The 56,482-nt window shown below is 71.2% G+C and carries 56 protein-coding genes (2 of these 56 only partly in view); 32 read left to right on the top strand and 24 right to left on the bottom strand.

Features of this window, described 5'->3' with window-relative positions:
- Positions 1-33: 33 nt before the first annotated feature.
- Together AB0M95_RS19615 and AB0M95_RS19610 are read right to left on the bottom strand one after the other, a co-directional pair.
- On the bottom strand, positions 34-339 hold the full coding sequence (locus AB0M95_RS19615; RefSeq protein WP_363766271.1) for a hypothetical protein: 306 nt from the start codon (positions 337-339) through the stop codon (positions 34-36).
- Between the two features lie 107 nt (positions 340-446).
- Entirely contained in the window at positions 447-653 is a 207-nt protein-coding gene (locus AB0M95_RS19610) for a hypothetical protein (RefSeq protein WP_363766268.1), read from the bottom strand.
- 160 nt (positions 654-813) lie between these two features.
- On the opposite strand from AB0M95_RS19610, the gene AB0M95_RS19605 reads away from it, so the two are divergent.
- The 4 genes from AB0M95_RS19605 (at position 814) to AB0M95_RS19590 (ending at position 2,856) form a co-directional block, all read left to right on the top strand.
- Positions 814-1,662: a helix-turn-helix transcriptional regulator gene (locus AB0M95_RS19605; protein WP_363766265.1), complete on the top strand. Its 849-nt coding sequence runs from the start codon at positions 814-816 to the stop codon at positions 1,660-1,662.
- Positions 1,663-1,668: 6 nt separating this feature from the next.
- Entirely contained in the window at positions 1,669-1,866 is a 198-nt protein-coding gene (locus AB0M95_RS19600) for a DUF397 domain-containing protein (protein WP_363766262.1), read from the top strand.
- A 133-nt stretch (positions 1,867-1,999) separates the two neighbouring features.
- Positions 2,000-2,194, top strand: a complete 195-nt coding sequence (locus tag AB0M95_RS19595; RefSeq protein ID WP_363766259.1) for a DUF397 domain-containing protein — start codon at positions 2,000-2,002, stop codon at positions 2,192-2,194.
- 344 nt (positions 2,195-2,538) lie between these two features.
- Positions 2,539-2,856 (top strand): DUF397 domain-containing protein, encoded by a 318-nt coding sequence (locus tag AB0M95_RS19590; protein ID WP_363766256.1) that lies wholly within the window; start codon positions 2,539-2,541, stop codon positions 2,854-2,856.
- A 276-nt stretch (positions 2,857-3,132) separates the two neighbouring features.
- On the opposite strand, the gene AB0M95_RS19585 is transcribed toward AB0M95_RS19590, so the two are convergent.
- A complete protein-coding gene (locus tag AB0M95_RS19585) occupies positions 3,133-4,398 on the bottom strand; it encodes a class I SAM-dependent RNA methyltransferase (protein WP_363766253.1) in 1,266 nt (421 codons plus the stop codon).
- A gap of 14 nt (positions 4,399-4,412) precedes the next feature.
- On the bottom strand, positions 4,413-6,425 hold the full coding sequence (locus tag AB0M95_RS19580; RefSeq protein WP_363766250.1) for an APC family permease: 2,013 nt from the start codon (positions 6,423-6,425) through the stop codon (positions 4,413-4,415).
- 140 nt (positions 6,426-6,565) lie between these two features.
- On the opposite strand from AB0M95_RS19580, the gene AB0M95_RS19575 reads away from it, so the two are divergent.
- Both AB0M95_RS19575 and AB0M95_RS19570 read left to right on the top strand, forming a co-directional pair.
- Complete coding sequence (locus AB0M95_RS19575) at positions 6,566-7,234, top strand: TrkA family potassium uptake protein (RefSeq protein ID WP_363766247.1); 669 nt, start codon at positions 6,566-6,568, stop codon at positions 7,232-7,234.
- Positions 7,234-7,890 (top strand): TrkA family potassium uptake protein, encoded by a 657-nt coding sequence (locus AB0M95_RS19570; RefSeq protein ID WP_358510389.1) that lies wholly within the window; start codon positions 7,234-7,236, stop codon positions 7,888-7,890. Before AB0M95_RS19575 ends, AB0M95_RS19570 begins: the two co-directional genes overlap by 1 nt.
- Before the next feature lie 28 nt (positions 7,891-7,918).
- On the opposite strand, the gene AB0M95_RS19565 is transcribed toward AB0M95_RS19570, so the two are convergent.
- The 6 genes from AB0M95_RS19565 to valS form a co-directional block, all read right to left on the bottom strand.
- On the bottom strand, positions 7,919-8,683 hold the full coding sequence (locus tag AB0M95_RS19565; RefSeq protein ID WP_363766244.1) for a DUF3159 domain-containing protein: 765 nt from the start codon (positions 8,681-8,683) through the stop codon (positions 7,919-7,921).
- A gap of 34 nt (positions 8,684-8,717) precedes the next feature.
- On the bottom strand, positions 8,718-9,107 hold the full coding sequence (locus AB0M95_RS19560) for an OB-fold nucleic acid binding domain-containing protein (RefSeq protein ID WP_358510395.1): 390 nt from the start codon (positions 9,105-9,107) through the stop codon (positions 8,718-8,720).
- A 60-nt stretch (positions 9,108-9,167) separates the two neighbouring features.
- On the bottom strand, positions 9,168-9,836 hold the full coding sequence (locus tag AB0M95_RS19555) for a DUF3710 domain-containing protein (protein ID WP_358510398.1): 669 nt from the start codon (positions 9,834-9,836) through the stop codon (positions 9,168-9,170).
- Positions 9,837-9,859: 23 nt separating this feature from the next.
- Positions 9,860-10,294: a dUTP diphosphatase gene (dut, locus tag AB0M95_RS19550; RefSeq protein WP_358510400.1), complete on the bottom strand. Its 435-nt coding sequence runs from the start codon at positions 10,292-10,294 to the stop codon at positions 9,860-9,862.
- A gap of 81 nt (positions 10,295-10,375) precedes the next feature.
- On the bottom strand, positions 10,376-11,554 hold the full coding sequence (locus AB0M95_RS19545; RefSeq protein WP_363766239.1) for an AI-2E family transporter: 1,179 nt from the start codon (positions 11,552-11,554) through the stop codon (positions 10,376-10,378).
- A gap of 142 nt (positions 11,555-11,696) precedes the next feature.
- On the bottom strand, positions 11,697-14,255 hold the full coding sequence (gene valS / locus AB0M95_RS19540) for a valine--tRNA ligase (protein ID WP_363766236.1): 2,559 nt from the start codon (positions 14,253-14,255) through the stop codon (positions 11,697-11,699).
- Positions 14,256-14,332: 77 nt separating this feature from the next.
- Between valS and AB0M95_RS19535 the strand changes: the two genes are divergently transcribed.
- A complete protein-coding gene (locus AB0M95_RS19535; RefSeq protein ID WP_363766233.1) occupies positions 14,333-14,632 on the top strand; it encodes a DUF4235 domain-containing protein in 300 nt (99 codons plus the stop codon).
- A gap of 182 nt (positions 14,633-14,814) precedes the next feature.
- On the opposite strand, the gene AB0M95_RS19530 is transcribed toward AB0M95_RS19535, so the two are convergent.
- The 5 genes from AB0M95_RS19530 to AB0M95_RS19510 all read right to left on the bottom strand — a co-directional run bounded on the left by AB0M95_RS19530 (position 14,815) and on the right by AB0M95_RS19510 (position 20,052).
- Positions 14,815-16,194, bottom strand: coding sequence for a trehalose-6-phosphate synthase (locus AB0M95_RS19530; protein WP_363766230.1), 1,380 nt, complete (start codon positions 16,192-16,194; stop codon positions 14,815-14,817).
- A gap of 193 nt (positions 16,195-16,387) precedes the next feature.
- Entirely contained in the window at positions 16,388-17,143 is a 756-nt protein-coding gene (locus AB0M95_RS19525; RefSeq protein ID WP_363766293.1) for a hypothetical protein, read from the bottom strand.
- Between the two features lie 103 nt (positions 17,144-17,246).
- The gene (locus AB0M95_RS19520) at positions 17,247-17,546 is read right to left on the bottom strand and encodes a DUF4193 domain-containing protein (protein ID WP_214415384.1); all 300 of its coding nucleotides are present in this window, start codon (positions 17,544-17,546) and stop codon (positions 17,247-17,249) included.
- Between the two features lie 275 nt (positions 17,547-17,821).
- Positions 17,822-19,402, bottom strand: coding sequence for an ATP-binding protein (locus tag AB0M95_RS19515; RefSeq protein ID WP_363766225.1), 1,581 nt, complete (start codon positions 19,400-19,402; stop codon positions 17,822-17,824).
- Entirely contained in the window at positions 19,399-20,052 is a 654-nt protein-coding gene (locus AB0M95_RS19510) for a response regulator transcription factor (RefSeq protein WP_358510422.1), read from the bottom strand. Before AB0M95_RS19510 ends, AB0M95_RS19515 begins: the two co-directional genes overlap by 4 nt.
- A gap of 331 nt (positions 20,053-20,383) precedes the next feature.
- Between AB0M95_RS19510 and AB0M95_RS19505 the strand changes: the two genes are divergently transcribed.
- On the top strand, positions 20,384-20,548 hold the full coding sequence (locus AB0M95_RS19505; RefSeq protein WP_181871217.1) for a hypothetical protein: 165 nt from the start codon (positions 20,384-20,386) through the stop codon (positions 20,546-20,548).
- 72 nt (positions 20,549-20,620) lie between these two features.
- Here AB0M95_RS19505 and AB0M95_RS19500 read toward each other — a convergent pair whose 3' ends face one another.
- Together AB0M95_RS19500 and AB0M95_RS19495 are read right to left on the bottom strand one after the other, a co-directional pair.
- Positions 20,621-21,436, bottom strand: coding sequence for an inositol monophosphatase family protein (locus AB0M95_RS19500; protein WP_363766222.1), 816 nt, complete (start codon positions 21,434-21,436; stop codon positions 20,621-20,623).
- Positions 21,433-23,451, bottom strand: coding sequence for a S9 family peptidase (locus AB0M95_RS19495; RefSeq protein ID WP_363766219.1), 2,019 nt, complete (start codon positions 23,449-23,451; stop codon positions 21,433-21,435). Before AB0M95_RS19495 ends, AB0M95_RS19500 begins: the two co-directional genes overlap by 4 nt.
- A gap of 37 nt (positions 23,452-23,488) precedes the next feature.
- On the opposite strand from AB0M95_RS19495, the gene AB0M95_RS19490 reads away from it, so the two are divergent.
- Positions 23,489-24,463 carry a ferrochelatase gene (locus AB0M95_RS19490; protein WP_363766216.1) on the top strand — a complete coding sequence of 325 codons (975 nt, stop codon included), beginning with the start codon at positions 23,489-23,491 and terminating at the stop codon, positions 24,461-24,463.
- Here AB0M95_RS19490 and AB0M95_RS19485 read toward each other — a convergent pair.
- Positions 24,454-25,683 carry a lytic transglycosylase domain-containing protein gene (locus AB0M95_RS19485; RefSeq protein WP_363766214.1) on the bottom strand — a complete coding sequence of 410 codons (1,230 nt, stop codon included), beginning with the start codon at positions 25,681-25,683 and terminating at the stop codon, positions 24,454-24,456. The genes AB0M95_RS19490 and AB0M95_RS19485 overlap by 10 nt on opposite strands.
- Positions 25,684-25,788: 105 nt before the next feature.
- Here AB0M95_RS19485 and AB0M95_RS19480 point away from each other — a divergent pair, with 105 nt between their 5' ends.
- From AB0M95_RS19480 to sepH, 3 genes are all read left to right on the top strand, one after another.
- Positions 25,789-27,030, top strand: a complete 1,242-nt coding sequence (locus AB0M95_RS19480) for an MFS transporter (protein ID WP_363766211.1) — start codon at positions 25,789-25,791, stop codon at positions 27,028-27,030.
- A gap of 95 nt (positions 27,031-27,125) precedes the next feature.
- Positions 27,126-28,424 (top strand): D-arabinono-1,4-lactone oxidase, encoded by a 1,299-nt coding sequence (locus tag AB0M95_RS19475; RefSeq protein ID WP_363766208.1) that lies wholly within the window; start codon positions 27,126-27,128, stop codon positions 28,422-28,424.
- A gap of 322 nt (positions 28,425-28,746) precedes the next feature.
- Positions 28,747-31,458: a septation protein SepH gene (gene sepH / locus AB0M95_RS19470; protein WP_363766205.1), complete on the top strand. Its 2,712-nt coding sequence runs from the start codon at positions 28,747-28,749 to the stop codon at positions 31,456-31,458.
- Between the two features lie 181 nt (positions 31,459-31,639).
- Here the strand turns inward: sepH and AB0M95_RS19465 are convergent, their stop codons facing one another.
- Positions 31,640-33,169, bottom strand: a complete 1,530-nt coding sequence (locus tag AB0M95_RS19465) for a PH domain-containing protein (protein ID WP_363766202.1) — start codon at positions 33,167-33,169, stop codon at positions 31,640-31,642.
- A complete protein-coding gene (locus AB0M95_RS19460; protein WP_363766199.1) occupies positions 33,166-33,681 on the bottom strand; it encodes a PH domain-containing protein in 516 nt (171 codons plus the stop codon). Before AB0M95_RS19460 ends, AB0M95_RS19465 begins: the two co-directional genes overlap by 4 nt.
- A 239-nt stretch (positions 33,682-33,920) precedes the next feature.
- Here AB0M95_RS19460 and AB0M95_RS19455 point away from each other — a divergent pair, with 239 nt between their 5' ends.
- Together AB0M95_RS19455 and AB0M95_RS19450 are read left to right on the top strand one after the other, a co-directional pair.
- Positions 33,921-34,907, top strand: a complete 987-nt coding sequence (locus AB0M95_RS19455) for an ATP-binding cassette domain-containing protein (protein WP_363766196.1) — start codon at positions 33,921-33,923, stop codon at positions 34,905-34,907.
- A complete protein-coding gene (locus AB0M95_RS19450; protein WP_363766193.1) occupies positions 34,904-35,716 on the top strand; it encodes an ABC transporter permease in 813 nt (270 codons plus the stop codon). Before AB0M95_RS19455 ends, AB0M95_RS19450 begins: the two co-directional genes overlap by 4 nt.
- A 16-nt stretch (positions 35,717-35,732) precedes the next feature.
- On the opposite strand, the gene AB0M95_RS19445 is transcribed toward AB0M95_RS19450, so the two are convergent.
- Complete coding sequence (locus AB0M95_RS19445) at positions 35,733-39,113, bottom strand: BTAD domain-containing putative transcriptional regulator (RefSeq protein WP_363766190.1); 3,381 nt, start codon at positions 39,111-39,113, stop codon at positions 35,733-35,735.
- A gap of 147 nt (positions 39,114-39,260) precedes the next feature.
- Between AB0M95_RS19445 and AB0M95_RS19440 the strand changes: the two genes are divergently transcribed.
- The 15 genes from AB0M95_RS19440 to AB0M95_RS19370 all read left to right on the top strand — a co-directional run bounded on the left by AB0M95_RS19440 (position 39,261) and on the right by AB0M95_RS19370 (position 54,307).
- Complete coding sequence (locus AB0M95_RS19440; protein ID WP_363766187.1) at positions 39,261-39,782, top strand: YbhB/YbcL family Raf kinase inhibitor-like protein; 522 nt, start codon at positions 39,261-39,263, stop codon at positions 39,780-39,782.
- Positions 39,783-39,965: 183 nt separating this feature from the next.
- On the top strand, positions 39,966-41,951 hold the full coding sequence (locus tag AB0M95_RS19435) for a hypothetical protein (protein ID WP_363766184.1): 1,986 nt from the start codon (positions 39,966-39,968) through the stop codon (positions 41,949-41,951).
- Positions 41,952-42,032: 81 nt separating this feature from the next.
- Complete coding sequence (locus tag AB0M95_RS19430) at positions 42,033-44,324, top strand: SulP family inorganic anion transporter (RefSeq protein ID WP_363766181.1); 2,292 nt, start codon at positions 42,033-42,035, stop codon at positions 44,322-44,324.
- A gap of 211 nt (positions 44,325-44,535) precedes the next feature.
- The gene (locus AB0M95_RS19425; protein WP_363766179.1) at positions 44,536-45,549 is read left to right on the top strand and encodes an NAD-dependent epimerase/dehydratase family protein; all 1,014 of its coding nucleotides are present in this window, start codon (positions 44,536-44,538) and stop codon (positions 45,547-45,549) included.
- Positions 45,550-45,824: 275 nt separating this feature from the next.
- Positions 45,825-46,133, top strand: a complete 309-nt coding sequence (locus AB0M95_RS19420; RefSeq protein WP_363766176.1) for a cell division protein SepF — start codon at positions 45,825-45,827, stop codon at positions 46,131-46,133.
- A 104-nt stretch (positions 46,134-46,237) separates the two neighbouring features.
- Positions 46,238-46,396 (top strand): hypothetical protein, encoded by a 159-nt coding sequence (locus tag AB0M95_RS19415; RefSeq protein ID WP_363766173.1) that lies wholly within the window; start codon positions 46,238-46,240, stop codon positions 46,394-46,396.
- 140 nt (positions 46,397-46,536) lie between these two features.
- Positions 46,537-46,848 carry a hypothetical protein gene (locus AB0M95_RS19410; protein WP_363766170.1) on the top strand — a complete coding sequence of 104 codons (312 nt, stop codon included), beginning with the start codon at positions 46,537-46,539 and terminating at the stop codon, positions 46,846-46,848.
- Positions 46,849-46,892: 44 nt separating this feature from the next.
- A complete protein-coding gene (locus tag AB0M95_RS19405) occupies positions 46,893-47,324 on the top strand; it encodes a Scr1 family TA system antitoxin-like transcriptional regulator (protein ID WP_363766290.1) in 432 nt (143 codons plus the stop codon).
- Between the two features lie 32 nt (positions 47,325-47,356).
- Positions 47,357-47,683 (top strand): hypothetical protein, encoded by a 327-nt coding sequence (locus AB0M95_RS19400; RefSeq protein ID WP_363766167.1) that lies wholly within the window; start codon positions 47,357-47,359, stop codon positions 47,681-47,683.
- A gap of 546 nt (positions 47,684-48,229) precedes the next feature.
- Complete coding sequence (tgmB, locus tag AB0M95_RS19395; protein ID WP_363766165.1) at positions 48,230-49,222, top strand: ATP-grasp ribosomal peptide maturase; 993 nt, start codon at positions 48,230-48,232, stop codon at positions 49,220-49,222.
- Positions 49,210-50,391, top strand: coding sequence for a protein-L-isoaspartate(D-aspartate) O-methyltransferase (locus AB0M95_RS19390; protein ID WP_363766162.1), 1,182 nt, complete (start codon positions 49,210-49,212; stop codon positions 50,389-50,391). The genes tgmB and AB0M95_RS19390 overlap by 13 nt, the downstream gene beginning before the upstream one ends.
- Before the next feature lie 204 nt (positions 50,392-50,595).
- The gene (locus AB0M95_RS19385) at positions 50,596-51,267 is read left to right on the top strand and encodes a YdcF family protein (protein WP_363766159.1); all 672 of its coding nucleotides are present in this window, start codon (positions 50,596-50,598) and stop codon (positions 51,265-51,267) included.
- 181 nt (positions 51,268-51,448) lie between these two features.
- Positions 51,449-52,072 (top strand): TetR/AcrR family transcriptional regulator, encoded by a 624-nt coding sequence (locus AB0M95_RS19380; protein ID WP_363766156.1) that lies wholly within the window; start codon positions 51,449-51,451, stop codon positions 52,070-52,072.
- A gap of 2 nt (positions 52,073-52,074) precedes the next feature.
- Positions 52,075-52,494, top strand: coding sequence for a thioesterase family protein (locus AB0M95_RS19375; protein WP_363766153.1), 420 nt, complete (start codon positions 52,075-52,077; stop codon positions 52,492-52,494).
- A 166-nt stretch (positions 52,495-52,660) separates the two neighbouring features.
- Positions 52,661-54,307: an N-6 DNA methylase gene (locus AB0M95_RS19370; RefSeq protein WP_363766150.1), complete on the top strand. Its 1,647-nt coding sequence runs from the start codon at positions 52,661-52,663 to the stop codon at positions 54,305-54,307.
- Positions 54,308-54,333: 26 nt separating this feature from the next.
- On the opposite strand, the gene AB0M95_RS19365 is transcribed toward AB0M95_RS19370, so the two are convergent.
- Together AB0M95_RS19365 and AB0M95_RS19360 are read right to left on the bottom strand one after the other, a co-directional pair.
- Positions 54,334-54,570: a hypothetical protein gene (locus tag AB0M95_RS19365; protein ID WP_363766147.1), complete on the bottom strand. Its 237-nt coding sequence runs from the start codon at positions 54,568-54,570 to the stop codon at positions 54,334-54,336.
- Positions 54,567-54,965 (bottom strand): ATP-binding protein, encoded by a 399-nt coding sequence (locus tag AB0M95_RS19360; RefSeq protein ID WP_363766144.1) that lies wholly within the window; start codon positions 54,963-54,965, stop codon positions 54,567-54,569. The genes AB0M95_RS19365 and AB0M95_RS19360 overlap by 4 nt, the downstream gene beginning before the upstream one ends.
- Positions 54,966-55,219: 254 nt before the next feature.
- Between AB0M95_RS19360 and AB0M95_RS19355 the strand changes: the two genes are divergently transcribed.
- The 3 genes in view from AB0M95_RS19355 to AB0M95_RS19345 are tightly spaced (at most 23 nt apart) and all read left to right on the top strand, a layout consistent with a single transcriptional unit that may run on beyond the window.
- Complete coding sequence (locus AB0M95_RS19355; RefSeq protein ID WP_363766141.1) at positions 55,220-56,068, top strand: helix-turn-helix transcriptional regulator; 849 nt, start codon at positions 55,220-55,222, stop codon at positions 56,066-56,068.
- Between the two features lie 7 nt (positions 56,069-56,075).
- Complete coding sequence (locus tag AB0M95_RS19350) at positions 56,076-56,276, top strand: DUF397 domain-containing protein (RefSeq protein WP_363766138.1); 201 nt, start codon at positions 56,076-56,078, stop codon at positions 56,274-56,276.
- A 23-nt stretch (positions 56,277-56,299) separates the two neighbouring features.
- On the top strand, positions 56,300-56,482 hold the 5' portion of the coding sequence (locus AB0M95_RS19345; RefSeq protein WP_363766135.1) for a DUF397 domain-containing protein. 21 nt of this gene lie beyond the right edge of the window; only the first 183 of its 204 coding nucleotides appear in the window; the start codon lies at positions 56,300-56,302; the stop codon falls past the right edge of the window.
- Positions 56,481-56,482, bottom strand: partial view of a hypothetical protein gene (locus AB0M95_RS19340; protein WP_363766132.1) — a 2-nt sliver only. Its footprint extends 484 nt past the window's final position; a 2-nt sliver of its 486-nt coding sequence is all that appears in the window; its start codon lies beyond the right edge, outside the window — the gene reads right to left on this strand; only part of the stop codon is in view: it crosses the right edge, with 2 bases visible at positions 56,481-56,482. The two genes, AB0M95_RS19345 and AB0M95_RS19340, sit on opposite strands and share 23 nt — an antisense overlap.

Here is a 56,482-nt window from a genome sequence, read left to right as displayed (position 1 = left end):
GCAATTCAGCTTTAGCCATATCACGCGGGCCCCTCAGTGCATCGTTTCCATGCCTGAGCACGACCACTGATTTTCTGGCATGCTATTGTCCCCTTCTCCCTTTCGGGTCCGGGTAAGCCATCGGGCCCAGAAACCTCCCTTCAGTTCCTCCCAGCTGCGCTGGGGATATGACAAAGCGCCTCGCGGCGCACGCGCGTTGGTCACCAGCTCCGAGATGACGAGCTCTGCGTCGTCGACCAGGTGGGGAAGGCCCCAGTCGGTCAGGGTCTTGCGCACCATGGCGCGGGCTTCTCCCACCATGGCGGGGTCGGTGGGCAGGGCCCAGGATGTTGCGTTCATGTCGGCTCCGAGAGCGGTCCCCATGCAGGGCGTGGGGGATGTCGGGGGTGCCCGAACAGCGCGCGGAGGCCCGGCGGTGAGCACCTTCCCGCCGGGGATGAAGGTGCTTACGTGGTGGTGCGGGGTTCGGCGACGGTCGCCAGCTCGTTGTGCAGCCGGATCAGCGTGGAGAGATCGTCTGCGCTCACGGTCGCTGCGCAACCGGCGTCCCGCTGGGCTCGGGTCAGCCTGGCGCTCCGAGTTGTCCACCAGCGGCCCTTGTCGGTGCGCCACACTGGCTTCCAGCCAGGGAACTCAAGGGTTTCAAGGCTCACAGATCGCTCCGTCGCAATGAAGGCAGGCCTAGCGGGGCCTTCATGATGCGCCGCGTACCATGCTTCATGCAACATGCATGGCGAAACGTGCGGCATGTGTCCTAGCATGAGTGCCTTGGCCGATAATCAGCCTCTACACGAAGAAGGAGAACTTGGTGTAATGACCGATGATCACAGTCCTACCCTGCGGCTTCGCCGCCTCGGTCACGAGCTAAGGCGGCTCCGCGAGGACAAGGGCCTGACCATCCGCGAGGCGGCGGCTCAGCTTGAGTGGTCAGCGGCGAAAATTTCACGCATCGAAAGTGGCCACACGAAGCGTGTGGACGTGCAGAACATCCGCGCTCTGTGCGGTCTGTACGGTGTCACCGAGCAAGGGTTCGTCGAAACCCTGCTGGCCCTCGCGCGCGAGGCCAAACAACGGGGGTGGTGGCAGGCGTACCAGGACATCATTGAAGGCCCTTACGTTGGCCTTGAATCAGAAGCATCGACGATTCGAACATTCCAACTCGGATGCATCCCCGGCCTACTGCAAACCGCTGAGTACGCCGCAGCAATCACCCGCGCTGCTTCTGTACGCGATCCGGAGGAGGTTGAACGTCGCGTAGGCATGCGCATGAAGCGGCAGGAGGTGCTTGGCAGGGCGGCTCCGCCGCAATTCTGGGCGGTGATCGACGAATCCGCTGTGTTGAGGCCCGTCGGCGGCCGGGAGACGCACGAAGCCCAACTCCGCAAGCTAATCGATACGTATTCGCTCGATCACGTTAAGGTGCAGATTCTGCCTCTCGCGGCCGGGGAACACGCTGGACTCACTGGCCAGTTCGTCATCCTCGACTTCCCCGAAATCACCGACCGCAGCGTTGTCTACCTGGAAACGGCAACCGAGGGCCTCTACCTGGAAGAAGCACCTCAGCTCAAGCGGTATAACGTGTTGTTCCAACACGTGTGCGCTTCGGCGCTCAGTGTCGAAGCGTCGATCACACACCTCTCCAATCTGATCGACAAACTGTGAGGACAAGTGGATCTGTCACGCGCTAAGTGGCACAAAAGCACACGCAGCTCCGGTACTGGCCAGGATTGCGTGGAAGTCGCGCAGAACCTGCCGGGCATCGTCGCGGTTCGCGACAGCAAGAACCCCAACGGACCCAAGCTGGCTGTCAGCCCTGCCGAGTGGAGCGCCTTCGTCGGTGGCGTGAAGGGCGGCGATCTGCAGTAGGCGGAGCACAAAGAAGGCCCCCTGGCGAGCAGTGGACGCCAGGGGGCCTTCTGGATCTGTCGCAGTCCAGCATAGCCAGGAGCGTTCCCACAGGTCAGGATGCGGTCAAGGAACCTACACGAGGAGTGATCGCATGGATCTATCCCGTGCCATCTGGCGCAAGTCGTCACGGAGTCAGGGCGGCAATAACAACTGCGTGGAAGTCGCGTCGGGTTTCGCTGGGACCATCGCTGTACGCGACAGCAAGGAGCCGGCCGGGCCCGTCCTGGCCGTCACCCCTGGCGCCTGGCGCGAGTTCGTCGGCGGCATCAAGGCCGGAGATCTGTAGTACCGGATCATGCCGACCAACGCATGAGACGATGCGCGAGGCTCGCGTACCGTACCCAGCTCGGGTCGTGGCACCGGGGCCGGCGCCCTGATCACGCGCCCACCGCACCCTGGCTCCGCGTGCGGATGACGCGCGCGGGGGCCAGCGCCGTACTGTGGGTCCCGCACGCCCCTGAGGTGATCCTGCGGACCTGCCCGAGCGCGAGCGCGAGGCATGGGGTATCTGGCCGAGCTACGTGACCAAATCAACTAGGTGAGGCGAGGACGGTGGATCGAACCAATCCTCTAGCCTGGCGCAAGAGCAGCTACAGCGGTGGCGGCAGCGGCAGCTAGAACTGTGTCGAGGTGGCCAAACTCCCGGACGGCGGCCATGCTCTCCGGGACAGCAAGATCTCCGACAGCCCGGTGCTGGCCGCGACTCCCCGAGGCTGGACGGCATTCCTCGACAGCGTGAAGAACGGCCTTTGGGCTAAATCGCGCAGTAGGCCCCCGACATCGCCTGCCGGGGGCCTACGCGTGAATCGAACCAATGCCGAGATTATCCGCTGTCCGGGCATGTCATCTGGAAAGAGCGCTACACGGTCCCGTCTGCCGCGTGAGACGATCTGCTTAGCCCTGCGTGATCTCTCCTCACGCGTCGTGACACCTGGGTCGGCGCCCTGATCCCACGGCACCTGGGCCCCTCGCGCGCATGACCTGCGAGGGGACTGCGCCGTACTGTGGGACCATGAGCGCTCAGCCCGCTCCTGCGGGGGGACCCTGGATCAGCGCGGCGGGCATCTATTTTCCGGCCAGGGCTCTGGAAGAAGCGCTGGTGAGCAAGTGTGGTCCCCGCGCACGCGGGGATGGTCCCGGACACCCCGGGCTCGGCATGGACACGCCTCCGTGGTCCCCGCGCACGCGGGGATAGTCCGTGGATCTGTCGCTGCTGGTCAGAGCCTATGTCGCGTCTTTGACCAGCAGCGCCACCGTCTCAATGTGGTGGGTCATCGGGAAGGCGTCGAAGGCGCGCAGGTCGACCAGGGGGTAGCCCTGGTCGGCGAACCAGGCGACGTCGCGGGCCAGGGTGGCGGGGTCGCAGGAGACGTACACGACCCGGGAGGCGTCCAGGCCCGCGACGCGGCCCACCACCTCGCGGCCGAGGCCGGTGCGCGGAGGGTCGACCACGACCACGTCGGCGCGCTCGACGCCGAGCCGGTCCAGGGTGTCCTCGACGCGGCCGCGCTCGACGCGCGCCTGGGGCAGGTCGCGCAGGTTGTGGCGGGCGTCCTGGACGGCGCGGGCGTCGGACTCGATGCCCAGCACGGCCCCCTCGGGACCCGCCGCCTCGGCCAGGCCCGCCGCGAACAGCCCGACCCCGCAGTACAGGTCCAGCGCCCAGTCGCCGGGCCGCACCGCGGCGAACTCCAGCACCGCGTCCAGCAGGACCGCCGCCGTCCCGGGGTGGATCTGCCAGAAGCCGCTGCCGGTGACCCGGAAGTCCCGGGAGCCGACCCGCTCGGTCAGGGCCGTACGGCCGCGTACGGCCCGGACGTGGCCCCGCCCCTCGTCCACCAGGACGTAGGCGTCGGCGCCCAGTTCGGGGACCGCGACCGTGCGGTGGCCCTTCGGCGTGACGACCACGGCGCGCTCCCCCGTGGAACTGGCGATGGCCTCGACGCCCGAGGCGCCGCGCCAGTTGTGGCGCTCGACGCCGGGCCGCTCGACCTCGGGGTGGGCGATCAGGCAGGCGTCGACCGGCTCGATCTCGTGCGAGCGGTGGCGGCGCAGGCCGGGGTGGCCGTCGGGCGTGACGGCGAACTGGACGCGGGTGCGCCAGCCGAGGCCCTTGGGCGCGCCGGGGACCTCCTCGACGTCGACCTTCACCTCGACGCCGGCGAGCCGCTGGAACTGCTCGGCGACGATCTCGGCCTTGTAGCGGCGCTGCGCGGCGAGGGTGGCGTGCTGCCAGTCGCAGCCGCCGCACCGGCCTGGCCCGGCGAACGGGCACGGCGGCGTGACGCGGTCGGGCGAGGACTCCAGGATCTCGACGGCGTCGGCGCGCAGGAAGCGCGTGGTCTCGTCCGTCACCTCCGCCAGCACGCGCTCGCCGGGCAGGGCGTGGCGGACGAACACCACACGGCCCTCATGCCTGGCGACGCACCAGCCGCCGTTGGCGACACGCTCCACGTCGAGTTCGATGAGCTGCGTGGGTTCTACGGGCACTGCGCTCCCCCCGATCACGTCTTGAGCTGATCATCCTTACGCGCCACAGCGTAGGGCCGGCGGACCGCCCCTGGGGCGAACGACTCCGGCCTGCCCTTGAGGCGGTCCGAGGACGCCAGCTGCCACGGCACGCTGGTGACCATCACACCCGGCTGGAAGAGCAGGCGGCCCTTCAACCGTAGCGCGCTCTGGTTGTGCAGCAGGTGTTCCCACCAGTGGCCCACGACATACTCGGGAATGAACACCGTCACGACGTCGCGGGGGGAACGGCGGCGCAGGCTCTTGACGTACTCCAGCACCGGCCGGGTGATCTCGCGGTACGGCGAGTCGAGGATCTTGAGCGGCACCGGGATGCCGCGCTCCTCCCAGTCGTGCTGCAACTGCTTGGCCTCGTCCGCGTCCACGGCGACCGAGATGGCCTCCAGCGTCGAGGGCCGGGTCGCCCTCGCGTACGACAGGGCGCGCAGCGTCGGCTTGTGGATCTTGGAGAGCAGGACGATCGCGTGGTTCCTGGCCGGGAGCATCGACTCGTCGACGTGCGTGTCCTCCGGCACCACCAGCTCGGTCGCGACGTTGTCGTAGTGGCGCCTGATGCCGCGCATCATGAGGAACAGCAGGGCCATGGCCGCGCAGGCGATCCACGCGCCGTGGATGAACTTGGTGATCAGCACGACGACCAGCACCAGGCCGGTGACGGTCCCGCCGAACGCGTTGATCACCCGCGACCGCTTCATCTGGCCGCGCTTCTTGGGGTCGGTCTCGGTGGCCAGCAGGCGGTTCCAGTGGCGCACCATGCCCGTCTGGCTGATCGTGAACGACACGAACACCCCGACGATGTAGAGCTGGACCAAGCGGGTGGTGTCGGCCTGGAAGGCGAAGATCAGCAGCCCGGCCATCCCGGCGAGGATGACGATGCCGTTGCTGAACGCCAGCCGGTCGCCCCGGGTGTGGAGCTGGCGCGGCAGGTAGCGGTTCTGGGCGAGCACCGACCCGAGCACCGGGAAGCCGTTGAACGCGGTGTTCGCGGCGAGCACGAGGATCAGCGCGGTCATCGCGGAGATGACGTAGAACGCCGGGGTGAAGTTGCTGAACACGGTCTGGGCCACCTGGGCGATCACCGGGTCCGGGTGCGGGACGACGTTGCCCGCTCCGTCGACCACGACGCTGCCCGTCGAGGGGTCGGCGAACTTCGCCCCGGTGATGTAGGCGAAGGCGGTGATGCCGGCGAACATCGTGGCGGCCAGCACGCCGAGCGCCAGCAGCGTGTTGGCGGCGTTCTTGCCCTTGGGCTTCCTGAACGCCGGGACGCCGTTGCTGATGGCCTCCACGCCGGTCAGGGCCGCGCAACCGGAGGAGAACGCGCGCAGCAGCAGGAACACCAGTGCGAACCCGCCGATGCCGGCGCTCTCGCCGGTGACGGTGAAGTCGGCGGTCGGAGCCTTCAGATCGGCGCCGAACATCAGGCGCACGCCACCCCAGATCATCAGCCCGAAGACGCTGATCATGAAGGCGTACGTCGGGATGGCGAAGGCGAGGCCGGACTCGCGGATGCCGCGCAGGTTCATCACCGTGAGCAGCGCGACGAGGACGATCGCCGCGGCCACCTTGCGGTCGTGCAGGAACGGGATGGCGGCGCCGAGGTTCTCCACCCCCGACGACACCGACACCGCCACCGTGAGCACGTAGTCGACCATGAGCGCGCTGGCGACGACCAGGCCGTAGTTGGACCCGAGGTTGGTGGTGGCCACCTCGAAGTCGCCGCCGCCGCTGGTGTAGGCCCGGACGTTCTGCCGGTAGGACGCGACGACGGTCAGCAGGATCACCACGACGGCGGCGGCGATCCACGGCGTGAAGTGGTAAGCTGCGAGACCCGCGACCCCGAGCGTGATCAAGATCTCCTGCGGCGCATACGCGACCGATGACAGTGCGTCACTGGCGAATACCGGCAACGCGATGCGTTTGGGCAGCAGTTGCTCGTGTGCCTGCGCGCTTCGGAGCGCCCGGCCCACCAGTAACCGCTTGACCATATCTCCAACCTTGGCCACGAGTGATGATGCTAGCCGCGGGCGGACATGCTCCTCACATGTGCTGGCCAGAACCGGTCATACTTGGGCTGGTAGCTGGATAAAGTCCAGGGGTTGCCGCTCAACAGCCACAGCGGGGGAGCATGCACATCGTCATCATGGGATGCGGCCGGGTCGGCTCGACCCTGGCCCACATCCTCGAGGACAGCGGCCACTCGGTCGCGATCATCGACAGAGATCCCCAGGCGTTCCGGCGGCTGCGCGCGGGCTTCCGCGGGCGCCGCGTGACCGGCATCGGCTTCGACCGCGACGTCCTGGAGGAGGCCGGCATCGAGTCCGCCGGCGCGTACGTCGCCGTGAGCAGCGGCGACAACTCCAACATCATCTCGGCCCGGGTCGCCCGCGAGACCTTCGGCGTCGACAACGTGGTGGCCCGTATCTACGACCCGCGCCGCGCCGAGGTCTACCAGCGGCTGGGCATCCCCACGGTGGCGACCGTGCGGTGGACGGCCGACCAGATCCTGCGGCGGGTGCTCCCCGAGGGCGCCGAGCCGCTGTGGCGCGACCCCACGGGCACGGTCATGCTCGCCGAGGTCGCCTACCACCCCGGCTGGATCGGCATCCGCACGGGCACCCTGGAGAACGCCGTGGGCACCCGCGTCGCCTTCGTCAACCGCATGGGCGAGGCCCTGCTGCCCCGGGACGAGACCGTCCTGCAAGAGGGCGACATCCTGCACGTGATGGCCGCCGAGAACGACATGGAGCGGATCAACAAGGTGCTGTCGTCGGCACCCGAGGAGGAGTCGCACTGATGCGCGTCACGATCGCGGGCGCGGGGGCGGTCGGCCGGTCCATCGCCGCCGAGTTGCTCGAGAACGGCCACGAGGTCCTGCTCATCGACATCGACCCCAAGGCCATAAAGATCGACAGCGTGCCGCGGGCGGAGTGGCTGCTGGCCGACGCCTGCGAGATCTCCTCGCTGGACGAGGCCGGGCTGAACAACTGCCACGTCGTCATCGCCTCCACCGGCGACGACAAGGTCAACCTGGTCGTCTCGCTGCTGGCCAAGACCGAGTACGGCGTGCCGCGCGTGGTGGCCCGCATCAACCACCCGAAGAACGAGTGGCTGTTCAACGAGTCGTGGGGTGTGGACGTCGCGGTGTCGACCCCGCGCCTGCTGTCGGCGCTGGTGGAGGAAGCGGTCAGCGTCGGCGATCTGGTCCGTCTGATGACGTTCCGGCAGGGGCAGGCCAACCTGGTCGAGCTCACGCTGCCCGAGGACGCCCCCGTGGTCGGCCAGCGGGCCGGCTCGGTGCCCTGGCCGGCCGACTCGGCGCTGGTGGCGATCCTGCGCGAGGGCCGGGTGCTGGTGCCCACCGACGACGACCCGCTGGAGGCCGGCGACGAGTTGCTGTTCGTGGCCAGCCAGGAGGTCGAGCAGGAGCTCGCTCACCTGCTGGCCCCCTGAGGCCCGTTCCGCGTGCCGCGCCGGGCGTTCAGGCGCCCGGCGCGGAGGGTCCCGAGATCGGCGTCCTGCCCCGGGCCAGCACCCACACCATGGCGGCGAGCCCGGCGACCTGCAACGGCCAGCCGAGCGCGACCTTGGCCACGCCGAGGGCGGCGACCTGGTCGGCGTAGTACAGCGGGAGCTGCACCACCACGCGCAGCAGGCACGGCAGGATCAGCAGCCACGTCAGCCGCGAGCACAGCCGCACGACGCCGGGGTCCTTGTGCCAGCCGGTCGGGTCGCCGGTCACCGACCCGATGAGGAAGCCCACGATGGGCCAGCGGATCACGACCGAGAAGATCATCGCCACGGCGTAGCCGGCGTTGTACCAGATGCCGGGCAGGTAGATGTCCTTGGCCTGGCCCGTGCGGCTGGCGAAGATCGCGCCGATGGCGATGCCCACCAGGCTGTTCAGCACGAACTGGACGGTGGAGCGCTGGACCACGCGCACGAGCAGCAGCAGCACGGCCATGCCGATGCTGACGATCAGGGACGTCCTGAGCTGCTCGGTGGCGATCCAGGTGATCGTGAACGTCACCGTCGGGACGGCGGCCTCGATGATGCCGCGCACGCCGCCGAGGGCCTTGGCGAGCTGCGCCCGGATGGCCGCCTCGACGGTGTCGTGCGCGGCCCGCTCACCGGCCGCCGTGCCCACCGCGCCGACCGCGGTCGTCGCGTCGCCCACGTCGCCCGCCTGGCCCACGGCCGGTGGGGGCGCCTCTTCCGACGTCCGCGCGCCGTCTCGCCGGTCCATGGTCATTGGTCTCCTCGCGTGGTGGAAGCCGTGGTCACTGGCCGCTCGGCGGCAACAGCTCGTATCGGGGGTTGAACATGACCTTCCGGCCGTCCTGGATGCTGACGAGGCCCTCGGCCCGCATCACCCGGCCCGGCTCGACTCCGACGATCTTCCGGCGGCCGAGCCAGACCAGGTCGATGACGTCCGACCCGTCGTACAGCTCGGCCTCCAGAGACGGGACGCCACCGCGCGGGCGCAGGGTCACCGTGCGCAGCGTGCCCGCCACGCAGAACCGGCGGCGCTGCGCGCACGAGGCGATCGGCGTCGCGCCGTGCTGGGCGAGGTCCTCCTTGAGCTCCTCGGCCTCCTGCTCGGCCCTGGTCGTCGTCAGCCGGCGGAAGAACCCGCGCAGCCCGCGTTTGACGGGCTCAGCCGTACTCATGTCCTGCTCAACTCCTCGGGAGGCCCGTGGGACGCCGTGAGACTCTGCCCGCAGCTTACGTCAGCGGATCTCGGTGATCTCAGGCCCGCGCTCGAACGGATTCAGGCCGGGCCTGTCCTGCTGCGCGGCCTGCTGCTCGACGGCCTGCCGGGCCTCGGCGGGCAGCCGCAGCTCGATGGGCTCCTTGGGCGCCATCGGCTGGTCCCCGCGCACGACGACGATGTCGCGCATGACGTCCTCGAGGGTCTTGGCGGTCTCGGCGTCGGTGACGGCACGGCCGCTGATGACCCCGCGCAGGAACCAGCGCGGCCCGTCGACGCCGAGGAAGCGGACGGACTGCGTGCCGTCCTCCTGCTTGACCTCGGCGGCGAGCTCGGGGCCGAAGGGGCCCTCGCGCTCCTCGCAGGACCCGCCCGAGGCGGTGACCTCGCGGGCGAGCTCGGCGCGCACCTCGTCCCAGATACCGTGCTTCTTCGGGGCGGCGAACGCGTGCACCTGCAGGGCGCTCTCGTTGACGAGCACCACGGCGCCGACGAGCTGGTCGCCGGCGACGTTGAGCTGGACCTCGAACCCGGGACCGACCGGCAGCAGCAGGCCGCCGAGATCGACCCGCTCGTTCTCGGGGTAGGACTCCTCGGAGTCCCAGGGTCCCGACTCGCGGACGGGGGCCGGCGCCTCCTCGGCGACCGGTTCCGTCTCCGCTTCCTCGTGACGGCGGCGTCGGAACACTTTCCTTCACACTCCTTATCGACTCATCGGCCGGTGGAGCCGAACCCGTCGGCGCCGCGCGCCGAGCCGGGGAGCCGCTCCACCTCGTAGAAGGCCGCCTTCTCGACGCGCTGGACGACGAGCTGGGCGATCCGGTCGCCGCGCCTGAGCCGTACGGCGTCCTTGGCGTCGGTGTTGATCATGGTGACCCGGATCTCGCCGCGGTAGCCGGCGTCGATCGTGCCGGGCGCGTTGACCAGCGTCACGCCGAACCTCGCCGCGAGGCCCGAGCGCGGGTGCACGAACGCGGCGTACCCGTCGGGCAACGCGATGGCCACGCCGGTGCGGACGACCGCGCGCTCGCCCGGCAGCAGCTCGACGTCCTCGGCGGCGTGGAGGTCGGCTCCCGCGTCGCCCGGGTGGGCGTACGTGGGAAGCGGTAGATCTGGGTCGAGTCGCTGGATCAGCACCTCGATCATCGGTTCACCTCGTCGCCCTCAGCCTCAAGCTACGCCACCGGCCCCGCGGGCGCGGAACCGGTGTGCTCACGATGGGAGACCTTACCCGTTGCGCTGGGGCGACACGTCCTCTGCCGCACCGGGCGCGGGCTCGGCCGGCGCGGGCTCGGCGGGGGTGGGCGGCGGCGTGGGGGGCTCGTGGTGCGCGGCGGGAGGCAGTTCGGGCGGCGTTCTGCGCAGTTCGGGCAGCGCGCGGTAGATCACCGCGACGACGGGAACGGCGATCGCGGCGCCGGCGATGCCGCCGAGGACGCCGCCGACGGCCAGCACCAGGATGATCGCCAGCGGGTGGAACTTCACGGCCCGCCCGACGATCAGCGGCTGCAGGACGTGGTTCTCCAGTTGCTGCTCGACCACGAGGATGCCGATGAAGACCAGGGCGAAGACCGGGCCCTTGGCGCCGAGCGTGACCAGGGTGGCCAGTCCCCCGGCGATGAATATGCCGACGATCGGGATGAAGCTCGCCATGAAGATGAGCACGGCCAGCGGTGCCCAGAGCGGCACTCCCATGCCGAACAGCACGACGCCGATGACCACGCCGTGGATGGCGGCGACGATGACCGTGCCGTGGATGTACTGCGACAGGGTGTGCCAGGCGGCCCGCCCGGCGCGGTCGACCCGGGGGGCGGCGCCGCCGAAGGCGCGCAGGAACCACGTCCAGATCTGCCCGCCGTCCTTGAGCAGGAAGAACGTGATGAACAGCAGCAGCACGATCGAGGTGAGCACCTCGATGAAGACCGCGGCCGTGGACAGGATCGTGCTGGTGATCGCGCTGCGCTGGGCGTTGATCTGCCGGACGATCTCGTTCACCATGTCGGTGAGCTGGGCCTCTTTGAGGTGGAAGGGGCCGGTCAGCAGCCAGTTCTGGACATCGCGCGCGGTCGACTGGATCTGCTCGGCGAGCCGCGGGAACTCGTCGTTGGCGCGGAAGCCGATGATGAAGCCGAGCCCGACGATGACGGCGAACGCCAGCAGCATGGTGATCCAGGTCGCCCAGATCGAGCGCATGCCCGCCCGGCGCAGCCGTTCGGTGAGCGGGAACAGCAGGGCGGTGAGCAGCAACGCGATCGCCACGGGCAGCGCCACGAAGCTGAGCCGGACGATGATCTGCACGAAGACGTAGAAGACCACGCCGATGACGATCAGACGCCAGCTCCAGGCGGCCATTGCCGACAGGACGGGTGGCACGCTCCGCTGGTCGTTCTCCCTTTCCACGATCACGCCTCCAGACTGGCACGCGAGGCGGCGGAACGCGCACGGGTTAGGGCGCGGTTCAAGCCCCGGTCTGCTTTCGTCCTCGTCCCGGCCGCCGCGTATGTCCCGTTCACGGTATACGCGGCTTTCGTGTGACGAGGCACGGCGCCTACGCGGGGGCGGCCTCCGCCAGCATGACCTCGACCCGCAACCCGCCGTCCTCCGGCAGCAGGACGAACTCCTCGACCGAGCCCGCCGCGCACAGGTCGTCCTGGGCGGACCCGACGAGAGCCACGGAGGCGCCCGACACCGTCAGCCGCGCGACCTCGGCCCGCATGGACAGCTTGGCCGTCGACTTGGCCCTGCGGACCTCGCGGAGCACCTCCGACACCGCTGCGAGGACCGCGGGGTCGCCCGGCGCGGCCGGTTCGCCCGGAGCGGGCCAGGCGGCGCGGTGCACCGAACCCGGCCGCCACCACGACCAGACCTCCTCGGTCACGAACGGCAGGAACGGGGCGAACAACCGCAAGATCACCTCAAGCGCCCGCCGCAGCGCGGCCCGCGCCGACCGCGCGCCCTCGTCGTCGCCGTACGCGCGGGTCTTCACCAGCTCCAGGTAGTCGTCGCAGAACTCCCAGAAGAAGCGCTCGGCGACCTCCAGCGCCCGCGTGTAGTCGTAGGACTCGAACGCGGGCGTGGCCTCCTCGACGACCCCGGCGAGCCGCGCCAGCATGGAGGCGTCCAGAGCCTGGGAGACCTCCCCCGGCCCGCCCTCCGCCGGGCCGAGGCCGAGCACGAACTTGGAGGCGTTGAGGATCTTGATGGCCAGCCGCCTGCCGACCTTGATCTGCCCGGTGTCGAACGCCGTGTCGGTGCCCGGACGCCCGCCGGCCGCCCAGTAGCGCACCGCGTCCGAGCCGTACTCGCGCAGCAGGCCCATGGGCGTGACGACGTTGCCCTTGGACTTGGACATCTTCTTGCGGTCCGGGTCAAGGATCCACCCGGAGATCGCGGCGTTCTTCCAGGGCAGGACGCCGTTCTCCAGGTGGGCGCGGACCACGGAGGCGAACAGCCACGTGCGGATGATCTCGTGCGCCTGCGGCCGCAGGTCCATCGGGAAGACCCGCGCGAACAGGTCGGGGTCGCGCTCCCAGCCCGAGACGGTCTGGGGCGACATCGAGGACGTCGCCCAGGTGTCCATGACGTCGGGGTCGGCGGAGAAGCCGAACGGCCGGTCGCGCTGCTCCTCGGAGTACCCGGGCGGCGCGTCGATCGCCGGGTCGACCGGGAGGGCGTCCTCGCGGGCCGCGATCGGGTTCTCGTAGATGGGCCGCCCCTCGGAGTCCAGCGGGTACCACACCGGGATGGGCACGCCGAAGAACCGCTGGCGGGAGATCAGCCAGTCGCCGGCCAGCCCCTGGACCCAGTTCTCGTAGCGGACGCGCATGTGCGGCGGGTGCCAGCGCAGCTCCCTGCCGCGCTCGACCAGCGCCTCGCGCAACCCGGCGTCGCGCCCGCCGTTGCGGATGTACCACTGGCGGGTCGTGACGATCTCCAGCGGCCGGTCGCCCTTCTCGTAGAACTTCACCGGGCGGGAGATCTTCCGTGGCTCGCCGTCCAGCTCGCCCGACTCCCGCAGCAGCTCGACCAGGCGCTCGCGGGCGCCGTGCGCGGTCTTGCCGGCCAGCTCGGCGTACGGCCCGGCGGGGACGCCGTCGGGGGGCTCGGGCAGCAGCCGCCCGTTCCAGCCGATGACCGGCCGGGTCGGCAGGTCCAGCTCGCGCCACCAGACGACGTCGGTGACGTCGCCGAACGTGCAGATCATGGCGATGCCCGAGCCCTTGTCCGGCTCGGCCAGGCGGTGGGCCAAGACGGGCACGGGGACGCCGAAGATCGGCGTGCGGACGGTGCTGCCGAACAGCGGCCGGTAGCGCTCGTCGTCGGGATGGGCCACCAGAGCCACGCAGGCGGGGATCAGCTCGGGCCGGGTGGTCTCGATGAAGACGCCGTCCTCGAAGGCGGTGCCCGGGACCCCGCCGAAGCGGACGCGGTGGAATGCGCCGGGCCACTCGCGGTCCTCCAGCTCGGCCTGGGCGACGGCCGTGCCGAAGGTGACGTCCCACAGCGTGGGGGCCTCGGAGAGGTAGGCCTCGCCGCGCGCGAGGTTGCGCAGGAAGCCCCGCTGGGAAGCGGCGCGGGAGGTCTCGTCGATCGTGGCATAGGTCAGTGACCAGTCGACCGACAGGCCCAGGTGGCGCCAGAGGTCCTCGAAGGCCTTCTCGTCCTCCAGGGTCAGCCGCTCGCACAGCTCGATGAAGTTGCGCCGCGAGACGGGCACCTGGCGCTTGGGATCGGGCTCGGCCGGGGGCGTGAACGCCGGGTCGTAGGGCAGGGAGGGGTCGCACCGCACGCCGAAGTGGTTCTGCACCCGGCGCTCGGTGGGCAGGCCGTTGTCGTCCCATCCCATGGGGTAAAAGACCTCACGACCGCGCATGCGCCGGTAGCGCGCCAGGGTGTCGGTGTGGGTGTAGGAGAAGACGTGTCCGACGTGCAGGGAGCCCGAGACGGTGGGCGGGGGCGTGTCGATCGAGTACACCTGCTCGCGGGTCTTCGAACGGTCGAAGCGGTAGGTGCCCTCGGCCTCCCAGCGGGCCGCCCATACCGTCTCCAGACCGTCGAGAGAGGGCCTGTCGGGAACGGTGGCGCGGTGCGGTCGCTGTTCGGTCATGGCGCCCTATGGTATGGCGTCTCGGCGACCCCGGGCACGACAGGCTAGGGTTTGGTAGATCGACGAGGGGAGAGGTCATGGGCGGCAGGTCCGACGAGGTCGAGAAGCAGGACATGGCGTGGCGTCTCATCGGCGCGGTGGTCGGCCTCGGCGTCGGCTTCGTCGCCCGCAAGTCCATCGAGTTCGGCTGGCAGAAGGTCACCGGCAAGCAGCCTCCCGCGGACCCGAACTCGCTGGAGACGAGCCTCGCCGAGGCGATCGGCTTCGCCGTGGTGATGGGCGTCGGCATGGAGGTCACCCGCATCATCGCCACGCGCTCGGCGCACAAGCGCTACCAGGCGTGGAAGGGGCCGAAGGCGGAGCGGATCATCTCCTGACCCGGCGCCAGGGGGGCGCCGGGTCGCGTCTCAGCGTCGTCTGAGCGGTGGGCGCCGGCTTACAGCGGTTCGTCCGCCAGCTGGGGGATCACGTTCGTCTGCGGCGCCGGTGGGTCGTCCGAGCGGTGCGTCTCGGCGTGGCGCCGGTGGTGCTTCAGGCGGGGGCTTTCCCGGGGCAGGGGTCAGCGTTCCAGCGCGGCCAGGAAGTCCCCGGCCCACCGGTCGACGTTGTAGGTGGCGACGCGGCGGCGCATGGAACGCATCCGGCGCGACAGCTCGTGCGGGGTGGCGCGCATGGCGGCCACCATCTGGCGTTTCAGCCCCTCGACGTCCCAGGGGTTGACGAGGTAGGCGTGTTTGAGCTCGTCGGCCGCCCCGGCGAACTCCGACAGCACCAGAGCCCCCCGCAGGTCGTGGCGGCAGGCGACGTACTCCTTGGCGACGAGGTTCATGCCGTCGCGCAGGGGCGTCACGACCATGACGTCGGCGGCGCAGTAGAGCGCGGCCAGTTCGTCGCGGCCGTAGGACTGGTGGAAGTAGTTGATCGGGGGGACGCCGAGCACGCCGTGCTGGCCGTTGATGCGCCCGACCCGCAGCTCGATGTCGTCGCGCAGGTTGCGGTACTCCTCGACGCGCTCGCGGCTCGGGGTGGCGATCTGGACGAACACCGCCTCCCCCGGGGTGACCGTCTTGTCGGCGAGCAGCTCACCGAACGCCTTGAGCCGCTGGCCGATGCCCTTGGTGTAGTCGAGCCGGTCGACGCCGAGCAGGACGTGCTCGGGTTCGCCCAGCTCGGCGCGGATCTCCTTGGCGCGGGCGATGATGTGCGGCTCGCGTACCACGGTGTCGAGCTCGCTGAAGTCGACCGAGATGGGGAAGGCCTCGGCGCGTACGGTGCGGTCGCCGTAGGAGATCTCCTGTCGCTGGTTCTGCAGGCCGAGCTGGCGGCGGCACAGCCGGATGAAGTTGGAGGCGCCGCCCGGACGCTGGAACCCGACGAGGTCGGCGCCCAGCAGCCCCTCCAGGATCTCGCGCCGCCAGGGAAGCTGCCAGAACAGCTCGGCGGGCGGGAAGGGGATGTGCAGGAAGAAGCCGATCTTCAGGTCGGGGCGCAGCGCGCGGAGCATCGCCGGCACGAGCTGGAGCTGGTAGTCCTGCACCCAGACCACCGCCTTCTCGGCGGCGATGTCGGCCACGGCCCGGGCGAACCGCTCGTTGACCGCGCGGTAGGCGTCCCACAGGACGCGGGAGTAGATCGGCGCGGCCACCACGTCGTGGTAGAGCGGCCACAGGGTCGCGTTGGAGAACCCTTCGTAGTAGAGCTCGATTTCACCCGCCGAGAGGGGAACGGGGATGAGGCTCATGCCGTCGTGCTCGAAGGGCTTGAGCTCCTCGTTGGGAGCTCCGTGCCAGCCCAGCCACGCGCCGTCCCGGCGTTGCATCACCGGGGCGATCGCGGTCACCAGTCCCCCAGGGCTGCGCCGCCAGGAGGCGCCACCGTCCGGGGCGATCGTCCGGTCCACCGGCAACCGGTTCGCGACGATCAGAAAAGAGCTGCGCACACGTCCTCCTTCGTGATCGGTTTATGACCACCTTACGAAACCGGTCACAGCTCTCCGTGCACGGCCTCCGATGCAGGAGTGCGCACATACCCTCACAAAAGCCGATAAGCGCATTTAGACATGACGAAATGCCCCTACAGACGGTAAAGGAGGGAGGTCCGGGGGCGCGTGAGGCAGGGCGGGGAAAGGGGAATCAGTCGGCGGGCGGCAGGGCCCGCTGGCGGCGTAGGTCGGCGCGTACGGTCTGGGCGAGCCGCTTGGTCGCCATCCGGTTCAGGGCACCACCGGCGACGGCGCCGGTCAGGAAGGGGCCGAGTGTGGTCAGATGACGGCCCAACGTGCGCATGAGGCGTTTGCGTAACCCCGCCTTGGCGGCGGTCCCGAGGGCCAGCGTCACCGACGCGGGCGACAGCGGGTCGACCCCGCGCTGCCTGGACCAGGCCACCGTGAAGGCCATCGCGCGCTGGCCGCCCATGCCGGGCACCTGGATGCCGTACACCTCGTGCAGCTCGGCGATGAGCTTGACCTCGATCGCGGCGACCACGAGGGTTTCGGCCACGAGCTGGGCGGGCGCCGACAGCAGGAGCGGGGGCGCGGCGAACTCGGCGGCGGCGAGAGCCCCGCCGACGGCACCGACGGCCGTCGTCGCCTTGGCGGCGGTGCGGACGAGATCGTCGGCGAGGGCCTCGCCGCTGAGGCCGTAGTGATGTTCCTGGAGTGTCGCGAGGTCACGGATGGGAAGACGGGGCACTATGGACGCGAAGACGTCGGCCAGCCAGCGGCCCCCGCCCGCGCCCGACACCCGGGCCTTCCTCGCCGCCGTGACCAGCGACATGCTGAGGCGGCCGAGCAGCCGGCGCCGCTCGGCCCTGTCCATGGCCTCCTCGCCGGAGAGCTTCCCCACCAGCTCGGCGACCTCGACATTGGCCTCGTTTCCCTGGTCTCCCAGGCTTTCAGGGTTCTTCTGGTTGTCCGGCCCGGGCACGGCGGGCAGCCCGGGCTGGTCCTGCGATGATCGATCCGCTCCAGAGGTCACGGACCCTCCCTGAGTCTCAGGCGGCGCATTCTCTGCAGATCTGCTGCCCATTCTTGTCGGAGGCAAGCTGACTGCGGTGATGCACGAGGAAGCACCGCGAGCACGTGAACTCGTCCGCCTGGCGCGGGATCACCCGGAGCGAGAGCTCCTCGTTCGACAGGTCTGCGCCGGGAAGCTCAAGCGACTCGGCGAGGTCGGTCTCGTCGATGTCGATGCTGCCCGAGGACTTGTCCGTCCGCCGAGCCTGCAGCTCCTGAAGGCTGTCCTCACTCAGGTCATCATCGGTCTTGCGTGGGCTGTCGTAATCGGTGGCCATTTGCGTATTCATCCCCCTCATCTATTGAGTGCGCGTCAGGCGTCGCGCGTCTGTAACGCCTGGGCGGTCCATCTTGTGCCCGTGTCTGCCGGGGAATTTTGCAATCGGTACCCCGTAGGCACGGCAGACGAACCTCCTCACACGTGAGGGCCTTGCCGCCTTCGCCATCGAGTTAGCCAAATATGGCGAAAACCTAAGCATTGGCCACAGGACCCATCGTGTTCGACGGCACATCCAACCACATGTCTGGCGCGAACGAGACGACCCCCGCCGTATCAGCCCGCCGGAAGTCGCACCGTCATCACGAGACCCCCGCCTTCCCGTGGGACCGCCTTGACGATCCCCCGGTGGGCGCGGACCACCGCACGCACGATGGACAGCCCGAGCCCCGTGCCGCGTGCCGACTCCACGCGGTCGGAGTTGAGCCGCCGGAACGGCTCGAACAGGTCGTCCACCTCGTACGCGGGCACATGCTGCCCGGTGTTGGCCACCTGAACAACCGGGCCACCGTCCACCATTCCCGTGCGGAGCCAGACCTGTCCCGACGAGGGGACGTTGTACTTGATCGCGTTCTCGACCAGGTTGGCGACCAGGCGTTCCACCAGCACGGGATCCCCCATCGTAGGGGCCATGCGCAGGTCCGTGTGCACCGTGACATCGGCCTCCTCGGCCATGGCCGCGTGCTGCTCGACGACGGTCTGGCCGACGTCGCGAAGATCGACCGGCTTGCGGACGGCCAGCTCGCGTTCGCTACGAGCGAGCAGGAGCAGGCCCTCGATGAGGTCCTCGTTCCTGGCGTTGGTGCCGAGCAGGGTGCGGCCCAGCACCCTGAGGTCCTCGGAGGCGTGGGGGTCGCCGAGCGCGACCTCCAGCACGGTCCGGTTGATCGCCAGCGGCGTGCGCAGCTCGTGGGAGGCGTTGTCGACGAACCTGCGCTGGGCGTCGAACGCCCGGCCGAGCCGGGTGAGCATGGCGTCGAAGGTGTCGGCGAGCTCCTTGAGCTCGTCGTCCGGCCCGTCGAGGTCGATGCGCTCGTGGGCCAGGGAGGTGTCCGACAGCTTGCGCGCGGTGGAGGTGATCTTCTGGATCGGCCGCAGCGCCCGGTCGGCGACGTAGTACCCGAAGATCAGCGCCAGGATGCCGACCCCGGCAAGCGCGAGCAGGGACCGGAGCAGAATCTGGTGCTGCGCGGTGACGATCATCTCGGAGCGCATCGATTCCCAGGTGTCCTGGATGTTGGCGACCAGGCCCGCCGGCGCCTCTTCGGGCAGCTGGATGGGGAACGCGGGGAACGAGGTGCGGATCGACTCGCCGACGAAGACGTACATCACGAAGAGCAGCAACGCGCCCGCCGCGAAGAACAGAGCGCCATAGGTGAGCGTGAGCCGCACCCGGATGCTTATACGCCCAGAAAGCAGCCGAATCCGGCCCAGCCAGTCGTGGGCGACCGGCCTCGGGCCGATCGGCGGGGGGCCGTCCCAGGCGGGCGGGCCGCTCGGCGGGGGCGGCGCGGACTTGGGCCGGAGGGGAGGCCGGCCGCTCTGGACGGTCGGCTGCTCGCTCCTCCACCCGCCGGGCCGCGTCCCTGGGGACGCGTCGGACACGGACGGGGCCGCGTAGCCCGGCGACGCGGAAGCGCCGGGCCGCGCGGCGTCCTCCGCGCGGCCGGTGGCGGGAGGGGCGAGAGGCGGCGAGACGGGGGCGTGCGCCGCGTTGTACCCCTGGCCCTGCCCGAGCGCGCCGTCCTCGGAGGCGGGCGCGCCGTCGGCGCCCGGCGGGACGATCAACGGCTGGGGCGAGGAGAAGGTCGGCCGCCCCGCGCCCGGGGTCGCGCTCCGCTCGCGTTCCTCGGTCACAGCTTGTAACCCACTCCCGGGACCGTCTCGATCACCGCCGGCTCGCCCAGCTTCTTGCGCAGGGTCATCATCGTGACCCGGACGACGTTGGTGAACGGGTCGATGTTCTCGTCCCACGCCTTGTCCAGCAGGTCCTCCTGGCTGACGACGGCGCCCTCGGCCCGCATCAGCTCCTCGAGGACCGCGAACTCCTTCTTGGTGAGCGCGATCTCGGCGCCGTCCCGGGTGACCAGCCGCTTGCCCGGGTCGAGCCGGACGCCGGCCCGCTCCAGCACCGGGGGCAGGGCCGGGGCCGACCGGCGGCCGAGCGCCCGCACGCGCGCGACGAGCTCCATGAACGCGAACGGCTTGGCGAGGTAGTCGTCGGCGCCGAGCTCCAGGCCCTCGACCTTGTCGTCGACCTCTCCGGAGGCCGTCAGCATGAGGATGCGGGTCGCGGTGCGCTCGGCGACCAGCCTGCGGCAGACCTCGTCCCCGTGGACCTTCGGCAGGTCGCGGTCCAGCACGACCACGTCGTAGTCGATGTACGACGTACGCTCCAGCGCCCCCGCGCCGTCGTAGGCCACGTCCACGGCCATCGCCTCGCGGCGCAGCCCGGTCGCGATCGCGTCCGCGAGCACCCGCTCGTCCTCAACCACAAGCACCCGCACGGCTCCTGGCACCTCCTGTAGTCCCGGCCCGACCGGCCGGCTCCCGCTTCACGGCTCCGTCCGCGTCTCCCGGGGCCATCGGGCCGCCGGGCCCGGAGCCCGCAAGGTTCATTGTCGCCACAATCGGCTTAAGCGCATGGTAAGCACGCGCCGACCGTGCGGCGGACCCGGTGACATAAAGCACATCGCGGACATCCGACATTCCTGGTTTAAGCCCAACAGGTGGGTGGGTAGACCCTCAGACCCAACGGCAAGGCCGGGGAAGATCAACGCTCTCCCCAGGCACCCGGAGGGTCGAATACTCCTTCGCCCCCTCGAGAAAGAAGGTGAGATGGGCGAGTTCACCACCACGATCGAACACCGGCTCGACCAGGCCTACAAGGGTCTCCAGGAAGCACGCACGAGCGGCGACGACTTCCTCGCCGACACTCTCACCGCTGAGATAGAGGACCTGCGGCGGATCGCCGTCGACAACGGCGTCGCGATCAAGCCCTGAGGGTCCTCCGCCCGACGGACACAGAAGGGCCCGCCCGATCCATGGGCGGGCCCTTCGTCGTGCCGCGGCCGGCTAACCGTCCCGTTCCGGGTCCAGGGGCTCCAGCAGGTCGTGCAGCTCCTCGAACAGGCCGGGGGCGGCGCAGACGGTCATCTCGGGGTTGCACGGGCGGCCGCGCAGGCCGCCGACGCGGGCGCCCGCCTCGGCGGCGATCAGGCCGCCCGCCGCGAAGTCCCAGTACTCGGGGCCTCGCTCGTAGTAGCCGTCCACCCGCCCGGCCGCGACCGAGCACAGGTCGGCGGCGCACGACCCGCTCCGCCGGATGTCGCGCACCCTCGGGATCACGTGCGCGAGCACCTCGGCCTGCACGGCCCGCCGCTCGGGGCGGTAGCCGAAGCCGGTCGCGATCAGCGCCCCGGACAGCGGGACGCCGGTGTTGCAGCGCAGCCGCTCCGCGGGCAGGCCCTCGCGCAGCAGCTCGGCACCGCCTCCCTTGGCCGCCGCGAACAGCTCGCCGCGCGGCACGACGTTCACCACGCCCGCCACGATCTCGCCGTCCACCTCGACCGCGATGCTCACGGACCAGTCGGGCAGGCCGTACATGAAGTTGACCGTGCCGTCGATCGGGTCGACCACCCAGCGCACGCGCCCCTCGCCGGAGGCGGTGCCGCCGGTCTCGCCGCCCTCCTCGCCGAGCACGGCGTCGCCGGGCCTGGCTTCCTTGATGCGCGCCCTGATCAGCTCCTCGGACGCGCGGTCCAGGGCCGTGACCACGTCGGTGGCGCTGGACTTGGTGCCGACCGCCTCGGGCCGCGCCGGGCGCTTGGCGGTCAGCATCTCTCCGGCCTCGCGGGCGATGGCGACCGCGAGGTTCAGGAAGTCCGTCACGCGACCGACTCCGGGCGCTTCCACTCCTCGCCGAGCACGTGCTGCGCCAGGAACGCCAGGACCGTCTCGTACCAGGCGATGGCGTTGCCCGGCTTGAGGATCCAGTGGTTCTCGTCGGGGAAGTACAGGAACTTGGACTCCACCGACGACCTGCGCAGGTCCCACCACAGGCGCAGCGCCTCGCCGATCGGGACGCGGTAGTCCCTGTCGCCGTGGATCACCAGCATCGGCGTCCTGATCTCCGACAGCGAGTGGTGCGGCGACAGCGCCCGGTACCGGTCGGAGCCGGGCTCGCCGAACTCGCGCTGCCAGTACATCGAGGAGTCGGTGGTGCCGGCGAACTGGTCGAGGTTCCACAGGGAGGCGTGGGTGACGACGGCCCGGAACCTGTCGGTGTGCCCGGCGATCCAGTTGGCCATGTACCCGCCGAAGGACCCGCCCATGACGGCCGTGCGCCCGGCGTCGATGTCGGGGCGGGCGACGCAGACGTCGGTGATCGCCATGAGGTCGGCGTGCGTGCGCGGGCCCCAGTCGCCCCAGCCCCGCTGGATCATCTCCTGCCCGTAACCGGTGGACATGCACGGGTCGGGCATCAGCACCGCGTAGCCGTGCTCGGCCATGATCCACGGGTTCCAGCGCCACATCCAGTCGTTCCAGCTCGCCAGCGGGCCGCCGTGGACCCACAGCAGCAGCGGCGCGGGGTTACCCGCCGAGGCGCCCGCCGGAAGCACGAGCCAGCCCCTGACCTCGACGCCGTCGTCGGCGACCGCGGTGACCTCGGTGAGCGTCCCGGGGATCTCCAGCGCCGGGGCCGGCGAGGGCAGCTCGGTGACCTCCCCGCCGTCCAGGGCGATGCGCACGGGCGCGGGGGCGGCGCCCATGGAGCTGCGCAGCGCGTACAGGTAGCGGCCGTCCGGCGAGGGGCAGAGCTGCAGGTAGGAGTCGTCGCCGGGCGTGACCCGCACCGGGTCCCCGCCGTCGAGGGACACCTGGAAGATCGGACGGCGGCCGAAGCGGTCGGCGGCGACATAGACCGAGCCGGAGTCGGCGGCCCAGACGACCGCCGAGGGGATCAGGCCGGCGACGCTCGCGACCACCTCTCCGGTGGCGACGGCGGCGATCAGCAGCGTGAACTCCGGGGCCCGCTCCTCGGTGCTGTGGCTCTCCTTGAGGAACGCCACGTGCCGCCCGTCGGGCGAGACGGCGAGGGGGCCGCGGAAGTCGTGGTCCTCGGCGGACGCCAGGACGCGGCGCTCGCCCGTCGCCGTGCCGATCGCCACCAGCTCGGCGCGGGACCGGCCCGCGGGCAGCTCGACCTCCCAGGTGGTGACGACCTCGGCGCCGTCGGGGGTGACCGTGAACGACGCCTCCAGCAGGGCGCCGGCGGCGTCCGGGGTCAGGTCGCGCGGCTCGGCGAGGCCGGGCAGGCGCGCGGCGAACAGGCGCGTGCGGCCGGGGCCGAGGTCGTGGTCCCAGAACCGGATCGGATAGCCCTCGTGGAGGATCGCGCTGATGCCGGAGTCCTTCCTGGCCTTGCGGCGCTCGGCGTCGGTCTCGGCGTCCCCGTCCAGCACGTCGGCGGCGAACACGACCGTGTCGCCGCCGACCTGGAGCCCTCCGATGCCGCCGGGCCGCTCGGCGACCCTGCGGGCCTCGCCTCCCCGCGCGGGCAGCGCCCACAGCGCGGGCGTCTCGTCCTCGGGCTGGTCCTTGGCCGTGGGATCGGGCCGCCGGGAAACGAACAGCACGTCGCCGTCCGGGGCGAACTCCGCGCCGGTCTCCCCCTTGGCCGAGCGCGTGAGCCGGTACGCCTCGGCGCCGGGCTCGGTCGGCACGGCCCACAGAGAGGTGCCGAATGACTTGCCGTCGGGGGCGAGCGACTGGACGACTGAGATCAGGCGGGTTCCGTCAGGAGAAAGCCGCAGCGACAAGACGCGCGGCACGCTGACATATTCGCGGATGTCCTTGAAGTGGCTCACTTCTCCGAACCTACCCCCAGGGGCCGCCCGTCCCATAGCTTCCGCACGCCCCCGGATGCGGTTGGATGGACTCATGGGACGTTACGACGCGCTGCTGGTCGTCTCCTTCGGCGGGCCCGAGAAGCCCGAGGACGTCATGCCGTTCCTCGAGAACGTCGTGCGCGGCCGGGGGGTGCCGCGGGAGCGGCTCGTGGAGGTCGAGGCCCACTACCAGGGCTTCGGCGGGGTCAGCCCGATCAACCAGCAGTGCCGCGACCTCATCGAGGCCGTGCGGCCGCTGGTCGACCTGCCGATCTACTGGGGCAACCGCAACTGGCACCCCTTCCTGGCGGACACCCTGCGCAAGATGGCCGCCGACGGCGTCCGGCGCGCGGCGGCGTTCGTCACCGCCGCCTACAGCTCCTACTCGAGCTGCCGCCAGTACCTGGACGACATCGCGCGGGCGCGCGCCGAGGTGCCGGGCGCCCCCGAGATCGTCAAGCTGCGTCACTACTACGACCACCCCGGTTTCATCGCGGCGATGTCCGACCACACCCGCGACGCGCTCGACCGGCTCCCCGCCGAGCACCGCGACCACGCCCGCCTGGTGTTCACCGCCCACAGCATCCCGGTGTCGATGGCCGAGTCGTCGGGTCCGTCCGGCGGGGCCTACGAAGCGCAGCTCCGCGCCGCCGCGTCCCTGGTCGCCGGCGACCGGCCGTGGGATCTTGTGTGGCAGAGCCGCAGCGGGCCGCCCCACGTGCCGTGGCTGGAGCCGGACGTCTGCGACCACCTGGAGACGCTCGCCGCGTCCGGAACCGAGGCCGTGGTCCTGGTGCCGATCGGCTTCGTGTCCGACCACATGGAGGTCGTCTACGACCTCGACACCGAGGCCGTCGCCAAGGCGCGCGAGCTGGCCCTGCCCATGACGCGGGCGGCGACGGCGGGCACCCACCCGCGGTTCGTGTCGATGGTGGCCGAGCTGCTGGAGGAGCCGGAGCCGCTCCCCTGCGCCGCCACGTGCTGCCCGGCGCCGCGCCGACCGGCCGGGAGGCCCGCTCAGGAGTAGGCGTGGGCGTAGGCGTCCGCGATGCGCAGCACCTTGTCCACGTAGTCCCATGAGTGGTTGTAGCGGTACACGGCCGAGCGCAGCTTGGCGCCGCCGAGGCCCGCGCCGTTGGCGCACAGGTAGCGCGCCGCCGACGGCACCGCGTCGTAGGGGCTCCAGATGTCGGACTTGCCGTCCCCGTCGCCGTCCACCCCGTACGCCTTCCATGTGGCGGGCATGAACTGCATGGGCCCGAGGGCCCCGGCCGAGGACGGGCCGTTGTTGCGGCCGTGCCCGCTCTCGACCTGGCCGATCGCGGCGAGGACGGTCCAGGACAGGCCGGGGCAGACCTGCGCGGCGGCGAGCTTGTACAGGTCCAGGTAGCTCCCGGGCCGCCCGACGAGGTAGGAGCCGGGCTTGGCCTCCGCGACGAGCGGCCGGGACGTGGGTGCGGCCGGGCTCGGGGTGGGGCGTGCCGCGCGGCCGATCGGCACGATCTGCGCGTCCGGGCCGAGCAGCTTCTTGACCCGCGCGCCGACGGCGGCCTCCTTGCCCGCGGAGGTGTTCACCAGCACGGCGACGCCCGGCCGCAGCCCGAGGACGCGGCCTGTCTCCTTGGCGACCAGGCCGTCGACGCCGGGCAGGCCGAACGGCGCCGACGCGGCGACCCGCAGTCGCGACCCGCCTCCGGCCTCGTACTCGCCGCCGAGCCTCAGCAGGTACTGCGCGGCCGTCTTGGACTCGGCGACGAACTCCCCCCGCGCGAGCGCGTTCCACACCTCCGGCTCCTCGGCGACCGCCTTGGGCGCCCAGGTGCGGTACTCGGCCGGGTCCACGGCGAGGAGGTTCAGGGTCGCGGTGGAGAAGCGGATCGCCCCGGCGTCGGCGAGCGTGACCTTCCTGACGTCCTTCGACGCGGCGATCCGGGCCAGCGACTCCGGGCTCACCGCGCCGCGCGCGATGGCGATCAGCCGGGGCGGGGTCAGGGGCGCCGAGGCGCCCGCGGGCGAGGCGGCGGGGCTCGTGAACGACGTGGGCTCGGCCCGCGCCTTGGGCGGGGCGATGGGTGCGGTCAGATCCCGGACGTCGGCCAGGGACGTACGCGGGGCACGGGGCCGGTCGGCGGAGGGGTCGTCACGGGTGGCCAGGAACGCTCCACCGGCCGTCACGCCGGTGACGATCAGAACGGAGAGCCCCACCACGACGGCACCCGCGGGCGTGAGCCGAGGACGATGCGACACTTGACCCACGTTAACCTGGCGAATCCTGATTCGTGTACGTTGCCCGAAATTCACTTGCCGCCTCGCGGGGCCGTGCGCGAGTGTTTACGTCGGATGGATCGACGCGTGCCCGGGGCGCGCGAAAGGGGCGAGATCGTGGTCGGGCCGTATCGAGGGCTGTTCAGCACGCCCGGGGCCAAAGGGTTCGTCATCACCGGATTCATCGGGCGGATGCCGATGTCGATGCTCGGAATCGGCATCGTGCTGCTCATCTCGGCGCTCACCGGCTCCTACGCGACCGCCGGCGCGATCTCGGCGACCGTCTCCATCTCCTACGCGGTCGCCGCCCCGCTGTCGGGGCGGCTCGTGGACAGGTTCGGCCAGGCCAGAGTACTCGTCCCGTTCGTGCTTCTGCACGGCGCCGCGCTGGTGGCGATGATGCTCCTCGCCGAGTACGGCGCTCCCCTGTGGACGCTCTTCGCCTCCGGCGTCGTCGTCGGCGGCGCGGCGACCTCGCTGGGCTCGATGGTGCGGGCCCGCTGGTCCCACCTGCTCGGCCGCTCGGCGCGGCTCCACACGGCGTTCTCGTTCGAGTCCGTGGCCGACGAGGTCGTCTTCGTCGCCGGCCCCGCGCTCGTGACCGGCCTGACCACCCTGGTCAACCTGTACGCCGGGCTCGTCCTCGCGCTCGTCTGCACGGTCACCGGCACCATCGCCTTCGCGCTCCAGCGCGGCACCGAGCCTCCGGTGCGCCCTGCCGAGGAGCGGTCGGGCAGCCCGATCACGATCCCGGGAGTCGCGCTGCTGTCGTGCGTGTTCCTCGCCATGGGGTCGGTCTTCGGCTCGATCGACCTGATCACGGTGGCGTTCGCCGAGGAGCACGGCACCAAGGCGGCGTCCGGGCTGCTGCTCGGGGTGTTCGCGAGCGGCAGCATGGTGTCGGGCCTGTGGTTCGGCTTCCGCGACTGGAAGATCACGCTGCGGCAGCGGTTCGTCCGGGGCCTGGCCGTGTTCGCGGTCGGGCTGACCCCCATCCTGCTCGTCGGCGACATGCGGATCATGGCCGTCGTCCTCTTCTTCGCCGGGTTCGCGATCTCGCCGACCATCATCACCGGTTACGCGCTGGTCGAACGGCTCGTCCCCGCCCACCTGCTCACCGAGGGCATGTCGTGGATCTCCACGGCCGTCGGCTCCGGCGTGGCGGTCGGCGCCTGGGCCGCGGGCCGCCTGACCGACGTCTTCGGCCCGTCCAACGCCTACGCGTTCTCCTACGGCTGCGCGCTGCTGGCCGTCGCGATCGGCATCGGCGGCAACACGCTGCTCCGTACCCCGGAGATCGGCGCCACCGAGGCCCAGACCACCGCCTGATCCGGTCGCCCGGGGCGCGAGGCCATCCGCCACGACACATGAGCCTGGCTCATGAACCTGGTCATCCGGCCGCGTCATGATTATCGTGCTCGTGCATGAGAGCCGTCTTCCGGAACTGGGCGGGCAACCAGTCCGCGACGCCCGCCGAGGTCCGCGTCCCCGCGTCCGCCGAGGAGGTCGCCGCGGCCGTGCGGGACGCGGCCGCGCGCGGGACGCGGGTGCGCATGACCGGCACCGGGCACTCCTTCACCGGCACGGCCCTCACCGACGGCATCCTCCTGCGGCCGGACGCCCTCACCGGGGTGCTCGCCGTGGGCGACGGCCGCGTCCGGGTGGCCGCGGGCACGCCGCTTCGCGTGCTGAACGAGGAGCTCGACCGGCACGGGCTCGCCCTCGCCAACATGGGCGACATCACCGAGCAGACCGCGGCGGGGGCCATCCAGACCGGCACACACGGGACCGGACGGGACGTCGGCGGCCTCGCCGACCAGGTGACCGAGCTGGAGATCGTCCTCGCCGACGGCTCGATCACCACGGTCTCGGAGGACTCGAAGGGCCCGGAGCGCGACCTGTTCGACGCGGCGAGGGTCGGGCTCGGGGCGCTGGGCATCCTCGCCGCCGTCACCTTCCGGGTCGAACCGGCGTTCCTGCTGCACGGCGTCCGCCGGCCGATGGCCCTCGGCGAGATCCTCCACTCCCTCGACGAGCTGACCTCCGCCAACGAGCACCTGGACTTCTTCTGGCTGCCGCACACCGACACCTGCTTCGTCAAACGCAACAACCGGTCGCCGGGCCCGGCCGCGCCGCCGGGGGCCCTGCGGCGGTGGCTGGACGACGTCTTCCTGGAGAACACCCTCTTCGGCGCCCTGTGCGCGACCGGCGCGCGCCTTCCCGGCGCGATCCCCCGGCTGAACGCCGTCTCCGCGGCGGCCCTCGGCACGTCCGAACGCACCGACACGGCGTACAAGGTGTTCACCAGCGTGCGTACCGTGCGGTTCCTGGAGATGGAGTACGCCGTCCCCCGCGAGCGCCTGGGCCAGGCGCTGCGGGAGCTGCGCGACCTGGTCGAGCTGAGCGACTGGCGGATCACCTTCCCCGTCGAGGTGCGGGTGACCCCGCCGAGCGACGCCTGGCTGTCCACCGCCTACGGCCGCGACTCCGCCTACATCGCCTGCCACGTCTACCGGCCCACCCCCAACCCCGGCTACTTCGCGGCGGTGGAGGAGATCATGGTCCGGCTGTCCGGGCGCCCGCACTGGGGCAAGCTGCACACCCGGGACGCCGCGTACCTCTCCACCGTCTATCCCCGCTTCGGGGACTTCGTGGCGCTGCGCGACGCGCTGGACCCGGCGCGGCTGTTCTCCAACGACTACCTGGACGTGGTGCTGGGCTGACCCGTTCGGGGCGCGGCGGTGTTCTGCTCGTCCGCTTCGGGCCCTCCATGCCTTCGCGGCATTTCTGGTGTCTCTTGGGTGAACTGGAGGGCGGCGGCCCCCGCGATTCGCGAGAATCCGGAAGGACGCCTAACCCGTTTGCTGCATATCGAGCAGCCGCTGGATAGGGTGAAAGCGACATAATTGCCAGCCCCTGACCACTACCCAAGCCTCTGACCAAGGCGATGTTCGGACATGCCGGGTACGGTGCTGGAAGGCAACGGGCTCACGCGAGAGACTCAAGGGTCCGGGGGAAGATGAGCACGACGATGAAGGGACTCGCATGCAGGAGCTCCGACTCGTCGCGGTAAGCGAGGACGGCACCTACCTCGTGCTGGCTACGGCCGGCCGGGGCACACGATTCACGCTTCCCGTCGACGAACGGCTCCGAGCGGCGGTCCGCGGCAACTTCTCCCGTCTCGGCCAGTACGAGATCGAAGTGGAGAGTCCGTTGCGCCCCAAGGAGATCCAGGCCCGCATCCGTGCGGGGGAGACCGCGGAGGAGATCGCCGCCACCGCGGGAATCCCGGTGGAGCGTGTCCGCTGGTTCGAGGGACCCGTCCTGCAGGAACGCGAATACACCGCGCAGCAGGCGCAGCGTGTCGCCGTGCGCCTGCCCGGCGAGTCCACTCCGGGGCCCACCCTCGGCGAGCTCGTCACCGAACGGCTCAGCCGCCGCGGCGTCCCCGCCGACGAGATCGACTGGGACTCCTGCAAGCGCGACGACGGCCTGTGGCGCATCAAGCTCGGGTTCGTCTGGAACGGTCACACCCGGAACGCCGAGTGGCTGTTCGACATCCGCCGCCGTCACGTCACCCCGTACGACGACGAGGCCATGCGCCTGTCCGCCACGGAGTTCGTCGAGCAGGCCGAGGAGGCCACGGTCACGCCGTTCGTGCCCCGGCTGACGCCCAAGCTCACCCCGGTCCCCACCGTGCCGTCCGCACCCGCGGAGGCGCCCGCCTACCGCGAGCCCTCGCCGTTCCGGGAACAGACCGGCGCCGCCGGCGACGACGCGCGGGCCTACCACGACGAGCGGGCCCCGTTCCGCCAGGAGCCGCCGGGCTTCCGCGAGCCCTCCCCGTTCCGGGAGGGGACGAGCGCTCCCGATGACGAGGCGCGCGTCCACCGCGACGAGAGGCCCGTTCTCAGGCAGGACTCCGCGCGCCTCCACGAGCAGCCGTCCGGCCCCCGTGAGGAGCCGTCCGCGTACCGCGACGCCACGGCCGGGTACCGCGACGAGCCGGGACCGTCCCGCGAGGACTCCTCCCGCGATCGCGCCGGCGCGTCCGAGGCGGCGTCGTACCTCCAGGAGCGCGCGTCCTTCCAGGACCGGCCCGCGTTCCGGCAGGAGGCGTCCGCGTACCACGACGAGCCCACCGGTCCGCGAGCCGCGCACTCCGCCCCGCGCGACGCGGAGGCCGAGTCTCGGCCCGAGCCTTCCGGCCTCCTGCGGGAGCCGACGCCGCTGCGCCCTGTACAGCCCGCGGTGCACGCCGAGTCCCGGGACGGGCGGAGCGAGGTCTCCGCGCCGGACTCACGGGAAAGCGAGCGTGAGCGCCTCGCGACCGGCACCCGGGACGTCCTGGAGCTCCGCTCGCAGGCCGGCGGCCCCGCCGAGGCGGCGTCCCCTGCCGCCCCGCACACCTCGACTCCCGGCTCCGCCGAGCCTGACCAGGCCGCCGGTTCCGCACGGGTTCACGCCTCCGACGCCACCCAGGCCGCCGGTCCTGCTTCGGTGCAGGCCGCTCATGCCACTCAGGCCGCCGGTTCCGCTTCGGCGGGGTCCACGGCCTCGCCCGTGGACGCGACGGCCGCGGACTCCGGCCGTGCCGAGGCTCCGACGCCCGAGGCGGTCGCCCGGGCCGTGCGGGCCTCCATGGCCCAGTCCGAGACGCCGGCCGCCGCCGAGGCACCGGCCGCGCGCGCCGCGGAGCCGTCGCCCGCCGGCGCCGCGCCGCGGACCCACGCCGGGCACGCGGCGGCGACATCCGAAGAGACCGCGTCGCCCGAGCGGCCCGCGGACCGCTCCGTCACGGACCACGTCGCCGCGCGGGCAGCGGAGGTGCGCGCGGACGACCACGCCGAGTCTCAGGACGTGCCGAGCCACCGCGAAGCGCCTTCCCCGACCCCGGCCGAGCGGCCCGCGGCGGCCGCCTCGACCCCGGCGGAGCGTCCAGTGGGCTCCCCGGACCAGGTGGAACGCCCGGTCGGCTCTTCGGAGCGGGCCGAACGCCCGGCCGCGGACTCGGAGCAGGCGGAACGCCTCGCCTACGTCTCGGACCAGGTGGAACGCCCGGTCGATTCTTCGGAGCGGGCCGAACCCCCGGCCGCGGCCTCGGACCAGCCGGAGCTCCCGGCCGCCGCCTCCCCGGTGCAGCATGATCGCCCGGCCGCCGCCCCGGACCAGTCGGAACGCCTCGTCGCGGCCGACTCCAGCCCGGCCGAGCAGGTCTTGGCAGCCCCGAGCGAGCACGTCGCGGCGGCCTCTCCGGCCCATGTGGACGTGCCCGCCGCCTCTCCGGCGCGGGCCGACGCCGACCGCCTCGCCTCCGAAGGGCGTGACGCGGAGGACGACGCGCTCGCGGGCGGGTCTTCGGCAGGCGAGCCGGAGCCTCAGGTCGCGGCCGTCCCCACGCCGCCCACTCCCCGGCGTCCGGTCCCCCGGCCCTACCCGTCGGCCGCGAAGCCCGTGGCACGGCCGGCCCCGTCCGCGAGCCCGGCCAGGAAGGCGGCGGCGAAGAAGTCCGAGGCCGAGGAGGCCGCGGTGGCCGTGCCCGCCGCCCGAACCAGCGGGGACAAGGCGAACCGTCCGGCCGCGTCCGTCGAACCGGACAAGTCCGAGCAGCCGGGCGCCGAGACGAAGGACACCAAGCCGGAGCCCCAGCAGGCGCCGAGGCCGAACCCGCGTCCGGCCCGCAAGGGCGGGCGGGGTCGCCGCGCGTCGGTCCCGACGTGGGACGAGATCATGTTCGGCGCCCGCCGCCAGGACTGACGAAGGCCGGCCACTCCCCCGGCCGGCCCGGCCTCCCCCCACCGCCCACCCGTACCAGCACGAAGCCCGTCCTCTTCGACCACGACCCCGACCGTCTGAACGGCCCGCCACCACCCGCCGTCCGGGCAATCCCGTGCGCGCAGCACGCGCCCCGGCCCCCGCACGAAACGCGGCCGGAGTCTCACTGAGGCTTCAGGAAGGGGGTGATCCACTCGGGGGTGACCTCGGCGGCGAAGCGGAGGCCCTGTTCCTCGCCCGTGTCGATGGCCGGGTAGCCGCCGCTGCCCGCGCCGACGCCCGCCACGACGGTCAGCACGGACGCGCGCCGCTGGAACCACGTCTGGCGCACCGTCCAGCCCACCACCGCGCGCCGCTCCACCACCGCCTGCGAGCGCGGCAGCGACCCCGACCGCACCGCCAGCCGGGCGCCGTCGTACCCGTGGCCGAGCGACCGGTAGCGGTCGAGCCCGAGGGCCACGCCCAGCGCCGCGGCGGCCAGGGCGACCAGACCGGCCCACACCCACCCGAACGCGAACGCCGCGACCGCGAGCACCACGCCCGGCGCGACCGCGCGGAACAACCTCCTGCGCCGCGCCGCCGCAGGATGGGGCCGCAGCCTCGCCTCGAACGGGCCGATCGCGTCGGCCGCGACCTTCGTGGCGAACGTCCGCGGCGTGACCGGCAGCAACTGGCCTCTGGTCCGCGAGTCGCCGAGTCCGGTGACGATCGCCCAGAGCCGCACGACGTCGGCCCGGCGTTCCAGCAGGCCGTCGGCGATCTCGTACCCGCGGATCCTGGCGTGTTCGAGGGCCACGCTGCGCCGCGTGATCAGCCCTCGCTCGGCCACCAGGGAGGCGTCGCGGCGGCGGAGGGTGAAGTTCCAGTTGAAGACCGCGTACATGACGCCGCCGGCGACGGGCATGGCCAGGACCAGCATGACGGCGATCAGGATCAGCAGGATCGACCGCTCCCACAACCATGTGCCGATCGCGATCGGCAGGTCGTCGCCGAACCCGAGCTCACTCCCCCACTGGACGATCAGGCCGGCCGCGCCACCGACCAGGACGAACGGCGCGAACAGGTACGCCCCGGACAGCGGACCGTACAGCAGCCACGGCCAGGGCACGCGCACGTAGACCCGTTCCTCCACCGGGGCGGGCGGACCCGCGGGCGTCACCCCGGCCGCGGCGGCTTCGGGTTCGGCGCCCCGCGCGGAGCGGCTGCGCCGCAGGAGGATCTCGCGCAGGCGCTCGGCCTCGGGCAGCGGCACGCCGTCCAGCTCGCCCTCCTGCTTGCCGCCGCCGGTCGCCCCGGTGTCGATGTGCACGACGGCGAGGCGGAACAGGCGGTGCAGGGGCGGCGTGGTGACGTCCACGCCGCGGACGCGGTCGAGGGGGATGGTCTTCACCGAGCGGCTCACCAGCGAGCGGGTGAGCTCCAGCCTGTCGCCCGCCACCCGGTAGGTGAAGGTGGCCCAGCGCACGGCCGCGTAGCCGACCGAGCCCACGACCGCGAGGACGGCCCAGAAGAACGAGGAGGGCGAGAAACCGCCGACGAACAGGACTCCCACCAGCGGGAAGAACAGCGACGGCAGCATGCGCACGGGGTCGATGAGCAGCACGAGAGGGCTGAGCCGCGCGGGACGGACCCACAGCGCGCCGTCCCCGGGCGGGGGCGACGGGACGGGCGGGTGGCCGGGGGCCTCGGTCATGTCGCGTCGTCCCTGAGCTGGTGGGCGCGGTGCGCGAGGTCCTCGGCGAGGCGGGCGGCGACCGTGACGTCCAGGCCCTCGATCGAGGAGGAGCCCGCGTGCGACGCCGTGCGGATCTCCAGGGTGGCCAGGCCGAGCATGCGCTCGAACCAGCCCTGCTCCTTGTCGACGGTCTGGATGCGGCTGACGGGGACGAAGACCCACTTCCTGCTGAACCAGCCCGAACGGGCGTACACGACGTCCTCGGACAGCTCCCAGCGGTGGACCGCGTAGCGCCACAGCGGCTCGATGACGATGAACGGCAGCTCCACGACGGCGAGCGCCACCGGGACCCACCAGATGTGGCCGGTGAGCCAGTCGGGCAGGAACCGGCGGCCCGAACCGGCGATCCAGCTCGCCGCCAGGGACGACAGGCCGACCAGCACCACGAAACCGACCAGTGCCTGCAGGACCCACAGGGTGATCGCGCGGCGCGAGACGCGGTACGCGGGGTCACGCAGGGGAGGAGTCACGGCACCAGCCTAGCTAGATCACCGCGGACTGGGGGCCGCCGCCGTATCCATCCCGGTCCATCCGGTTCCGTCTGGTCCGGGCGGCGCTGGTGGAATCTGTCAGCGATCTGTCAGCCGCCGGGGCGGGTGCGGGCCCGCGGCTCAGAAAAATGTCAGTGCCGTGCGGCAGACTTCGAGTCAGTCACCCCGGGCCGCGAGCCGTGCGTGATGGATACCCCCTTGACCAAGGAGTTCATGCGATGCGATATGCGGTCCAGGCCGAAGGTCTGATGAAGCGATATGGCGAGACGCGCGCGCTCGACGGCGTCGACCTCGCCATCCCCGAGGGCCGGCTGCTCGGGGTGCTCGGCCCGAACGGCGCGGGCAAGACCACCGCCGTGCGCATTCTCGCCACCCTGCTGCGCGCCGACTCCGGCCGCGCCGTCGTGGGTGGTTTCGACGTCGCCAAAGAACCGCACAAGGTGCGCTCCCTGATCGGCCTCACCGGGCAGTACGCCGCGGTGGACGAGGCGCTGACCGGCGTCGAGAACCTCGTGATGATCGGGCGGCTGCTCGGGCTCTCCCGCGCCGCGGCCAGGCGGCGGGCGGCCGAACTGCTGGAGCGCTTCGCGCTGACCGACGCCGGGGGCCGCGCGGCCAAGACGTTCTCCGGTGGCATGCGCCGCCGTCTCGACCTCGCGGCCAGCCTCGTCGGGCATCCCACGGTGCTGTTCCTGGACGAGCCGACCACGGGCCTCGACCCGCGCAGCCGCACCGACCTGTGGGAGGTCGTGCGCGGCCTCATGGCCGACGGCGTCACGGTGCTGCTCACCACCCAGTACCTCCAGGAGGCCGACGAGCTCGCCGACGACATCGTGGTGTTCGACCACGGCCGGGTCATCGCCTCGGGCACGTCCGACGAGCTGAAGGCCACCACCGGCGCGCAGGTCCTGCAGGTCCGTCCCACGGCCGCCCATCACCTGCCCCTCGTGGCCGAGGTCATCGCCGACCTGATCGGCGAGCGGCCCGACCTCACCGGTGGCGAGGCGACCGTCAACATCAAGGACCCGACGGTGGTGCCCGCCGTCGTGCGCCGGCTGGACGATCTCGGGGTCGTCGCCGCCGAGCTCAGCCTGCGCAAGTCCAGCCTCGACGAGGTGTTCCTCGCCCTCACCGGCCACCGCGCCGAAGACCAGACCTCCGCGCGGGAGGCCCCGACGAAGCAGAAGGAAGAGGTGCCGGCGTGACCTCCCTGACCGGAACCGCCCCCCGCGCGGCCGTCCCCGGCCGCATCGGCCCGGCCGCCGGGCTGCGCCACACCATGACGCTCGCCTGGCGCAGCCTGGTACAGATCAAGCACAACCCGATGGAGCTGCTCGACCTGTCGGTCCAGCCCATCATGTTCCTGTTGCTGTTCACCTATGTCTTCGGCGGCGCGATCTCCGGGTCCACCACCGACTACCTGCAGTTCTCGCTGCCCGGCCTGGTCGTGCAGAACATGCTGTTCGCCACGCTGACCACCGCCATCGGGCTCAGCACCGACATCACCAAGGGCGTGTTCGACCGTCTGCGCAGCCTGCCCATCGCGCGGTCGGCGCCGCTGGCGGGCCGCATCGTCGCCGACACCTTGAAGCAGATCTGGGCGTTCGCGTTGTTCCTCGGCCTCGGCGCCATCCTGGGGTTCCGGGTGCAGACGGGCGTGCTGGGCGTGGTCGGGGCGCTGGCGCTGCTGATCGGCTTCGCCCTGGCGATGTCCTGGCTGTCGGTCCTGATCGGCCTGGTCGCGTCCGAGCCGGAGAAGGTGCAGATCGTGGCGTTCTCGGTGATGATGCCGCTGACGTTCACCTCGAACGCGTTCGTCCCCACCAAGACGCTGCCCGAGTGGCTGCAGAAGTGGGTGGACGTGAACCCGGTCACCCACCTGGCGGACGCCGTGCGCGGCCTGCTCAGCGGCGGCCCGGTGGCGACCCACGCGACGATCTCGCTCATCTGGGCCCTCGGCATCGCCCTGGTCTTCATCCCCCTGTCGCTGCGCGCCTTCCGCGCCCGCGCCTGAGACCGGCGGGCGGTGGTCAGGTCTCGGCGAGGGCGAGGGTCTCGTGGTCGGTCATCATGCGGCCGTGCTCGTGGCGGCGGGAGTACTCCTCCCGGCCGAGCACGGCGATCGTCGCGTCGGTGATGCGCACGTGGTCGTACCCGATCACCGCGTCGATGCCGCGGACGCGCGCGGCGGCGCCGAGCAGCGTCGCCGCCCGGCCGGCGTCCCCCTCGCGGACGAGCAGGCCGGCCACGGCGATGAACACCAGCCCGACGGCGGGGCCGTCATGGGTGGTCCGCACGAGCCGCAGGGCCTCGGCGTGCGCGTCGCGGGCCGCCCGCAGGTCGCCCTCCTGCTCGGCGAGCATCCCCATCGACGCGCACAGGACGGCGCGGTAGGGCGTGGGCAGCGGCATCAGCGGGTCGACGGCGAGCCGCCGCGCCTCGTCGTAGAGCCGTCGGGCCAGCGCGTAGTCGCCCTCCTCACGCGCGAGGTCGGCGCGCACACTCTGGACTCCGGACTCCGCCATGCGGTCGCCGGTGGCCCGGCAGATCTCCATCGCCTCGTCGAGCGCGGCCTCGGCGCCGGCCCGATCACCGGACGCGCTGAGGGCCATGGCCAGCCGGATGCGCATGAACGTCGTGTCCTCGACGGCGCCGATCTCGCCGGACAGCGCGAGCGCCTCCCTGATGACCGCGATGGTCGTCGCGTTGTCGCCGCGCAGCGTGCTGGCCTCCGCGAGGGAGCCCATCGCCGCGCTGACGCCCCACCGGTCGCCCACGGCGCGGAACCGCTCGATGGCCGCGCGCGCGTCGTCCTCGCCCTCGGCGATGCGGCCCGCGTTGTAGTGCACGTACACGCGCAGCAGATGCCCCGACGCGACGACCCACGGGTCGGGGTCGTCGAAGAGCTCTGGCATGAAGGCGTCCGGGTCGGGGTCCCCGTCGACGAAGAGCGAGAGCATGGGCTCGGCCAGCGAGATCATCGGATGCCACGGGCGCGGCACCCGCGCCCGCGCGAGGGCCACCGCCCGTTCCAGGACGTCCTTGGCCTCCTGCCAGGAGTTCGTCCCCCCGGCCAGCAGAATGCCGTACACCGTCAGCGCCACCGCCAGCCTGTGCGGGCGCTCATCGGGTTCGCGACGGGCGCCGGAGGCGAGGGCCAGCACCTCTGCGGCGCGCTGCGCGCCCTCGGAGCGGCGGCCGGCCAGGAACCAGTACCAGCCGAGGGCGCCGACCAGGCGCAGGCCGAGGTCGCGGTCCGCGGTGGCGAGGGCGAAGCGCAGCGCGGCCGTCAGGTTGTCGTGCTCGGCGGCCAGCACGGCGAGCCACTCGACCTGCCCGTCCCGGCGCAGCTCCGGTTCCGCAAGCTCGGCCAGCTCGGTGAGGAACCGGGCGTGCGCGAGCGCGACGGCGTGCCGCTCCCCCGATTCCTCGAGGCGATCCGCGGCGTACGCCCGGATCGTCTCCAACATCCGGTACCGCGCGTTCTCGTGGACGACCAGCGACTTGTCGACGAGCCGGCCGAGGACGTCCAGCACCTCCTCGGCCGGCAGCCGTTCGTCCGAGCACACCCGCTCGACCGCCTCCAGCGTCGCCCCGCCCGCGAAGACGGCGAACCTCGCCGCGAGCAGCCGCTCCCGCTCGTCCAGAAGGTCCCAGCTCCACTCGACCACCGCGCGCAGGGTCTGGTGGCGGGGCAAGGCCGTGCGGCTGCCGCCGGTGAGCAGCCGGAAGCGGTCGTCGAGCCGGTCGGCGATCTGCCGGGCGGTCAGGGTGCGCAGCCGGGCGGCGGCCAGCTCGATGGCGAGCGGCATGTCGTCCAGCTCACGGCAGATGCGCGCGACGGCGTCCTCCTCGTCCTCGACGCGGTAGCCCGGCCTGGCCGTCGCGGCGCGGTCGGCGAACAGGCTCCGCGCGTGCGCCTGGCCGAGCGGCCGCACCGGCCACACGAGCTCGCCGGGGACGCCGAGCGGCTCGCGGCTGGTGGCGAGGATGCGAATTCCCGGGCATTCGGACAGAACTCTCTCGGCCAGCGACGCGACGGCCTCCACGAGGTGCTCGCAGTTGTCGAGGATGATGAGCTCCCGCCGCCCGGCGAGCCCCGCCACCAGCCGCCCGGCCGGGTCCACCGGTTCCGGGGTCACCACTCCGGGCGTCCGCACGGACGAGCGGCCGCCGTCGCGCATGCCGAGCGCGACGAGGACGGCCTGCGGCACCCCGCCGGGGTCGCTCACCGGCGCCAGCTCGGCCAGCCACACGCCGTCGGGCATCCGTCCCGCCAGGGTCTCGCCCGATTCGACGGCCAGCCGGGTCTTACCCGCGCCGCCGGGGCCGAGCAGGGTGACGAGCCGGTGGCGCGCGAGCAGCTCCCCGGCGCGCTCGACGTCGTCCTCTCTGCCGACGAAGCTGGTCAGCCGGGCGCGCAGATTGCCCTTCCTGTTCTCCGGCGCCGCGTTGTTCTGGACCGCCCTGTCGTACTCGGGCGCCGCGTTGTAGGGCGCTGTGTCGTGCTCGCGCGCCGCGTTGTTCTCAAGCGCGCCGGACAGGCCGCCAAGGGCGGCTGCGGCCACGGGCGCGGTCTCGCCCGTCTTGGCCCCGGGCCCGCGGGCACCCGCCGCGGCGACGGCCGGTCCACGGGCGGTCCCATTCGTGCCGCCGTCCGAGCCGCGGAGCATGGACAGATGCAGGTCCGACAGTTCGGGCGAGGGGTCGATGCCGAGTTCCTCGGCGAAGGCGGCCCGCGCGGCCTCGTAGGCGGCCAGCGCCTCCACCTGACGCCCCGAGGCGTACAGCGCGCGCATGAGCTGCCCGCGCAGCCGTTCCCTCAGCGGATGGGCGGCGATCAGCGGCACCAGCGCGCCGACCACCTCCTCGTGGCGCCCGAGCAGAAGCCGGGCGTCGACGTGGTCCTCGGTGGCGGACAGGCGCAGCATGTCGAGCCGGGCGATCTCGGCGCCCGCGGCCTCGCATCCGGCGAGGTCGGCGAGGGCGGGTCCGCGCCAGAGCGCCAGCGCGTCCCCGAACAGCCGCGCCGCCTCCCCGGCGTCTCCGCGCGCGAGCGCGGTCCGCCCGGCGGCGGCGAGGCGGGCGAAGCGGTGCGTGTCCACCTGATCCGCCGATATCACCAGACGGTATCCCGCGGTCTCGGCGACGACCGAGTCGCGCCCGAGCGATCCCCGCAACCGTGACACCAGCGCCTGCAACGCGTTGCCGACGCCGCTCGGCGGATCGGCGGGCCAGACCCCGGCGACGAGCGTGTCGAACGGGACCGTCCGTCCGGGGGTGAGCAGCAGCAATGCCAGTAGGGCGCGCAGCCGTCTTCCCCCGATGCGCACCCGGACGCCGTCGTGGCGCACCTCCAGCGGGCCGAGCACGGCATAGCCGGTCCGCGCGCCCGCCGTCGCCCCGTCCATGCATCGATTGTGGCCGATTCGACCGGTCGCCGTGGACGTCCATTCGGGCGATGGGGTCAGCGCACTCCTCAGATCCGCGTAGCATCAGCGGGCATGGGGCAGCCGAGAAATTCCGTGCGCGTTGGGCGCAGGGGACGCGACAGGCGTGTGCTCGTGATCGCGGCCATCGTCGCCGCGGCGTCGGGCTGCGGCATCGTGGGCGGCGGTTCACCGACCGACGGGTCGCTCGACGGGCTCAGCGTCTCCAGCCCGAGGATCCGCGACGGGGCTCCTCTCCCGGCCGACTACTCATGCGCCGGAAAGGTCGGGAAGCCGCCGCTGAGGTGGTCCGGCGTGATCCAGAAGCAGACCAAGTCGATCGCCCTGGTGGTCGACGCCAACAACGCGCAGGGAACGGCGGAGGTGCACTGGGTGGTGTACAACATCGACCCGCTCACCACCGAACTGGCGCCGAACAGTGTCCCGAGGGGCGCCGTGGAAGGGATGACGTCGAGCGGCAAGCCGGGCTATTCGCCCCCGTGCCGCCGTGACGACATCTACCGTTTCAGCGTCTACGCGCTCGACGAGAAGCTCGACCCGAAGAAGGCCACCGGCCTGCGGGAGACGTTGGAGCTGATCGCGCAGCACACCATCTCGCGGGGACGCCTCTCGGCGTCTCACATCGAGTGATGAGGTGCGTACCCCAGGTGATTGTCGATACCGGATCTTCTCGTAGGGTGTGACAACGGTCATAGTGGTCGGACAGAATCAGGTGCAATCCTTGAGCGCAGGTGGTCAAAGGGGGCAGGTCGCGTCGATGGCCGCGCGATCTCACCAGCGCCACTGGAAGGCCATGGCCATGAAGGTGGTGCAATGATTATCGCGGTCATTGTCGGCCTCGTCGCCGTCGTGCTGCTTGTGCTTATGGTCGTGGCGATGGGCATGCGGTCGATGAACCGCCGGGAAAGCAATCTGCCCCCAGAGCGGCTGCGCAAGATGGCCGAGCAGGCCGAGGATCCGAACGCCAAACGCCCGGGGCGGCCCGCCGAGGAGACCTTCTTCGAGAGCTTCCCCGAGGGCTTCGACGCCTTCCAGGAGCCCGAACGCGCGACGGCCCGGCTGCGTCCGGGCAACGGCAAGCCGGGGACGCGTCCCGCCGGCCGGCCCGGGGGACGTTCGGCGCCGCGCGGCAAGCAGAACGCCTCCTCGCGCGGCCGTCGCGGCGTGGACGAGTGGGGCGACGCCGACGACTACGACGACGACTACTGGACGCGCGTCCGTGCGGACGACGGCGCCTTCGGCGGCACCATCGCCGCGCGCATGGGAGCGAGCCGCCCCGACCTCGCCTCTCCGTCCTCCACATCCCCGGCCGCCAAGGCGGCGCCCGCGAAGGACGCCGCGAAGAGCGGCGACGAGGTGGACGCGAACGCGGCCACCATCCAGGCCCCGCTCCCGCCCCGGCCGGCCGGCCTCGCCGGTCAGGGGGACGCGCGGCGCACCACCACCCCCGCCTCCCCGGCTCCGGCCGCTTCCGCCGCCGCATCCGAGCGCACCGCGACCTTCCCCGCCCCCGTCCCGCAGGCCCCCGCGGCCGCGGCGTCCGCCGCCGACGTTCTGGGCGCGCTCGGCACTCCGCAGCCACCCGCCGCACAGCCTTCCGCCGCCGCGCAGCCGCCGGCGCGCACCGGCCGCGGCTCGCGCCCCGACCCGGCCGACCCGCTGGGCGTCAACGACGCGGTACGTCCCAAGCCCCGCCGCCGCGGCGAGTCCGGCGACTCCGGCCGCACCCCCGCGCCCGGGCGCACGCCCGATTCGCGCAGGACCGACTCCCGGCGCACCGGCTCCGGAAGGGCCGCCGAGCCCGGCCGTTCCGGCTCTTCCGGCTCCGGACGCCCGGAATCCGGGCGTCCGGCGGCCGGGCGCTCCGACGCCGGGAACCCGCTCACCACCGGCCCCATGTCCAGCGGCCAGTTCGGCGCGGGGGCCCTCGGCAACGACCCGCTGACGAGCGGGCCCCTGCCGGGCTCCCCGGCGTCCGGCGGTTCCGGGTCACGGCGCCAGCCCTCGGGCTCGTCCTCCGACGGCGCCCGGCGGCGTTCCGGGACGGGTGGTTCCGGCGGTTTCGACCCGGGCCGCTCCTCGACGGGCTCGTACGACACCCCGCGCCCGGCGAGCGCCGACCCGGCCGGCCCGTTTCCCGCCTCGCCGTCGTACAGCGGCCAGGCCGACCCTCTGAGCACCGGAACGGCCGCCCCGGCGGGCGGCTCCTGGCCGTCGCAGCCCGCCTACCAGGCCACCGGCTCCTACGACATCCTCGACGAGCCGGCGACCCCCGCGGCGGGCATGCCCGCCGCGCCGTCCTCGTCCTCCAACGAGAAGTGGAGCACGGCGGACTACCAACTGCCCTCCTACGACGGGTACGCCGCCCGCGGCGAGACCTACACGCCCGACCCCGCCTACCCGGCGGCCACGCCGTCGGCGCCGACGGCGCCGACGTACGAGGTGCGTCCCGGCTGGGCGACCATCGACGACTCCGACACGGTGACCGGCCCCGCGCCCTCACGCGCCGCGTCGGCGTACGAGACGCCCGCCGCGCGGGACCTGCCGGGCGGCGGGCGGGGCGACGAGCGGCCGTCCGGCGGTCAGGGCTACGGCGGGTACGGCGCGGGCTCCTCCACCGGGTCGGCCGCGGTGTCGTCGTCCTGGGCGCCGCCGCGCGAGAACACCGGCGGAAGCTGGCCGTCCTACGGCGAGCTCTACGGCAACGGCGAGGAGCAGCCGACGCAGTCGAAGGCGTCCCCGTCCCAGGGCGGTCACCACCGCCCGGCCGACACCGACTATCCGGACTATTACCGCTGATCACCCAGAATTCCACCGGCACTTGTAAAACGCGCCCGGCAAAGGCTTAATCAATCGGCCGTCGCGACGTATGGTCGGCTCATGACCGGGGACACGCAAAGTAGCCGAACGACGACCGAGCGTCTCATCTCCATGCTGCGGCACGACCTTCCCGCCTCACTGGTGGTGTTCCTCGTGGCGGTGCCGCTCTCGCTCGGCATCGCCGTGACGTCCGGGGCCCCGCTCGTCGCGGGCCTGGTCGCCGCCGTGGTCGGCGGCCTGGTGGCGGGCGCCCTCGGCGGTTCTGTGGTCCAGGTGAGCGGACCGGCGGCCGGGCTCGCGCTGGTGGTGGCGGAGCTCGTGCGCACGTACGGCTGGCGCGCCACCTGCATGATCACCCTGATGGCGGGTGTACTGCAGATCGTGCTGGGCGCGTTCAAGGTGGCGAGGACGGCGCTCGCCGTCTCGCCCGCGGTGGTCCACGGCATGCTGGCCGGCGTGGGCGTGGTGATCGCCCTGTCCCAGTTGCACGTGGTGCTCGGCGGACAGCCGCAGAACTCCGCGATCGAGAACATCCTGGAGCTGCCGAAGCAGATCGCCGACAACCACAGCCACGCGGTGGCGGCCGGGGTGCTGACCATCGCGGTGCTGCTGCTGTGGCCGCGACTGCCGAAGGTCCGGGCGATCCCCGCCCCGCTGGCGGCGCTGACGTGCGCGGCGCTGACCGCCGGGCTGCTCGGCTGGGACGTCGCCCGCGCCGATCTGTCCAAGGGGTTCAGCGAGTGGGCGACCCCGGTGCTGCCGTCCGGCGACTGGCACGGCATCGCGGGCGCCGTCCTGCTCGTGGCGCTGCTCGCCGGGGTCGAGTCGCTGCTGTGCTCGGTCGCGGCCGACCATCTGCACGACGGCCCGCGCACCGACCTGGACCGCGAGCTCACCGGCCAGGGCGTCGCGAACCTGGTCTCCGGGGCGCTCGGCGGCCTGCCGGTCGCGGGGGTCGTCGTCCGCACGACCACGAACGTCCGGGCGGGGGCGCGCAGCCGCTGGTCCGCGATCCTGCACGGCGTGTGGGTGCTCGTGTTCGCGGTCGGCTTCGGCTGGACGGTGATGCTGATTCCGCTGGAGGCGCTGGCCGCGCTGCTGGTCTTCATCGGCGTGCGCATGGTGAACCTCGGCACTATGCGCGGGCTGCACGGGCACGGTGAGCTGCCGATATACGTGCTCACGATGGGCGCCGTCATCGTGGTCGGCCTGGCCGAGGGGGTGCTGCTGGGCCTCGGCCTGGCCGCGCTGTTCGCGCTGCGCCGCCTGACCAAGGTGTGGGTCCACGTGTCGCTGGAGCCGGACGACCGCTGGCACGTCGTGGTGACCGGCTCGCTGACCTTCGTGGGCGTGCCGCGCCTGACCGACAGCCTGCGGGCGATCCCGGCCGGGGCCACGGTCGACCTCGACCTGAACGTCGACTTCATGGACAACGCCGCGTTCGAGGCGCTGCACGGCTGGCGCCTGGAGCACGAGCGCGCCGGGGGCACGGTGGCGATCGACGAGATGCACGACGAGTGGTACACCTCCGCCACGAAGGGCACCCGGGCCTCCTCGGCGAAGACGCCGCCGAAGGCACCGGACCGGTGGTGGCTCCCCCGGGCGTACCGGCGCGGCGGCCCGCTGTCGGCGATCCCGGTCAAGCACGCGGGGGCGTGGGTGCCCTCCCGGACCGAGCAGGCGGTGCCCGATCTGCTGGCGGGCGCGAACGACTTCCAGCGGCGCACGGCCCCGCTGGTGCGGCCGTTCCTCACCCGCATGGCCCGCGCGCAGGATCCGTCCCACCTGTTCATCGCGTGCGCCGACTCGCGGGTGGTGCCCAACCTGATCACCGCCAGCGGCCCCGGCGACCTGTTCACGGTGCGCAACGTCGGCAACCTCGTGCCCCGCTACGGCGCGGCCTCCCCGGACGACTCGGTGCTGGGGGCGATCGAGTACGCCACCACCGCGCTGAACGTCCGGACCATCACGGTGTGCGGGCATTCGGGGTGCGGGGCGATGGCGGCCCTGCTCAGCGCCGGGGAGCAGATCGACGGGCTGCCGGGGCTGAATCGCTGGCTGCGGCACGGCGACCACACGCTGGCGCGGTACATCCTGTCCGATCCCGCCGGCGAGGACGAGGGGCCGCTCGACCGCCTGTGCCGGGTGAACGTCGCCCAGCAGCTCGACAACCTGCGCACCCATCCGAAGGTCGCGCGCCTGGAGGTGGAGGGGCGGCTGGAGCTCGTGGGCCTGTACTTCGACATCGGCGCCGCCCGCGTGCACGTGCTGGAGCCCGGCGGCTTCACCCCGGTGTCGAGCCACGCCGCCGTCAGCCTCCCCGCCCCTGGGGCCGCGCCGCCCAGAGGCTGACCGGCGACACGCCCGCCGGGGTGACCGGCGGGGGTCCGCGGGTGTGACCGTCCGGGCGCCCACGGGTGCGACCGGCCGGCGTCCGCGGGCGTGACCGGCCAGGTGCCCGCGGGCCGTGTCGCCGGGTGACGGGCGCGAGCGTCCGCTGTGGGCGGATCCGCTCAATGTGAAACCCTCGGCCGTGCGGACCGTCCGCCACCACAGTTGTCGCATGAGAATTCTGGTGATCGGCGGGTCGGTGTTCCTTGGCCGGGCCATCGTCGAGGAGGCCCTGCGACGGGGCTACGAGGTGACCACGTTCAATCGGGGCAAATCAGGTGAGGACGTGCCGGGCGTCACGGCCGTGCGCGGCGACCGCGAGGTGGACGCCGACCTCGCCGCGCTGGCCGAAGGCCGCGAATGGGACGCGATCGTCGACGTGTGCGGATTCACCCCGCGCGTCGTCGCCGCCTCCGCCCGCGCCCTGTCCGACCACGCGGCGACGTACGCGTACATTTCCAGCATCTCGGCGGTCTCCACCTGGCCGGCCGAGCACGTCGACGAGTCCGCGCCGCTGTGGGAGTGCTCGCCCGACGCCGGTCCCGAGGACGGCGACTACGGCACCCTGAAGGCCGGCTGCGAGCGCGCGGTCGAGCGCTATTTCGAGGGGAACGCCCTGATCCTCCAGCCGGGGCTGATCCTCGGGCCGTGGGAGAACGTCGGCCGGCTCCCGTCGTGGCTGCGCCGTATCTCCCGGGGAGGCCGGGTCGTGGCCCCGGGCGACCCGGAGCTGCCGATGCAGCTCATCGACGCCCGCGACATCGCGGCGTTCACCCTCGACCAGGCCGTCAAGGGCACGGGCGACCGGTTCATGCTCACCGGGCCCGCCGGCAACACCACGTTCGGCAGGTGGCTGGCCGACTGCGTGGAGGTCACCGGATCGGACGCCGAGCTGGTCTGGGTGGACGACCGATTCCTGGTGGACCACGAGGTCGAGCCATGGACCGAACTGCCCCTGTGGATGCCGATCGGCGCCGGGGAGGCCGGCGTGTGGGGCGTCATGACGGGCAAGGCCGAGGCGGCGGGCCTGCGGTGCCGCCCGGTGAGCGAGACCGTCCGCGACACGTGGGACTGGCTGAAGGACCGCGACCACGCCGCCCTGGAGGAACGGCTGCCCCACTGGCGGCGGCACGGCCTCGCGCCGGACAAGGAGGCCCGCATCCTCAGCGACTGGGACGCGCGCTGACCTCCCGCGGGCGCGGCCCGTCGCCCCCGCGGTCGTGAACCGTCTCGCGGACGGGCTCACCCGGGGCGAAGATCGCGTGGGTGAGGCCGTCGGCCATCGTCAGGTGTCTCAGCGAGAACCACGGCACGCGCGTCCGAGACGAACCGAGCCAGATCTACGGCAGGCGCGTCCGGGACGAACCGCCCGCCGATCCGGCCACGTGAGCCACGGGGTGATCGCGGCGGACCGCCCTCGTACCCTCCCCAAGAAGATCGCCGGGTGTTAACGTCGGCGACGTGGCAGACCCCCGGAGCACCAGCGGTGCCGACGACCACGCGTCCCCCGCGGCCCATCCGGCTCCCCGGCCGGACATGTCGACGATCAGGACGCTACGCCCGCAGGACTACAACGAGGTGCTGTACGTCGGGCACTTCTACCGCAAGGGGCAGCCGGTCGTCATGGACCTGACCGGCCTGTCGGACGCGGACGCCAAGCCGCTGGTCGACTTCGCCGCCGGGCTGGTCTTCGGCCGCCAGGGCGACATGGACCGCATCGCTCACAAGGTCTTCCTGCTGGTCCCGCCCGGGGTGGTCATCAACGGCTGAGCCGCCGTCCGGGTCCGGCAACGGCGGTGCCGTGCCCCGGGACGGTCCCCGCGGCACGGCACGCGTCGTCTCTCCGTGAGCCCTGGTGCGGCTAGAGCGGCGGAGTGACATCGGAGAACGGGGGGCAGCCGGGCCAGGAGACGTTCACGCTCAGCGTGCAGGTCGTCTGGCGCAGGAGGCCGTTCCGGGTGCGCACCGTGACGGTCAGCAGATTGGCCGACGGGTTCGCGGCGAGGGTGACGTCGGCGGCGTTGACCGGGTAGTTGGGCAGGGCGAAGTGGAACCCAGCGTGAACGCCAAGGCGGAGAACCTCCGCCCCCCATTCTTCTCAAGCCGCTTGACCCCGGTCGGCACGGCATGCACCCTCAAGGTGGCGATTCGCGACCCTCGGAGGTGCAATCTCATGCAATCCCCCGGCACCAGCGACAACCTGCGGCTTACCTTCTACTGCAAGGACCCCGACTCCAAGACCAAGGACGATTGCCCCAGCTTCTATCTCACCGATCGAGGAAGCTGGGTGGTGCAGGGCAACCGCCAGGGCGAGAGCGTCGCGGTCCAGCTTCACGCTCTGCGGGACGACGAGACGTTCGTGGAGATCCCGGAGGCGCTGGCCGAGCGGTTCGTGCACATGTATGTCGAGGAGCGCTATGGAATTGATCTCGGTCAAGCAGCGGTCCGAGCTGCTCAGGGACGTGCGCGAGACCCTCAAGCTTGAGCAACGCGACTTCTACGCCGTAGACGCATGCCACCCTTCACGGCCTGCCGCTCGAAGGCGTGGAGGAGGCCGTCCAAGCCCGGCTGGAGCGCCAATACCTGGTGACCGGCGGCACCGCCCACATGTTCAGCTTCGTCGTGGAGGCCGCCGTTCTGACCTACGCCTTCGGCGACATGGCCGCCATGAACGAACAGTTCGACTTTCTGGAACATGTCACTCGTCTGCCCAACGTCGCATTGGGGGTCATCCCTCCCGGCTTCCGCAAGCTCTGGGGCGGCGAGTGCTTCTACATGTTCGATTCCTCCCTCGTGCGCAGCGAGCTGTGGACCGGCCGTTTCCAGACGACACGGGCCGAGGACATCGCGTTCTTCCTCAAGGCGTTCACGGCCCTTCAGGGGCAGGCCGTCTACGGGGACGAAGCGCGGGCCCTCATCGAGCAGGCGCGCGACCTTCTGCAATCTCGTGAAATCTCCTAGCCCCTGTTCCAAGCCCTCGCCACCCTGAGGTTATGACCTCCGCAGCCGCCGAGACCGCCAGCACACGTAAGATCACCGCCGACACCGCCCAGTTCCACGAGCGGCGCCTGCGAGAGGTGATCCCGCACCTGCCTCCAGGCTGTCGATATCTCATCGTGTCGTCCATCCGGTGGGAGATGACCGGGGGCAGCCCCAGGCCGCAGACCCACTTAGAACCGGAGCTGAACGTCCGCGACCACCAGGGCAGGTGGCGGACCACCATCCTCGTCTCCGGTGACGAGTTCGCTGTGCGGCTGCCAGGGAGCACCGTCTACGTCCAGCGGGTGGAGCAGGCGGCACTCTTGGCCGGGCGGTCATGAGCAATCAGGGACTGGCAACCTCCCTCCGCGCCTTTCCCCGCGGGGAGATCACCGGGAGCGGTGTCCTCGGTTCCTTGATCGCCTTACGTCGTTGTTCCCACGTCCGGCAAGGCAAGGCAAGCGTGCACTGCGCTTCCAGCCTCCAAGGGCTACGGCTGGCTCTAGAGGCCGAAGAACGAGGTCAGCCGACTGCACAAACGGCCGGCCGACGGCCCGGCGGCCATCTCCGCAAGGTCAGTTGAACCCCCACGAGAAAGGTTCACCATGTCCCAGACCATGACCGAGCTAGACCTGATCACCCACTCCCCGGACGGCGAGTCACGCGGGCTGATCTTCCGCGTCGGCGACGTCTTCCCGATGCTGCCGACCCGGCACATCCTGTCCGCTCCGGCCACCCCTGCCCGACGCCCGGCCATGGGGGCTGCGCTTCCTCGTCCTGCCCCCGATCACGGCGGGCGCACACGAGGGACAGACCCGGCCCACCAGCGCCAGCAATCCGGACGGTACCGCCCCGGAAGAGGTCGGCACGGACTGAGACGAGGCTCCATGTCACACACCGTGCTGATCGTCACCGATGAAACCGACATCGTCGCCCAGAGGATCGCCGCTGAGCTGACCGGACGAGGCGTCCCGGTGTCCACTGTCGATACCTCCGACTTCCCGGGGGCCGTCAGCATGTCGGCCACCATCGACGCCGGCTCCTGCGGCTGGGCCGGAACCCTGAACGGGCCCCGGGCTACCGTGCTGGACCTGGCGGAAGTGGGGGCTGTCTACTGGCGGCGGCCGACCCAGTTCGCCCTGGACGAGCGCATGTCCAGCCCCGAACGAGCTTTCGCCTACGGAGAGGCTCGGCGCGGCTTCGGCGGCGTCCTGATCGCCCTGGGAATGGGCGGCTGCCTGTGGGTCAATGACCCGGTGGCCGCGATGCGCTGCGAGTACAAGCCCGTCCAGCTCACCACGGCCGCCCAGTCCGGCCTGACCATCCCCAAGACCCTGATCACCTCCGATCCCCAGGCTGCGCACGCCTGGGCCAAGGACCTGGACCGGCCGATCGTCTACAAGCCCATGAACGGCGTTTGGCACGCCGACGAGGGACGTATCCGCGCCCTGTACACCTCACCCGTCACCGCCCCTGAAAGCCTGCTCGACCCGGCGCTGAGCCTGACCGCGCACCTGTTCCAAGAGCAGATCAGCAAGGGCTTCGAGGCACGGACCGTCATCGTCGGCTCCCGCGTCTTCACCGTGCGCATCGACTCCAGCAGCGAACAGGGCCGAACCGACTGGCGCAGCGACTATGACTCCCTCACCTACCAGGCGATCGAGCTGCCCGCCGAGATCAGCACGGCCCTGGTCGAGCTGCATCGACGCCTCGGCCTGGTCTACGGGGCGGCCGACCTGATCTGCGACACCTCCGGGGAGTGGATTTTCCTGGAGACCAACCAACGCGGGGAATGGTTCTGGTTGGCTGACGAAACCGGCCTGCCGATCGCCGTGGCGCTGGCCGACCTCCTGGAGAAGGGACCCGCGTGGACAAGTTGAGCGCACCCGACACGGCCGCCGTCAAGGAGATGGCGCAGCGCCTGGCCGACGACCTTCGCAGCCGAGGGCGGTTGACGGATGAGCGGTGGGCCGAGGCGTTGGAGAAGGTTCCGCGCCACCTGTTCACGCCCATGGCGGCCTGGGCCAAGCCGGACCGCTGGCAAGACGTCGGCCACCGCATCGACATCGCCACGGACGCGGCGGCCTGGTGGCAGGCCGTCTACTCCGACGCGGCCATCATCATCCAGGCCAACGACGGCGCCACGGACCCGGCTGAGGGAGGTGGCCGGTCCAGTTCCTCGGTGTCAGCCCCGGGTGTGGTCTTCCCCTTCTTGGAGCTGCTGGCACCGCGCGAGGGTGACCGGATTCTGGAGATCGGCACCGGATCAGGCTGGACGGCCTCCCTGCTGTCGTGGTGGGTCGGAGCCGACGACGTCACGTCCATCGAGATCGACCCCGCCGTAGCGGCAGGAGCGGCGGCCAACATCGAAGCGGCCGGGTTCGCTCCACACCTGGTCGTCGGCGACGGGCTGAAGGGCTGCCCCGAGCGGGCGCCGTTCGATCGCGTCCACGTAACGGCGGGCGTGGCCGACATTCCCGCTGCCTGGATCGAGCAGACCCGGCCCGGGGGCGTGATCGTGCTCCCCTGGCACCCGGGCGGCGCGACCGGCCACAAGCTGCGGGTCACGGTGGTCGACGATTCCACGGCTGCTGGATCCTTCCACGGCCGGGCCAACTACATGATGGTGCGGTCCCAGAGGAGCGACCATGTGTGGAACTCCCACCACAGCGAGGATGCCGAGGCGAGCGTGACCCGGCTGCATCCACGCACCGTCGTCACGGCCGATCTGGGGGCGCACCTGGCCAGCATCGCCCTGGCTCCTGGCGTCGACTGGCTGGTGGTCAGCGAGCCGGACGGGTACTCGCTGCTGTTGCAGGAGGCGGGGAACCCGGAGGGCTCGTGGGCGGCCTGCGACGCGGTACCGGGAGCCGATGACTTCCAGGTCACCCAATACGGCTCACGCCGCCTGTGGGACGAGGTCGCCGACGCCTACCTCAAGTGGCTGTCCTGGGGCAGCCCGGCGGCCGACCGATTCGGGCTCACGATCCAGGACGACGGCACCCGCATGTGGCTGGATCGGCCGGGCGACATGTGGTCTCTGCCCTAGACGCTCCTGGGGTTCTCTGTACTGATCGCGACGGCATCCGACCAGTGCAGAGCCCCGGGCTAGCGCTAGCGGACTCACCCACCAGCTGCGCAGCATCCAGGCCATCCGCCACGACTACGAACGCTCCGGCGGACGATCCATCTGACGCGACCGGACCGGCACCACCACATCAACACGACACCAAAAAGGACTTCGAGGGACTTCGTGACCGACCAGCGACACGCCGCCATCACCGACGACCAGCGGGCCGACGCCCTGACCATCTGGGACTTCCACCAGATGCACCATCAGGCCCGCCCTTGCTCGGCGGCCATCGGCCTGGGCAGCCACGACCTCGGCGTGGCGGCGCTGGCCGCCCATCTGTTCCACGCGGGCCTGTTTCCGATCTTGGTGTTCTCCGGCGCCAACAGCCCCACCACCGCAGCCCGGTTCCCCCGCGGCGAGGCCGTCCACTTCGCCGAGCACGCCATCGGCCTCGGCGTCCCCGAATCCGCGATCATCGTCGAACCCCGGGCCGCCAGCACCGGCCAGAACATCGACTACTCCCGGCAGGCGCTCACCGAGGCCGGGATCGAGGCCGACTCGGTGCTGCTGATCTCCAAGCCGTATATGGAGCGGCGGGCATACGCGACCGCCCGCAAGGTCTGGCCGCAGGTGGAGGCCGTGTGCGCGTCCGAACCGCTCACCTTCGCCGACTACCTCAAGTCGATCGGCGACGACAAGCTCGTCATCGACATGCTCGTTGGTGACCTCCAGCGGGTCATCCAATACCCGGCGCTCGGGTTCGCCGTCGCCCAGGACGTGCCCGAAAAGGTGGGGGCGGCCTATCGGCGTCTGCTGGAGGCGGGGTTCGACAGCCGCCTGCTCAGGAGCTGATCGCGGTGGCCGCCGTGCGCGGTGGTCTGAGGCGGGGGGTATGTGAGCAGGTACGCACGAGGCCGCGGCGCGGGTGACTCGGCGAGGACCCCTGCCCCCATCCCGGGGTCCGCCCCTCACGGGGTCGCCGGGTCGAAAAAAGAACGACCGATCGTTCGTATTTCGTGCTAACGTTTCCGCCATGCCGGACGGACGGAGGCTGCGTGGTCAGCGCAGCCGTGAAGCGATCCTCGACCAGGCCGTCTCCCTGGCCTCCGTCGACGGGCTCGGCGGGCTCTCCCTGGGGCGCCTGGCCGAGGCCGCCGGCGTCAGCAAGTCGGGGTTCTTCGCCCACTGGCGCGACAAGGAGCAACTGCAGCTCGACTGCGTCGACCGGGCCCGCCGCCTCTGGCAGGACCGCGTGATCGCCCCGACGGCCACCGCCCCCAAGGGCCTCAGACGGCTGTTCGCCCTCCACGAGGCCCGCCTCGCCTTCTACACCGACGGCGTCCTGCCCGGCGGCTGCTTCTTCTTCGTCGCCCAGGTGGAGTTCGACGACCGTCCCGGCCCGGTCAGGGACGCCGTCGCCGCCGCCATGGCCGACTGGCTCGGTTACCTCGAACGCCGCGTCCAGGACGCCGTCGACCTCGGGGAACTGACCGCCGACCCGGCGCAGCTCGCGTACGAGATCGACGCGCTGGGCGAGGCCGCCGTGACCCACGCCCGGCTGCGCGACGCCGACGCCGCCTACCGCCACGCCCGCAGAGCCGTCCTCGACCGGTTGCGCGCGCTCGCCACCGACCCCTCGATCCTCCCGGAGGACTGACCGTGTCCCACACCCGTCCCGTCCAGGTCCACTTCGACGACCTCGACGCCATGGGCCTGCTGCACAACGCCCGTTACGGCGTGCTCGTCGAACGCGCGATCGGCGCCTTCTGGGCCGAGCTCGGCTGGCACTACGACCCGGCCCTGTCCCGCTTCAAGGACGTCTTCCTCGCCGTCCGCGAGTTCCAGATCACCTACCACGTGCCGATCAAGGGCGTGGGCGAGCCGCTGGTGCACTTCTGGCTGGAGCACATGGGCACGAGCAGCGGCGTCTACGGCTTCCGCGTCCTGTCCCCCGACGGCCGGACCATCCACGCCGAAGGCCGCCGCGTGAACGTCAACCTGGACCCCGCAACGATGCGCCCGACCCCGTTCACCGAAGAAATGCGCACCGCCGCCGAGCCCCTGCTCCCCACTCCTTGACCCAAAGCGCGCACCACCTGTCCGAAACCGGCCTGGAACCAGCCACCGTGAAGTCGCTCGAGCGAACCGAATCTTGAATGAAGATTGGTTGCATCGACCTTCCTTGTTGACGATGTCAATGTATTGATCTCTTGGGCGGCTTACCGTCGCGTGTACTGTTACTCCCATGAACGCCGATTCCCGGTCCGGCCCCGATTCCCTGGTCTCAGCTGCGGAGATCGCGAGACTGGCCGGGGTGACACGGGCCGCGGTCTCCAACTGGCGCAAGCGGCATGCCGACTTCCCTACGCCGGCCGGCGGCGGAGCGGGCACCGCCCTGTTCGCCCTGCCCGAGGTTCACGCCTGGCTGGACCGGCACCGCAAGGGTGACGACGTCTCCGGCGAGGTGCTCGTCTGGCAGGCTCTGCGCGGCGCGTACGGCGACGACATGGCGCGCGGCCTCGCCGACGTCTCCGAACTGTTCACCACCGGATCCTCCGAGGCCCTGGACAACGGACTCCGGTCGCTGGTGGAAGATCTGGCCGCCCAGAGCTCACCGGCCGAAGTCGTCGCGGGCCTCACGGAACGCTTCATCGACTCGGCGGGCCGGGCGGGCTCGGAGCAGGTGCCGACCCCTCGCCTGACCCGTGCGGTGAGACACTTCGCGGGCGCGGTGAGCGGCACCGTCTTCGACCCAGCCTGTGGAATCGGATCCCTGCTCCTCGCGCTAGGGGAAGGCCCCGGGGCCGTCCTGGCCGGGCAGGATGTCGATCCGTCGGCCGCCCGGCTCGCCGAGGCACGTGCGGGGCTCGCCGGGCGGACGGACGTGACGATCAGGGTGGGCGACTCCCTGCGCGAAGACCGCTGGCCGGAACTCCAAGCGGCACTCGTGGTGTGCGACCCGCCCGCGAACGTACCCGACTGGGGGCGCGAAGACCTGTTACTCGACGCCCGCTGGCAACTCGGCGTTCCCACCCGGGCGGAGAGCGAGCTCGCCTGGCTGCAGCACTGTTACGCGCACCTCGCACCCGGCGGCCGGGCGATCCTCGTGATGCCCGCCTCCGTCGCCTACCGCAACGCCGCCCGCCGGATCCGCGCCGAGCTCGTACGGCGCGGCATCCTCACCCAGCTCGTCGCGCTGCCCGCCGGAATGGTCGCGGCACATGCCCAGTCCGTGCATCTGTGGCTGTTAAGACGCCCTTCCTCCCCTGACGACGACGCGGTGTCCTCCGTCCGCATGGTCGACCTTACGGCCAACGACCCGGAAGGGCCGTTCGAACCCACCGCGGACCAGGTCGTGGACGTACCACTGATCGATCTGCTCGACGAGACGGTGGATCTCACCCCGACGCCTCACGTCGTGGCATGCCGCACCGACCATCTGGCGGAGTACCTGTCCACGCGTGAGGCCCTGGTGAGCCGGCTCCACGAGCTGCTGAGCCTGTTGCCGCCTCTCACCTCCGGACCCGGCTCCCTCGACGGCGTCGCCGTCAAGGTGGCCGAACTGGCCCGCGCCGGACTCGTCGAGGTCACCGAAGGGGAAGTCGTCTCCACGAGCGACCAGCTCGACACCGACTATCTGCACGGCTTCCTGCGCGGCGCCGCGAACACCCGGCGCGCCACGAGCGCCAGCGGTAGTTTCCGCGCCGACGTTCGCGGCTCGCGCGTTCCCCGGATGAGCATCGACGACCAGCGGCTGTACGGCGCCGCCTTCCGCGCCCTCGAAGAGTTCGAGCGGCGCGTGAAGGAGCTCACGGAGCTGAGTGACCGTGCCGCCTCGCTGGCGCGCGACGGCCTCACCGGTGGCACCCTGAGGCCCGAGACCGGGCGGTGAGAGGCGACCGCCCGGCGACATCGTGGTCAGTCCCGGTACGGCTCGTGGGCGCCCGGCGGACAGGACGGGTCGCACAGTACGTCGACCCAGACATCGGTGACGGGCGCGGTGATCCGCTCGACGACGGCGGCCGGGATCATGTCGTCTGTGACATCGGCCCAGATCGCGCGTACGGCGGCGGCCAGCGTGACGATAGGGGTGCCGCACCGCGCGCAGACGCGGACGTCATCGGGCATGTCCAGAACGGACAGCGTGCCGCTCACCGGGATCTCCACTCCGCGCAGACGAACCATACGGTCTTGCCCTCCTGCGCAGGCTCGACGCCCCACCGGTCGGCACAGGCCGCGACGATCGTCAGCCCACGGCCGTGCTCCTCGCCAGAACAGGCCGGGAGCGGAGTCGGCCACATGGCGCCGTGGTCGGTGACCTCCCCGCGCACGATCCGCCCGTGCCGGTGCAGGGATAGGGTGATCGGCGCCCTGCCGTGGACGAGCGCGTTGCCAACCAGCTCGGACACGACCACGGTCACGTCCTCCACCAGGGCGGACATGCCCCAGGCGGTCAGGACTTCACGTGCGAGCCGACGCGCCGTGCCGGCCGCTCTGAGATCGGCGGCCAGATCCCAGCACGCCTCAAGGGCATCGTGAGGTGTCTTCATGAGTTCTCCAGCGGAGCGAGACCGAACAGTGGGGACCGCGCATACCGCACGCGGGTTCAGAAGCGAAGCCGGAAGCCGACGATCCGCGGCTACGTCTCGTTACGGTGCGCTCACGCACCGCGTTCATTGCCGCGACCTATGATGTGGCCTGCACCGAGCGCAATGCAACTCTCAATCTGAAACTCGACCGTTATGTCTTCTCTCGCACCGAGTTGCTCTACGATCGCGACATCCCTACGCAGCGGAGGTAAGTGATGACATACAGTGGCCGGAGTCCGACAGTGCGCCGCCGACGGTTGGCTTCCGAGCTGCGACGCCTACGCGAGAGCGCAGGTCTGACCATGGAGGAGGCCGCTCAGTCGCTGGACATGTCGCGCGCCACGATCTCACGCCTCGAAGCGGGCAAAACAGCCAGACCACGGCCTCGCGACATTCGAGACATGCTCGACCTGTACGAGGTGGAAGTCACTCAGCGAGAGGCCCTCATGGATCTCGCCCGAGGCGCTCGCGAGCGAGGATGGTGGGAGCAGTACAAAGGCGTCTTCACCGGCGCCTACGTAGGGCTCGAAGCGGAGGCGTCCTCGATCAACACCTTCGAGCCCCTCGTGATCCCCGGTCTGATGCAGACTGCCGCGTACGCTGCCGAGCTGACTCGGACCTCACTGGTCCGCGATCCGGCCGAGATCGACAAACACGTGGAAGCGAGGATGCGGCGACAGGAGATTCTGCGGCGTCCGATTCCGCCCCGCTACTGGGCGGTCATCGACGAGGCGGCTCTTCTACGACCGGTCGGCGACGCCGAGGTGATGCACGGCCAACTCCGCAAGTTGATCGACACACATCCACTTGAACACGTGACCATCCAGGTGATGCCGATGTCAGCCGGGCCGCACATCGGTTTATGGGGCCAGTTCGTTATTCTCGGATTTCCCGACCCCGCTGACCGAAACGTCGTCTACGTCGAAACCCCTACGGACGGCCTCTACCTCGAAGAGCCCGAGCATCTCGAACGGTATACCCTGATGATGCAGCGCCTCGTCGCCGACGCACTGGGAGCTGACGCATCAATCGCCTACCTGTCCAAGCTTATCGACCGGTTGTGAGGCACCGATGGACCTGTCCGGCGCCGAATGGCGTAGGAGCACCCTCAGCCAAGGTGGCGGCAACAACTGCGTGGAGGTCGCCCAAAACCTTCCCCGCATCGTCGCGGTGCGTGACTCCAAGGCCACCGACGGATCACGTCTGATCTTCACTCAATTAGAGTGGTCAGATTTCATCATCGCCATAAAGAATGGCGGATTCGACCAATAGACACCTGTCGAAGGTGGAAAATCATGGACCTTGCCCATTCTGAGCTCAACTGGCGAAAATCCTCCCTCAGCTCAGCAGAGGGACAGAATTGTGTTGAGGTCGCGGCGCGCCCCGACGGAGGCCAGGCCGTACGGGACTCCAAGAACCCCGGCGGCCCGATCCTGACGTTCACCCCGGGCGGATGGAACGCCTTCATCAGGGGTGTC

Source organism: Sphaerisporangium sp. NPDC051017 (genome assembly GCF_040683095.1).
Lineage (GTDB): Bacteria > Actinomycetota > Actinomycetes > Streptosporangiales > Streptosporangiaceae > Sphaerisporangium.
The sequence above is the reverse complement of the archived record's forward strand: the minus strand, read 5'-3'. Positions and strand labels throughout refer to the sequence as shown.

Bases quoted from the DNA above. Each gene is read 5' to 3' on its own strand.
- AB0M95_RS19615 (WP_363766271.1), bottom strand. From the start codon at position 339: ATGAACGCAACATCCTGGGCCCTGCCCACCGACCCCGCCATGGTGGGA.
- AB0M95_RS19605 (WP_363766265.1), top strand. From the start codon at position 814: ATGACCGATGATCACAGTCCTACCCTGCGGCTTCGCCGCCTCGGTCAC.
- AB0M95_RS19595 (WP_363766259.1), top strand. From the start codon at position 2,000: ATGGATCTATCCCGTGCCATCTGGCGCAAGTCGTCACGGAGTCAGGGC.
- AB0M95_RS19580 (WP_363766250.1), bottom strand. From the start codon at position 6,425: ATGGTCAAGCGGTTACTGGTGGGCCGGGCGCTCCGAAGCGCGCAGGCA.
- AB0M95_RS19575 (WP_363766247.1), top strand. From the start codon at position 6,566: ATGCACATCGTCATCATGGGATGCGGCCGGGTCGGCTCGACCCTGGCC.
- AB0M95_RS19570 (WP_358510389.1), top strand. From the start codon at position 7,234: ATGCGCGTCACGATCGCGGGCGCGGGGGCGGTCGGCCGGTCCATCGCC.
- AB0M95_RS19565 (WP_363766244.1), bottom strand. From the start codon at position 8,683: ATGGACCGGCGAGACGGCGCGCGGACGTCGGAAGAGGCGCCCCCACCG.
- AB0M95_RS19560 (WP_358510395.1), bottom strand. From the start codon at position 9,107: ATGAGTACGGCTGAGCCCGTCAAACGCGGGCTGCGCGGGTTCTTCCGC.
- dut (WP_358510400.1), bottom strand. From the start codon at position 10,294: ATGATCGAGGTGCTGATCCAGCGACTCGACCCAGATCTACCGCTTCCC.
- valS (WP_363766236.1), bottom strand. From the start codon at position 14,255: ATGACCGAACAGCGACCGCACCGCGCCACCGTTCCCGACAGGCCCTCT.
- AB0M95_RS19535 (WP_363766233.1), top strand. From the start codon at position 14,333: ATGGGCGGCAGGTCCGACGAGGTCGAGAAGCAGGACATGGCGTGGCGT.
- AB0M95_RS19520 (WP_214415384.1), bottom strand. From the start codon at position 17,546: ATGGCCACCGATTACGACAGCCCACGCAAGACCGATGATGACCTGAGT.
- AB0M95_RS19505 (WP_181871217.1), top strand. From the start codon at position 20,384: ATGGGCGAGTTCACCACCACGATCGAACACCGGCTCGACCAGGCCTAC.
- AB0M95_RS19495 (WP_363766219.1), bottom strand. From the start codon at position 23,451: ATGGGACGGGCGGCCCCTGGGGGTAGGTTCGGAGAAGTGAGCCACTTC.
- AB0M95_RS19490 (WP_363766216.1), top strand. From the start codon at position 23,489: ATGGGACGTTACGACGCGCTGCTGGTCGTCTCCTTCGGCGGGCCCGAG.
- AB0M95_RS19475 (WP_363766208.1), top strand. From the start codon at position 27,126: ATGAGAGCCGTCTTCCGGAACTGGGCGGGCAACCAGTCCGCGACGCCC.
- sepH (WP_363766205.1), top strand. From the start codon at position 28,747: ATGCAGGAGCTCCGACTCGTCGCGGTAAGCGAGGACGGCACCTACCTC.
- AB0M95_RS19465 (WP_363766202.1), bottom strand. From the start codon at position 33,169: ATGACCGAGGCCCCCGGCCACCCGCCCGTCCCGTCGCCCCCGCCCGGG.
- AB0M95_RS19455 (WP_363766196.1), top strand. From the start codon at position 33,921: ATGCGATATGCGGTCCAGGCCGAAGGTCTGATGAAGCGATATGGCGAG.
- AB0M95_RS19445 (WP_363766190.1), bottom strand. From the start codon at position 39,113: ATGGACGGGGCGACGGCGGGCGCGCGGACCGGCTATGCCGTGCTCGGC.
- AB0M95_RS19435 (WP_363766184.1), top strand. From the start codon at position 39,966: ATGATTATCGCGGTCATTGTCGGCCTCGTCGCCGTCGTGCTGCTTGTG.
- AB0M95_RS19430 (WP_363766181.1), top strand. From the start codon at position 42,033: ATGACCGGGGACACGCAAAGTAGCCGAACGACGACCGAGCGTCTCATC.
- AB0M95_RS19425 (WP_363766179.1), top strand. From the start codon at position 44,536: ATGAGAATTCTGGTGATCGGCGGGTCGGTGTTCCTTGGCCGGGCCATC.
- AB0M95_RS19410 (WP_363766170.1), top strand. From the start codon at position 46,537: ATGCAATCCCCCGGCACCAGCGACAACCTGCGGCTTACCTTCTACTGC.
- AB0M95_RS19400 (WP_363766167.1), top strand. From the start codon at position 47,357: ATGACCTCCGCAGCCGCCGAGACCGCCAGCACACGTAAGATCACCGCC.
- tgmB (WP_363766165.1), top strand. From the start codon at position 48,230: ATGTCACACACCGTGCTGATCGTCACCGATGAAACCGACATCGTCGCC.
- AB0M95_RS19380 (WP_363766156.1), top strand. From the start codon at position 51,449: ATGCCGGACGGACGGAGGCTGCGTGGTCAGCGCAGCCGTGAAGCGATC.
- AB0M95_RS19370 (WP_363766150.1), top strand. From the start codon at position 52,661: ATGAACGCCGATTCCCGGTCCGGCCCCGATTCCCTGGTCTCAGCTGCG.
- AB0M95_RS19360 (WP_363766144.1), bottom strand. From the start codon at position 54,965: ATGAAGACACCTCACGATGCCCTTGAGGCGTGCTGGGATCTGGCCGCC.
- AB0M95_RS19355 (WP_363766141.1), top strand. From the start codon at position 55,220: ATGACATACAGTGGCCGGAGTCCGACAGTGCGCCGCCGACGGTTGGCT.
- AB0M95_RS19350 (WP_363766138.1), top strand. From the start codon at position 56,076: ATGGACCTGTCCGGCGCCGAATGGCGTAGGAGCACCCTCAGCCAAGGT.